Annotated in this window: 57 protein-coding genes and 2 pseudogenes (1 of these 59 only partly in view); 33 read left to right on the top strand and 26 right to left on the bottom strand. The window is 62.5% G+C overall.

The window, feature by feature from the left end:
• Positions 1–46 carry the start of a hypothetical protein gene (locus tag VGP39_RS22350; RefSeq protein WP_327570267.1) on the bottom strand. Its footprint begins 413 nt before the window's first position, so the window shows 46 of its 459 coding nt (coding positions 1–46); its start codon is at positions 44–46; the stop codon falls past the left edge of the window.
• Positions 47–288: 242 nt separating this feature from the next.
• On the opposite strand from VGP39_RS22350, the gene VGP39_RS22345 reads away from it, so the two are divergent.
• Both VGP39_RS22345 and VGP39_RS22340 read left to right on the top strand, forming a co-directional pair.
• Complete coding sequence (locus tag VGP39_RS22345; RefSeq protein WP_327570266.1) at positions 289–540, top strand: type II toxin-antitoxin system VapB family antitoxin; 252 nt, start codon at positions 289–291, stop codon at positions 538–540.
• Positions 537–935: a type II toxin-antitoxin system VapC family toxin gene (locus VGP39_RS22340; RefSeq protein WP_327570265.1), complete on the top strand. Its 399-nt coding sequence runs from the start codon at positions 537–539 to the stop codon at positions 933–935. Before VGP39_RS22345 ends, VGP39_RS22340 begins: the two co-directional genes overlap by 4 nt.
• A gap of 6 nt (positions 936–941) precedes the next feature.
• Here the strand turns inward: VGP39_RS22340 and uvrB are convergent, their stop codons facing one another.
• From uvrB to VGP39_RS22325, 3 genes are all read right to left on the bottom strand, one after another.
• The gene (uvrB, locus tag VGP39_RS22335; RefSeq protein ID WP_327570264.1) at positions 942–4,088 is read right to left on the bottom strand and encodes an excinuclease ABC subunit UvrB; all 3,147 of its coding nucleotides are present in this window, start codon (positions 4,086–4,088) and stop codon (positions 942–944) included.
• 105 nt (positions 4,089–4,193) lie between these two features.
• The gene (locus tag VGP39_RS22330; RefSeq protein WP_327570263.1) at positions 4,194–4,493 is read right to left on the bottom strand and encodes a hypothetical protein; all 300 of its coding nucleotides are present in this window, start codon (positions 4,491–4,493) and stop codon (positions 4,194–4,196) included.
• A 139-nt stretch (positions 4,494–4,632) separates the two neighbouring features.
• On the bottom strand, positions 4,633–6,870 hold the full coding sequence (locus VGP39_RS22325) for a hypothetical protein (RefSeq protein WP_327570262.1): 2,238 nt from the start codon (positions 6,868–6,870) through the stop codon (positions 4,633–4,635).
• A gap of 218 nt (positions 6,871–7,088) precedes the next feature.
• On the opposite strand from VGP39_RS22325, the pseudogene VGP39_RS22320 reads away from it, so the two are divergent.
• Positions 7,089–8,800 (top strand): annotated as a pseudogene (locus VGP39_RS22320) (alkyl/aryl-sulfatase).
• 36 nt (positions 8,801–8,836) lie between these two features.
• Here VGP39_RS22320 and VGP39_RS22315 read toward each other — a convergent pair.
• Positions 8,837–10,051 carry a metallophosphoesterase family protein gene (locus VGP39_RS22315; protein WP_327570261.1) on the bottom strand — a complete coding sequence of 405 codons (1,215 nt, stop codon included), beginning with the start codon at positions 10,049–10,051 and terminating at the stop codon, positions 8,837–8,839.
• Positions 10,052–10,060: 9 nt separating this feature from the next.
• Here VGP39_RS22315 and VGP39_RS22310 point away from each other — a divergent pair, with 9 nt between their 5' ends.
• On the top strand, positions 10,061–10,288 hold the full coding sequence (locus tag VGP39_RS22310) for a hypothetical protein (RefSeq protein WP_327570260.1): 228 nt from the start codon (positions 10,061–10,063) through the stop codon (positions 10,286–10,288).
• A gap of 118 nt (positions 10,289–10,406) precedes the next feature.
• Positions 10,407–12,056, top strand: coding sequence for a phosphoglucomutase (alpha-D-glucose-1,6-bisphosphate-dependent) (gene pgm, locus VGP39_RS22305; RefSeq protein ID WP_327570259.1), 1,650 nt, complete (start codon positions 10,407–10,409; stop codon positions 12,054–12,056).
• A gap of 36 nt (positions 12,057–12,092) precedes the next feature.
• Here the strand turns inward: pgm and VGP39_RS22300 are convergent, their stop codons facing one another.
• The 4 genes from VGP39_RS22300 to VGP39_RS22285 all read right to left on the bottom strand — a co-directional run bounded on the left by VGP39_RS22300 (position 12,093) and on the right by VGP39_RS22285 (position 16,570).
• The gene (locus VGP39_RS22300) at positions 12,093–13,268 is read right to left on the bottom strand and encodes an N-acetylmuramoyl-L-alanine amidase (RefSeq protein ID WP_327570258.1); all 1,176 of its coding nucleotides are present in this window, start codon (positions 13,266–13,268) and stop codon (positions 12,093–12,095) included.
• A gap of 54 nt (positions 13,269–13,322) precedes the next feature.
• A complete protein-coding gene (locus VGP39_RS22295) occupies positions 13,323–14,447 on the bottom strand; it encodes a hypothetical protein (RefSeq protein ID WP_327570257.1) in 1,125 nt (374 codons plus the stop codon).
• A gap of 139 nt (positions 14,448–14,586) precedes the next feature.
• Positions 14,587–15,222: an SCO family protein gene (locus VGP39_RS22290; RefSeq protein WP_327570256.1), complete on the bottom strand. Its 636-nt coding sequence runs from the start codon at positions 15,220–15,222 to the stop codon at positions 14,587–14,589.
• 229 nt (positions 15,223–15,451) lie between these two features.
• Positions 15,452–16,570, bottom strand: coding sequence for an MBL fold metallo-hydrolase (locus VGP39_RS22285; protein WP_327570255.1), 1,119 nt, complete (start codon positions 16,568–16,570; stop codon positions 15,452–15,454).
• A gap of 206 nt (positions 16,571–16,776) precedes the next feature.
• Here VGP39_RS22285 and VGP39_RS22280 point away from each other — a divergent pair, with 206 nt between their 5' ends.
• Both VGP39_RS22280 and VGP39_RS22275 read left to right on the top strand, forming a co-directional pair.
• Positions 16,777–17,484 (top strand): glutathione binding-like protein, encoded by a 708-nt coding sequence (locus VGP39_RS22280; protein ID WP_327570254.1) that lies wholly within the window; start codon positions 16,777–16,779, stop codon positions 17,482–17,484.
• A gap of 145 nt (positions 17,485–17,629) precedes the next feature.
• On the top strand, positions 17,630–18,325 hold the full coding sequence (locus VGP39_RS22275) for a glutathione S-transferase family protein (protein WP_327570253.1): 696 nt from the start codon (positions 17,630–17,632) through the stop codon (positions 18,323–18,325).
• Between the two features lie 141 nt (positions 18,326–18,466).
• Here the strand turns inward: VGP39_RS22275 and VGP39_RS22270 are convergent, their stop codons facing one another.
• The 5 genes and pseudogenes from VGP39_RS22270 to VGP39_RS22250 form a co-directional block, all read right to left on the bottom strand.
• Positions 18,467–18,835, bottom strand: coding sequence for a hypothetical protein (locus tag VGP39_RS22270; protein WP_327570252.1), 369 nt, complete (start codon positions 18,833–18,835; stop codon positions 18,467–18,469).
• A 67-nt stretch (positions 18,836–18,902) separates the two neighbouring features.
• A complete protein-coding gene (locus VGP39_RS22265; RefSeq protein ID WP_327570251.1) occupies positions 18,903–19,172 on the bottom strand; it encodes a PilZ domain-containing protein in 270 nt (89 codons plus the stop codon).
• A 199-nt stretch (positions 19,173–19,371) separates the two neighbouring features.
• Positions 19,372–19,886, bottom strand: a pseudogene (locus VGP39_RS22260) (YbaK/EbsC family protein).
• Between the two features lie 31 nt (positions 19,887–19,917).
• Positions 19,918–20,130: a hypothetical protein gene (locus VGP39_RS22255; RefSeq protein WP_327570250.1), complete on the bottom strand. Its 213-nt coding sequence runs from the start codon at positions 20,128–20,130 to the stop codon at positions 19,918–19,920.
• 88 nt (positions 20,131–20,218) lie between these two features.
• Entirely contained in the window at positions 20,219–20,956 is a 738-nt protein-coding gene (locus tag VGP39_RS22250) for a haloacid dehalogenase type II (protein WP_327570249.1), read from the bottom strand.
• A gap of 142 nt (positions 20,957–21,098) precedes the next feature.
• Between VGP39_RS22250 and VGP39_RS22245 the strand changes: the two genes are divergently transcribed.
• On the top strand, positions 21,099–24,473 hold the full coding sequence (locus VGP39_RS22245) for an adenylate/guanylate cyclase domain-containing protein (RefSeq protein WP_327570248.1): 3,375 nt from the start codon (positions 21,099–21,101) through the stop codon (positions 24,471–24,473).
• A gap of 3 nt (positions 24,474–24,476) precedes the next feature.
• On the opposite strand, the gene VGP39_RS22240 is transcribed toward VGP39_RS22245, so the two are convergent.
• Positions 24,477–25,319, bottom strand: a complete 843-nt coding sequence (locus VGP39_RS22240; protein ID WP_327570247.1) for a dienelactone hydrolase family protein — start codon at positions 25,317–25,319, stop codon at positions 24,477–24,479.
• A 298-nt stretch (positions 25,320–25,617) separates the two neighbouring features.
• Between VGP39_RS22240 and VGP39_RS22235 the strand changes: the two genes are divergently transcribed.
• The 4 genes from VGP39_RS22235 to VGP39_RS22220 all read left to right on the top strand — a co-directional run bounded on the left by VGP39_RS22235 (position 25,618) and on the right by VGP39_RS22220 (position 29,294).
• On the top strand, positions 25,618–26,043 hold the full coding sequence (locus VGP39_RS22235) for a DUF1801 domain-containing protein (protein WP_327570246.1): 426 nt from the start codon (positions 25,618–25,620) through the stop codon (positions 26,041–26,043).
• A gap of 207 nt (positions 26,044–26,250) precedes the next feature.
• On the top strand, positions 26,251–27,327 hold the full coding sequence (gene hisC, locus VGP39_RS22230; protein WP_327570285.1) for a histidinol-phosphate transaminase: 1,077 nt from the start codon (positions 26,251–26,253) through the stop codon (positions 27,325–27,327).
• Between the two features lie 397 nt (positions 27,328–27,724).
• Positions 27,725–28,699, top strand: coding sequence for a tripartite tricarboxylate transporter substrate binding protein (locus tag VGP39_RS22225; RefSeq protein WP_327570245.1), 975 nt, complete (start codon positions 27,725–27,727; stop codon positions 28,697–28,699).
• Between the two features lie 388 nt (positions 28,700–29,087).
• The gene (locus VGP39_RS22220) at positions 29,088–29,294 is read left to right on the top strand and encodes a hypothetical protein (protein WP_414644769.1); all 207 of its coding nucleotides are present in this window, start codon (positions 29,088–29,090) and stop codon (positions 29,292–29,294) included.
• Between the two features lie 479 nt (positions 29,295–29,773).
• Here VGP39_RS22220 and VGP39_RS22215 read toward each other — a convergent pair whose 3' ends face one another.
• Positions 29,774–30,658, bottom strand: coding sequence for an amidohydrolase family protein (locus tag VGP39_RS22215; RefSeq protein ID WP_327570244.1), 885 nt, complete (start codon positions 30,656–30,658; stop codon positions 29,774–29,776).
• 182 nt (positions 30,659–30,840) lie between these two features.
• Here VGP39_RS22215 and VGP39_RS22210 point away from each other — a divergent pair, with 182 nt between their 5' ends.
• Together VGP39_RS22210 and VGP39_RS22205 are read left to right on the top strand one after the other, a co-directional pair.
• Positions 30,841–31,314, top strand: a complete 474-nt coding sequence (locus VGP39_RS22210) for a MaoC family dehydratase (protein ID WP_327570243.1) — start codon at positions 30,841–30,843, stop codon at positions 31,312–31,314.
• A 15-nt stretch (positions 31,315–31,329) separates the two neighbouring features.
• Positions 31,330–31,788, top strand: coding sequence for a MaoC family dehydratase (locus VGP39_RS22205; RefSeq protein ID WP_327570242.1), 459 nt, complete (start codon positions 31,330–31,332; stop codon positions 31,786–31,788).
• Between the two features lie 126 nt (positions 31,789–31,914).
• Here VGP39_RS22205 and VGP39_RS22200 read toward each other — a convergent pair whose 3' ends face one another.
• Positions 31,915–32,208: an acyl-CoA desaturase gene (locus tag VGP39_RS22200; protein ID WP_327570241.1), complete on the bottom strand. Its 294-nt coding sequence runs from the start codon at positions 32,206–32,208 to the stop codon at positions 31,915–31,917.
• Positions 32,202–32,900, bottom strand: a complete 699-nt coding sequence (locus tag VGP39_RS22195; protein WP_327570240.1) for a hypothetical protein — start codon at positions 32,898–32,900, stop codon at positions 32,202–32,204. The genes VGP39_RS22200 and VGP39_RS22195 overlap by 7 nt, the downstream gene beginning before the upstream one ends.
• 281 nt (positions 32,901–33,181) lie before the next feature.
• Here VGP39_RS22195 and ykgO point away from each other — a divergent pair, with 281 nt between their 5' ends.
• The 3 genes from ykgO to VGP39_RS22180 all read left to right on the top strand — a co-directional run bounded on the left by ykgO (position 33,182) and on the right by VGP39_RS22180 (position 34,545).
• The gene (gene ykgO / locus VGP39_RS22190; protein WP_002718645.1) at positions 33,182–33,307 is read left to right on the top strand and encodes a type B 50S ribosomal protein L36; all 126 of its coding nucleotides are present in this window, start codon (positions 33,182–33,184) and stop codon (positions 33,305–33,307) included.
• 95 nt (positions 33,308–33,402) lie between these two features.
• Entirely contained in the window at positions 33,403–34,050 is a 648-nt protein-coding gene (locus VGP39_RS22185; RefSeq protein WP_327570239.1) for a tetratricopeptide repeat protein, read from the top strand.
• Between the two features lie 195 nt (positions 34,051–34,245).
• On the top strand, positions 34,246–34,545 hold the full coding sequence (locus VGP39_RS22180) for a hypothetical protein (RefSeq protein WP_414644770.1): 300 nt from the start codon (positions 34,246–34,248) through the stop codon (positions 34,543–34,545).
• Here the strand turns inward: VGP39_RS22180 and VGP39_RS22175 are convergent.
• The gene (locus tag VGP39_RS22175) at positions 34,542–34,724 is read right to left on the bottom strand and encodes a hypothetical protein (RefSeq protein ID WP_327570238.1); all 183 of its coding nucleotides are present in this window, start codon (positions 34,722–34,724) and stop codon (positions 34,542–34,544) included. The two genes, VGP39_RS22180 and VGP39_RS22175, sit on opposite strands and share 4 nt — an antisense overlap.
• A 171-nt stretch (positions 34,725–34,895) precedes the next feature.
• On the opposite strand from VGP39_RS22175, the gene VGP39_RS22170 reads away from it, so the two are divergent.
• Entirely contained in the window at positions 34,896–35,846 is a 951-nt protein-coding gene (locus VGP39_RS22170; protein ID WP_327570237.1) for an alpha/beta hydrolase, read from the top strand.
• Positions 35,847–35,990: 144 nt separating this feature from the next.
• Here the strand turns inward: VGP39_RS22170 and pyk are convergent, their stop codons facing one another.
• The 3 genes from pyk to VGP39_RS22155 form a co-directional block, all read right to left on the bottom strand.
• Positions 35,991–37,427 (bottom strand): pyruvate kinase, encoded by a 1,437-nt coding sequence (gene pyk, locus VGP39_RS22165; protein WP_327570236.1) that lies wholly within the window; start codon positions 37,425–37,427, stop codon positions 35,991–35,993.
• Positions 37,424–37,951, bottom strand: a complete 528-nt coding sequence (locus tag VGP39_RS22160) for a DUF1036 domain-containing protein (protein ID WP_327570282.1) — start codon at positions 37,949–37,951, stop codon at positions 37,424–37,426. The genes pyk and VGP39_RS22160 overlap by 4 nt, the downstream gene beginning before the upstream one ends.
• Positions 37,952–38,023: 72 nt before the next feature.
• Positions 38,024–38,218 (bottom strand): hypothetical protein, encoded by a 195-nt coding sequence (locus tag VGP39_RS22155; protein WP_327570235.1) that lies wholly within the window; start codon positions 38,216–38,218, stop codon positions 38,024–38,026.
• Between VGP39_RS22155 and VGP39_RS22150 the strand changes: the two genes are divergently transcribed.
• Positions 38,217–38,516, top strand: coding sequence for a DUF1244 domain-containing protein (locus VGP39_RS22150; RefSeq protein WP_327570234.1), 300 nt, complete (start codon positions 38,217–38,219; stop codon positions 38,514–38,516). The two genes, VGP39_RS22155 and VGP39_RS22150, sit on opposite strands and share 2 nt — an antisense overlap.
• Positions 38,517–38,782: 266 nt before the next feature.
• Positions 38,783–39,052 (top strand): DUF2312 domain-containing protein, encoded by a 270-nt coding sequence (locus VGP39_RS22145; RefSeq protein WP_327570233.1) that lies wholly within the window; start codon positions 38,783–38,785, stop codon positions 39,050–39,052.
• Between the two features lie 167 nt (positions 39,053–39,219).
• On the opposite strand, the gene VGP39_RS22140 is transcribed toward VGP39_RS22145, so the two are convergent.
• From VGP39_RS22140 to VGP39_RS22130, 3 genes are all read right to left on the bottom strand, one after another.
• Positions 39,220–40,824 carry a DUF882 domain-containing protein gene (locus tag VGP39_RS22140; protein WP_327570232.1) on the bottom strand — a complete coding sequence of 535 codons (1,605 nt, stop codon included), beginning with the start codon at positions 40,822–40,824 and terminating at the stop codon, positions 39,220–39,222.
• A 285-nt stretch (positions 40,825–41,109) separates the two neighbouring features.
• Positions 41,110–43,227, bottom strand: a complete 2,118-nt coding sequence (locus VGP39_RS22135; RefSeq protein ID WP_327570231.1) for a L,D-transpeptidase family protein — start codon at positions 43,225–43,227, stop codon at positions 41,110–41,112.
• 376 nt (positions 43,228–43,603) lie between these two features.
• A complete protein-coding gene (locus tag VGP39_RS22130) occupies positions 43,604–45,112 on the bottom strand; it encodes a sigma-54 dependent transcriptional regulator (protein ID WP_327570230.1) in 1,509 nt (502 codons plus the stop codon).
• Between the two features lie 143 nt (positions 45,113–45,255).
• On the opposite strand from VGP39_RS22130, the gene VGP39_RS22125 reads away from it, so the two are divergent.
• The 13 genes from VGP39_RS22125 to VGP39_RS22065 all read left to right on the top strand — a co-directional run bounded on the left by VGP39_RS22125 (position 45,256) and on the right by VGP39_RS22065 (position 55,376).
• Positions 45,256–47,112, top strand: a complete 1,857-nt coding sequence (locus VGP39_RS22125; protein WP_327570229.1) for a M3 family oligoendopeptidase — start codon at positions 45,256–45,258, stop codon at positions 47,110–47,112.
• A 91-nt stretch (positions 47,113–47,203) separates the two neighbouring features.
• Positions 47,204–47,461 (top strand): AbrB/MazE/SpoVT family DNA-binding domain-containing protein, encoded by a 258-nt coding sequence (locus VGP39_RS22120; RefSeq protein WP_327570228.1) that lies wholly within the window; start codon positions 47,204–47,206, stop codon positions 47,459–47,461.
• Positions 47,458–47,853 carry a type II toxin-antitoxin system death-on-curing family toxin gene (locus VGP39_RS22115; protein ID WP_327570227.1) on the top strand — a complete coding sequence of 132 codons (396 nt, stop codon included), beginning with the start codon at positions 47,458–47,460 and terminating at the stop codon, positions 47,851–47,853. The genes VGP39_RS22120 and VGP39_RS22115 overlap by 4 nt, the downstream gene beginning before the upstream one ends.
• A gap of 96 nt (positions 47,854–47,949) precedes the next feature.
• A complete protein-coding gene (locus VGP39_RS22110; protein ID WP_327570226.1) occupies positions 47,950–48,102 on the top strand; it encodes an aa3-type cytochrome c oxidase subunit IV in 153 nt (50 codons plus the stop codon).
• Positions 48,103–48,169: 67 nt separating this feature from the next.
• Positions 48,170–49,297, top strand: coding sequence for a Re/Si-specific NAD(P)(+) transhydrogenase subunit alpha (locus VGP39_RS22105; RefSeq protein ID WP_327570225.1), 1,128 nt, complete (start codon positions 48,170–48,172; stop codon positions 49,295–49,297).
• An 11-nt stretch (positions 49,298–49,308) separates the two neighbouring features.
• Positions 49,309–49,626, top strand: a complete 318-nt coding sequence (locus VGP39_RS22100; RefSeq protein WP_327570224.1) for a proton-translocating transhydrogenase family protein — start codon at positions 49,309–49,311, stop codon at positions 49,624–49,626.
• A 46-nt stretch (positions 49,627–49,672) separates the two neighbouring features.
• Positions 49,673–51,073: an NAD(P)(+) transhydrogenase (Re/Si-specific) subunit beta gene (locus VGP39_RS22095; protein WP_327570223.1), complete on the top strand. Its 1,401-nt coding sequence runs from the start codon at positions 49,673–49,675 to the stop codon at positions 51,071–51,073.
• A 112-nt stretch (positions 51,074–51,185) separates the two neighbouring features.
• Entirely contained in the window at positions 51,186–51,425 is a 240-nt protein-coding gene (locus VGP39_RS22090; protein ID WP_327570222.1) for a hypothetical protein, read from the top strand.
• A gap of 90 nt (positions 51,426–51,515) precedes the next feature.
• A complete protein-coding gene (locus VGP39_RS22085; RefSeq protein WP_327570221.1) occupies positions 51,516–52,100 on the top strand; it encodes a Fic family protein in 585 nt (194 codons plus the stop codon).
• Positions 52,101–52,209: 109 nt separating this feature from the next.
• Positions 52,210–53,016, top strand: coding sequence for an alpha/beta hydrolase (locus VGP39_RS22080; protein WP_327570220.1), 807 nt, complete (start codon positions 52,210–52,212; stop codon positions 53,014–53,016).
• A gap of 18 nt (positions 53,017–53,034) precedes the next feature.
• Positions 53,035–54,132 carry an ionic transporter y4hA gene (locus VGP39_RS22075; RefSeq protein WP_327570219.1) on the top strand — a complete coding sequence of 366 codons (1,098 nt, stop codon included), beginning with the start codon at positions 53,035–53,037 and terminating at the stop codon, positions 54,130–54,132.
• A 17-nt stretch (positions 54,133–54,149) separates the two neighbouring features.
• Positions 54,150–54,434 carry a cupin domain-containing protein gene (locus VGP39_RS22070; RefSeq protein ID WP_327570218.1) on the top strand — a complete coding sequence of 95 codons (285 nt, stop codon included), beginning with the start codon at positions 54,150–54,152 and terminating at the stop codon, positions 54,432–54,434.
• Positions 54,435–54,548: 114 nt separating this feature from the next.
• The gene (locus VGP39_RS22065) at positions 54,549–55,376 is read left to right on the top strand and encodes a hypothetical protein (protein ID WP_327570217.1); all 828 of its coding nucleotides are present in this window, start codon (positions 54,549–54,551) and stop codon (positions 55,374–55,376) included.
• Between the two features lie 128 nt (positions 55,377–55,504).
• Here VGP39_RS22065 and VGP39_RS22060 read toward each other — a convergent pair.
• On the bottom strand, positions 55,505–55,932 hold a 428-nt coding region (locus VGP39_RS22060; RefSeq protein WP_327570216.1), incomplete at its 5' end, for a tetratricopeptide repeat protein.

Below are 55,932 nucleotides of genomic sequence, written 5' to 3'. Positions count from 1 at the left end.
CGGCTACAAGAGCAAAACGAATGATGATTTTAGGTTGGTTATTCATGACTTCAGTCCTTCTTTTCGAAGAGACTGATTTCGGGCACCAAGCACAGATGAGCGCCGAACAACGGAGCTAGCAGTCGCTTTTCAGCAACAAAACGAAACCATCTCAGGTTTCTTTTCAACTCTCTGTCCAGAGAGCAGTTGTAGTGGGACCTGATCTCGGAATGCGAGCAAGAGGACTTCGCCTAAATTATCCAAAACGATTTCGGTAGCATTCCACCATAAATATGGTACCATGCCAGCATGACCTTAAACATCAAAAATCCTGAAGCGCATAGGCTGGCGCAGGAGCTTGCAGCACTTACCGGCGAGAGCATGGCGACCGCCGTTACAGAATCCGTTCGTGAACGTCTCGCCCGTATGCGCCAGCAGCGGGAGCCGCTGGCGGCACGCTTGCTTGCGATCGGGAAGGATTGCGCGGCTCATCTGAAGGAGCCTTCTCGATCAATTGACCACGCCGATCTGCTTTATGGCGAGGACGGATTGCCGCGGTGATCGTCGATACGTCGGTACTTATCGCAATTCTGCGCGACGAACCCGAGGCGCCAGTTTTTGCCGATGCGATCGCGGGGGCGGAGGTGTGCAGAACGTCGGCCGCAAGCTTTCTCGAAACAGCCGCGGTCATCGACTCCAACCGTGATCCGGTTGCGAGCCGTCGCTTCGACGAATTGCTCGCGACCGCGCAAATCATAATCGAACCTGTCAGCGAAATGCAGGCGCGTATCGCGCGTGAGGCGTATCGCGATTTCGGCAAAGGCAGCGGTCACCCGGCGCAACTCAATTTCGGCGACTGCTTTACCTACGCCCTAGCGAAGGAAACCGGCGAACCGCTGCTATTTAAAGGCGACGATTTTCATCACACCGATATTGCCGTGGTGCCTCTCGCGTAACGGCATCTACCGCTTCTTCCACCCGCCGCGATGCCCCGGCGCGCCGCCGCTCGAGCGCGGCAGCGGCCCGAACTCCGGCCCCGACTCCCGCGAGTTTGTCGGCTGGATGATCTTGCTGCCGCTGCCCGGGGCAGGTGACGCGCCGCCGCGCTTGGCGCCGGGCGAACGTGGCAGGGCGTTCGACTCGGTCATGCTGCGCGGCTGGTAGATCTTGCTCTCGGTCCCCGGGCCCATCTCGTCCAACGTCGGCTTGCGCGGTCCGGCGCGTTTGGCGCGGTCCGGCTTCACCTCGTGCCAGGTCGCGATGCCCATTTCGTCGAGATCGGGTTTGTGGATGCGGGAAGCGCTGCCGTCGTCGCTCACCCCACCCCGCGCGCCGGGGGCGCGCGACCCTCCCCCTGCAGGGGAGGGTGAAGAGGTCCGCGGCGTGTTGTTGCCGCCGCGCTTGCCCGAGCCGCGGGGCAAATTCGCCGCCTCGCCGAACTGCTTGGCGCCCGCATAGGCGCCGGCCTTGCCCTGCACCACCCGCTGTTTCGCCGTGGGATCGTCGACCACCGCCAGCTCCGTCGCGCGCAGCCGCTTCACCTCGTCGCGCAGCCGCGCCGCTTCCTCGAAGTTCAAATCCGCCGCCGCCTCGCGCATCCTTGTCTCGAGATCGGCCAGCACCGCCTCGAAATTATGCCCGATGCTGATGACATCATCCGCCATGCCGCCGTCGCCGATCTCTACCAGCACATGGTCGCGCTCGTAGACGCTGTTCATGATGTCGTGGATCGAGCGCTTGATGCTTTCCGGCGTGATGCCGTGCAGCGTGTTGTATTCGACCTGCTTTTCGCGGCGGCGGTCGGTCTCGGCGATGGCGCGTTCCATCGAGCCGGTCATTTGATCTGCGTACAAAATCACCTTGCCGTCGACGTTGCGCGCGGCGCGGCCGATGGTCTGGATCAAGCTGGTCTCGCTGCGCAAAAATCCTTCCTTGTCCGCGTCCAGAATCGCGACCAGCGCGCATTCCGGAATATCCAGCCCCTCGCGCAAGAGGTTGATGCCCACCAGCGCGTCGAACGCGCCCAAGCGCAAGTCGCGGATGATCTCGATGCGCTCGATGGTGTCGATGTCGCTGTGCATGTAGCGCACGCGGATGCCCTGCTCGTGCAGATATTCGGTGAGGTCCTCCGCCATGCGTTTTGTCAGTACGGTGACCAGCGAGCGATAGCCGGCCTGCGCGGTGGCGCGGACCTCGCCGACGAGGTCGTCGACCTGGGTGCGCGCCGGGCGGATGTGCACCGGCGGGTCGATCAGCCCGGTGGGGCGGATCACCTGCTCGACGAACACGCCGCCGCTCTCGTTCAGCTCCCACGCGCTCGGCGTCGCCGACACCGCCACCGATTGCGGGCGCATCATGTCCCACTCCTCGAAGCGCAGCGGGCGGTTGTCCATGCAGGACGGCAAACGAAAACCGTATTCCGCCAGCGTCGCCTTGCGCCTAAAATCGCCTTTGAACATGGCGCCGATCTGCGGCACGGTGACGTGGCTTTCGTCGGTGAATACCAGCGCGTTGTCGGGCACATATTCGAACAAGGTCGGCGGCGGCTCGCCGGGGCGGCGGCCGGTCAAATACCGCGAATAGTTTTCGATGCCGGCGCAGCTGCCGGTGGCTTCCATCATTTCCAGGTCGAAGGTGGTGCGCTGCTCCAGCCGCTGCGCCTCCAAGAGGCGGCCCTGATCGTGCAACTGGTCTAGCCGCCATTTCAGCTCGGATTTGATCGCCTTGATGGCCTGGATCAGCGTCGGCCGCGGCGTCACGTAATGCGAGTTGGCGTAGATTTTGATGAACTCGAGCTCGTCCTGCTTGTGGCCGGTGAGCGGGTCGAACTCCTCGATGCTCTCCACCGTGTCGCCGAACAGGTTGACGCGCCAGGCGCGGTCCTCGTAATGCGCCGGAAAAATGTCGATGACGTCGCCGCGCACCCGAAAGGTGCCGCGGGCGAAATCGGCCTGCGTCCGCTTGTACTGCAGCGCCACCAGGTCTGATATCAGCGCGCGCTGGTCGATGCGCTCGCCCTTCTTCAGCGCAAACGTCATCGCGGTGTAGGTTTCCACCGAGCCGATACCGTAGATGCACGACACCGAGGCCACGATGATGACGTCGTCGCGCTCCAGCAGCGCCCGCGTCGCCGAATGGCGCATGCGGTCGATCTGCTCGTTGATGGAAGAGTCCTTTTCGATGTAGGTGTCGGTGCGCGGAACGTAGGCTTCGGGCTGGTAGTAGTCGTAATAGCTGACAAAATATTCCACGGCGTTGTCGGGAAAGAAATTCTTGAACTCGCCATAGAGCTGCGCGGCCAGCGTCTTGTTCGGCGCCAGGATGATGGCGGGACGCTGCGTCGCCTCGATCACCTTGGCCATGGTGTAGGTCTTGCCCGATCCGGTGACGCCGAGCAAAACTTGCGTGCGGTCGTTGCGCGAAATGCCTTCGACCAGTTCCTTGATCGCGGTGGGCTGGTCGCCCTTCGGCTCATATTCGGACTTGATCTCGAAGCGCACGCCGCCTTCCGACTTTTCCGGCCGCGGCGGGCGGTGCGGTGTCCAGATCTTTAAAGAGCCGTCCTCCTTGCGGAATTCCGGCCGCCCCTCGCGGATCAGCGCTTCCAGCGCGTCCGCGGTGGCGGCGACGCCGAGCGCCTCCATCTTGTTGCGCGGCGGCCGCGCCATCGCCTCGGCGTCCTCCTCCTCGGTAGTGAAGCCGAGCTGCCTTGCCAGTTCCGGATCGAGCGCGGGAATGGTCGCGGCAGTGCCGTAATTGGCCTGCGGGGCTTCCTCGAGCCCCTGGCGCGCACCCGGCGGCTGCGGATTTTGCCGCAGCGGCATCGGAACCGGATCGGCAGCACTGCCTTCGGGAAAATCCTTCGGCGTCGATTTGCGCGCGCGATGCGCCGCGGCCTCGCCACCGGCGCGGCGGTCCTTGGAATTATCCGGCGGCGGCTGCAAGCCGGTGCCGGAACCGATGCCCGCCTCGCCCTTGGCGATCGCAGGATTGAGCAGTTCCGCCAGCGCCGGCCCGATCGGCTGCACGTCGGGGCGATGCGCCTTGGATTTCGGCGTTTTTGACCGCGCGGGGTCCGCGGGTTTCTTGGAGTCGGGGAGCTTTGCCATGGCGTGTAATATGGGTGCGCAGTGGCGTCTTGTCATCCGGGCATCAGGGAACCCTGCCGGTTCCGCAAGGGCCGCTGGCGCTGGTTTTCAGCGACAAAAAGCGCTTCACATGAAGCCGATCTTGCTCCGCACCGAATGCAGCAACTTGCCGTTTTGAAGCGTCACCGGAACGTGCGACCCCTTGCTGAGATCGACGTCGAAGGTCGCGGCCAGATTTTTCTCCGGAAGTTTGACTTCAAGCTTGGCGCGGTCTTTCGGAACCGGAACCGGGGGAACTTGTTTGGCGAGGCCGATCATCTTTTTGGTGGTGATTCCGGCCTGGTCGAACACCGTCCGGCCGTCGACATCGATGACGACATGGTCGTTGTCGAAACCATCGGTGAGATAGACGCGCATATCAGGCACGGGCAACTCCGATATTTCCCCTGCACTGCGGCAAGTCTCACATTCGGCAGTGGCGCCGCTGCGCACCATCGCACAAAGACAGGCTATCACGCAAAAACAGCCGGCGACACGACGACCGAGCCGGCTGACGCCGCGCGCGTCAGGTCGAACGGCCACGTGGTTTGCCTGGCCGCTTTTTACGCGGCGCGGCCGGGGCCCGAACCCGCGACGGCGCGGCAGCAGGCCGCTTTCCGTTCGAATCCGGCAACTGGTCGGCGCGCCGCTGATACCGCTCCACAGTGGGAGCATTTGCCCCCCGCGCCGAGAGATCCTGTGCAAGCGTCTCGAGTTCCTGCTTCGCCTGTCCGGGGTTTCCGGCCTCTTCGTGATAGTCGGCGCGGCGCTGGACGATGCGGCTATAGCCCAGGTTGGAGGACTTGTCGTCGTCGTTGCGGTAAACGTTGAGCGCCGACTCCGTCATTTTCAATGCCTGCTCGGGATCGGCTTCCGACGTCCGCACCATTTTCTTCGATTGAGCATCCGGCATCCGGTAGAACGGCTTTGACACGCCGTTGGCGAGCGTGACCGCGATCTTCGCACCGAGCGCCGTGTCCTTGTATTGATCGGCCAGGCCTTTCAGAACATCTACCCCTTTTTCGAGGTGGGGCGAACGGGAGCCCTGGAGATAGAGGGTGAGCCCGACATCGTCCGTAAAGTAATCCTGCGCCTTGCGGTCGATCTCCTTGCTCACGGGCGCTCCGATGCGGATGCGGTGGGCTTCGGAAGGAATCAGCACGTCGCCCGGCCCCTGATAGACGGCCCGGATCCGGTAGTCGCCGGGCTGATCGAAATAGAAGCTGCTGCTTCCGTAGCTCAGGAAAATCTCGCGGCTGTAGCGGTCACGGCCCTGCTCTGCGGTTCCCGCCGCCGCAAGCGACAGCATCTCCGATCCCCCCACCGCGCAGATTACGGGATCGTATTGAATGACCTGGCCGTCCGGCTTCTGGATGTAAATGGCGACCCCGCCATATTCGGGCTGCAGCCTCTTGTCGATCATGACAGCGGCGTCGCTCAGCAGGTTGCGCAGCCGCAACTCGACAAGCACCGGCTCCATCAGATCGAAATAGCCTTTCGAACGAACAATCAGTTCGAGCGCCGCCTTGCCCTCGATCTGGGTCATCGACAGGTTGGGCGCCTCGAGGTGCGAGCCGGAGGACCAGGGGTCGCCTCCCATGATTACGGCGGCCCGGTTGCCGTGCCGCAGATGGATCAGCTCATCGTCGTCGAAACGGAATGCAAATCGCTTCCAGAACGTCCGCTCGCCGTTGCGCTGTTCGTAGCGCCAGTCGTAGTTCATCCACGACAGCGAATCGGGGCGGCCCTTGTCCCAGGAATGCAGGAAGTTATAGGCGTGCCCGGCTTCATGCACCCAGGTGTAGAGGAATTGCCGCGCCGCCTCGGCCTGCTTCTGGTTCTGCGGCGTTTCCGTCACCAGGTCGTCGAACCATTCATGCTTGCGAAACACCGCAAAGCCCTGCCGTTCAGAGCCGGTGGCGCCGGTGCCGGCGGCGGCGGCGTCGAACATGATGCCGCCGACCAGGGAGTCCTCGAACGTTCCGGCCATCAACCCCCAGATCTTCCAGTTCGGCCAGGTTCCGCCGATCTGGCTGAAATGGGTCTCCATCGCGTCGTGAAGTTCGGCCGTCGTCCAGCTGCGAAAAGCCGCGGCGCTGTCGTCGATGACGGTGTGGTCGGGAGATATGGTGACGTGGACGCCGGCCTCCTCATAGGCGGACTCGACCGTCAGCACGCGATGCGGCAGATCCGCCGGGTGATCGTCGTGCCAGCTGGTATCGTAGTTCGGCAGCAGCGGCGACGTGTTGATGGAGGCGCAGACGTCGACCTCGATGCTGACGTTGCGGAAGCTGTCCGAGATGCGGCGGCAGCTGTATTTGCGGGTCGCCCTTCCGGTTTCGGTAAATGTCGCTTCCGCGCCGACGGCGGGCGGGGATCCGGGCCAGCTGATGCGCAGGGCAACGGTGGTGGCGGCATGGGTTCCGACCCAGAAGCGAACCGTGCCGGTCACGTCGATATGGTCCGTCGACGGCGTCACCACGGGGCGGTCGACGATCCATGATTCGATATAGGTCCGGGAAATCTGCGGCGGCTGGCCGGGCAGGTTGGTGCGTGTGACCTGGAACAGGTCGCCGCTGACCCGGTTCATGACCGGCGAGATGAGATTTCGCGGATCGATGTCCACGCGCAGCTCGAGCTCGAACCGGCCCGGTTGCGGCAACATCATCTCGCCCTGATACAGACCGCTGACGGTCAGCGGGCGGGAAGCCTGCGCTGCTGCCGCACTGGATGCTTCTGCTTTGCCGGTTTCATAGCTGTCCATCGGTTGCTCCCAAAATTTTTGATCTGCTGATCCGGTCGGGATCATCGCTCAATCACTGGCTTTGACAATAAAAACAATTGTAGGGTGAATTGCTTGCCGCGACAATCCATCAGGAAGCATTGCGCGTGGAGCGCTGCTTTTTCTTGTGAACGCGCAATCTGCCGGTAAGATCGCACGGAGAGAACGTCGTTGTTCTCGATCGATCCGGGAAAACTGACATGACATTGGTTTCGGTCGCCCGCTTGGCGGGCATTGCGCACGCGTTCGCGCTGCTTTGGTGTTTGCCTGCCTTGGCCCAATCCAAGGACGCCGAGCCCGCAACGCGCGCGGCCAACGACGCCTTCGTAAAATCGCTGCCGTTTCCGATCGCGCCGATTTCGACGACGCCAGGCGCGGGTTTGTCGCCGTGATTGCCGGTCCCGGCGGCAGGCCGGCGTTCGACACAAAACCCTACGCCTTCCTGCAGAAGGACGAAGCGCCGGCGACGGTCAATCCGAGCCTGTGGCGGCAGGCGCAGCTCAATGCGGGTAAGGTAAAAGTGATCGCGCCGGATGGGTTCATGGAACACGCGGTGGCGGAGAACATCATCGCCGGCAACGCCATGCGCCGCCGCGCGCAATTCCAGTTCGGCAGCACGCTTCCCGTCGGCGAGCGCGCACAGGTCGATACCGGGCTCGGCAAGGCGCTGTCGATCGGCACCATCTCGCTGATCCCGCCCAACGACGTGATCAGGCAGGCCTATGAGACCCGCACCATCGACGGCGTCGAGATCGAATTCCATCTGGTGCCGGGCTCCGAGGCGCCGGCCGAGATGATCATGTACTTTCCGCAGTTCAAATTGCTGAACATGGCGGAAGACGCCAACCACACCATGCACAATCTCTACACCATCCGCGGCGCGGAAATCCGCGACGGCAGGCTGTGGTCGCGCTATATCGGCGAGGCGATCGAGCGCTATGGCGACAAGACCGACGCGGTGATCGCGCAGCATCACTGGCCGATCTGGGGCAATGCGCGCGTCGTCGCGTTCCTGAAGAAGCAGCGCGATCTCTACAAGTTCATCCACGACCAGAGCGTGCGGCTGCTCAACCACGGCCTGACCTCGACCGAGATCGCCGAGCAGCTGAAACTGCCGGCCTCGCTCGCCAATGACTGGGCGTCGCGCGGCTATTACGGCACGCTGAGCCACAATGCCATGGCGGTCTATCAGTTCTATCTCGGCTGGTACGACGCCAACCCCGCCGACCTCAACCCGCTGCCGCGCGCGGAAATGGCGAAGAAGCAGGTCGACTATATGGGCGGCGCCGAGGCGGCGCTGAAGCGCGCCCGCGAGGATTTTGCCGCCGGGCAGTACCGCTGGGTCGCCAGCGTGACGAGCCAGCTGGTATTCGCCGACCCGTCAAACAAGGACGCGCGGAATCTCGGCGCCGATGCGCTGGAGCAGCTCGGCTACCAGAGCGAGGCCGCGACCTGGCGCAACGCCTATCTGCTCGGCGCGCAGGAATTGCGCAGCGGCGTGCCGGCGCAGCGCGGCGACAGCGCCAATGCCGAGTTGCTCAAGGGCGTCTCGATCGACCTCGCCTTCGATTTCCTCGGCGTGCGGCTCAATGCGGGCAAGGCCGAGGGCAAGCATATCGTGGTCAACTGGACTTTTACGGACCTCAACCAGAGTTATGCGATGAACCTGGAGAATTCGGCGCTGACCCACACCAGCGGAAAACCCGCCGGCAACGCCGACGTCAGCGTCACCCTGACCCGCGCCACGCTCGACGCCATCACGCTGAAGCAGCGCACCTTCATGGCAAGCATCGCCACCGGCGACGTGTCGATCTCGGGCAATCCGCTAAAACTCGGCGAGCTGTTCGGCCTGCTCGACGAGTTTCCGCCGGGCTTCGAGGTGGTCGAGCCGAAGAAGGCGAGCGTTGAATAGCGTCCGCGCTCGCTGAATCGCGAATTGGTCCCAGCATCAATTCGCGACCATGTGGTGATCCTCCAATCTGACGGTGACCATGTCGTAGCGCGATTGCTTCAGCGACTGCGCATCGTTCACCTGATGGAAGCCGATCTTGAGGTATTTCTCGTCGACGAAGATGCGAAGATAGCCGTAATTAACCTGGTCGTATTTTGCCAGCAGAAGCTTGTTCACCTTTACAGCGCTGTTCTTGCCTTCGAGATACAGAACGTCGGTGTTGGGGTCAGGTTCCACGGGCGGCCCTCCCTGTCCCCGGACCAGGGGATCGACGGCATGGCCGCCATCGCCGCAGACGATGAAGGGAACGTTGAATTCCTTGCCCTCAAATTCGATGATGCGGGTGTAGCGCTGATAATTGTGGGAATGTCCCGACAGAAACGCGTGAGGGTATACTCCTTCCTCAGCGCACACGGTGTCGATCTGCCGGAGCATGGCGATGCTCGGCACATGGTTGCCCCCTGCGCCACCCGCGCCGGGCGGCGGCTGATAGGTGAACGGCGGGTGATGGACCGTGAGCAGCACCGCGCCGGAGTAATCCTCCTGCTTGATCCGCCGCAGCTGGGCGCGGAGAAAATCGATCTGAATATTCGAAACCGCCGGATAGTTTCCATCCTGGTTGGAAATCACGCCGGGGTCTCCCAGCGCATTGCTGAACAGGCCGATGATCCGGACAAAAGGCGCATCCAGCGTGAAGTAGACACCCGGCTGTGTCATCGCCGTTCGATGCAGTGAACCGGCCTCCGCCGTGATGACGTGCCGGGTGTTACAGAAATTCCGCTGGAATGTCGTCAGCGGCTCAGCCCCTGGCTTGGTTCCCGATTTCACGAATGAATCGTGATTGCCCGGGACCGCAAAAATGGGCGCAGGGTAGTTGCGAAACGGGTCGTAGAATTGAGCAACGTAGTGGTCGGCTTCGCCGGAATAATAGACGAGGTCGCCGACGTGAAACAGGAACGCGGGGCGGTTGTCCGGCGCTGACGTCGCGCAATCGAGCGTGACCTGCTGGGCGACGTGGAGCTGGCCGGCATTGTTTTCCGATTGCGATGCTCCGGAATCGCCAAAGGCATGAAATACGATCTTGCCCGCTTGCTCGATCTCCGCGACGACCTGCGCGCCGTGATCGCCATACGCTTCCGCGAGGCTGAACATTTCGTCCGCGGCGATCCGCGACTGCGGAACCGCGACGACGTCCTTTTTCTTCAGCTCCATGAGCAGGAGGTGCTGGTCGCCATCATTCGGGTGCTTGGTCAAAAAGAGATTTGCCGCCGGGGGCGATCCATCCTGGCCGAAAACCGGTTCGTGAAAAATGGGTTGAGAAAGCGGGGAAAGAGCGTCTCTCGCCATGCTGAAATCCTCCTCGTTTTATCCACCGTCAATTATGCGGCGACAGGGAATTATTGCAATCAAAGGGTGCGGCGGGGTCCGGCGCGGCCTGCGGTCGAATGACACAGACATGTGCCGTCGAAGCTGGCGCGCGGCAGTCTCGCCACTGCTTGTTCGAAGATGAAACCTGATTAGAGTGCGCCGGCGGGTCGTCTTCCGCAAACCCATTCGAGGAACCCCATTGCCCGCCGACATAAATCCGCTCGCCGGCACGATCGCCGACCCGTCCATGCTGGCGAACGTGCCGCGGCTGGTGACGGCCTATTTTGCGGGAAAACCCGATCCCAAAGTCGCGTCGCAGCGGGTGGCGTTCGGCACCTCGGGGCATCGCGGAAGCGCGTTCAACAACGCCTTCAACGAGGCGCATATCCTGGCGATCAGCCAGGCGCTGTGCGACCACCGGGCGCGCAGCGGCATCACCGGCCCGCTGTTTGTCGGCATCGACACCCACGCGCTGGCGGAGCCGGCGCTGGCCAGCGCGCTCGAAGTGTTCGCGGCCAACGGCGTCAATGTGATGATCGACGCCAACGACGGCTACACGCCGACGCCGGTGATCTCGCATGCGATTCTCACCACTAACAAGGGCCGCGACAGCAGCCTGGCCGATGGCGTCGTGATCACGCCGTCGCATAATCCTCCCGAGGATGGCGGCTTCAAATACAATCCGCCCAATGGCGGGCCGGCGGATACCGACATCACGGCGGCGATCGAGCGCGCCGCCAATGGCTTTCTCGAAGACGGCCTCAACGGCGTGAAGCGCATCCCCTATGACCGCGCGCGTAAATCGTCCAGCGTTCGCCGCTACGACTACATCGGGCCCTATGTCGCCGACCTCGCAAGCGTGGTCGACATGGATGCGATCCGCGCCTCCGGCGTCAGAATCGGGATCGATCCCCTGGGCGGCGCCGGCGTGCATTACTGGCAGCCGATCATCGAGCGCTACGGCCTTGCCGTCACCATCGTCAGCGACGCGGTCGATCCGACCTTCCGCTTCATGACGCTCGACTGGGACGGCAAAATCCGCATGGACTGCTCCTCGCCTTACGCGATGGCGCGGCTGATCGGCATGCGCGACAAGTTCGACGTGGCCTTCGCCAACGATACCGACGCCGACCGCCACGGCATCGTGACCCGCTCGAACGGGTTGATGAATCCGAACCATTTTCTTGCCGCCGGCATCGCCTATCTGTTCGAGCATCGTCCGGACTGGAGCACGGGCAGCGCGGTAGGCAAGACCATCGTCAGCAGCGCGATCATCGACCGCGTCGCCAAAAAGCTCGGCCGCGAGCTGGTCGAGACGCCGGTTGGGTTCAAGTGGTTCGTCGAGGGCTTAAGCGGCGGGGCTTTCGGCTTCGCCGGCGAGGAAAGCGCCGGCGCCTCGTTCCTGCGGCGCGATGGCTCGGCCTGGACCACCGACAAGGATGGCATCATCTTGGGACTGCTGGCCGCCGAGATGACCGCGCGGACGGGGCGCGACCCGAGCCAGCGGTTCGATGACCTGACGCGCGAGCTAGGGGTGCCGTTCTACGAGCGGATCGACGCGCCCGCGACTTCCGCACAAAAGAATCTGCTGAAGGCGCTGTCGCCTGACCAGCTGGCGATGAAAGAACTCGCCGGCGAGCCGGTTCGCACCGCGCTCACTGCCGCCCCCGGCAACGGCCAGCCATTCGGCGGCATCAAGGTCTCTACCGACGACGGCTGGTTCGCCGCGCGGCCGTCGGGCACCGAGGACGTCTACAAGATCTACGCGGAGAGTTTTCGCAGCGAGGCGCATCTGCGGCAGATCCAGCAGGAGGCGCAGGACGCGATCGCGCGGGCATTCAACGAATAAGTCGTGCCCGGCAGCGCAGCGCTCCGCACTTCGCGGCTACGGCATTGTCCTGATGTGCTTGAGCATGGCCTTGGCGACGGCCGCCATTGCCTTGGTCCGGTTGGCGATCGCATTCGGGCCGGAAATCAGCAGCTTGTCGGCAGCCACATTGCTGATGAATTCGGCTTCGAAATAGGCGCTGCGGCACATCTTGGCCGCCGAACCGATCTGGCCGTTACCGAGCGAATTGTCGTTCAGAACGCCGAGTCCGCCAGGCCCGGAGTCGGTATCCGGTTTCAGGCCCCGGTTTTTTGCGCCGGGGTCCAGCGCCTTGAGTGCGCCGAACAAGGCGTTATGGACATCGGTGGCGAAGGCGACGTCTTGCTGAAAATTGAGATTGTTTGCGGCCGCGCGGAAAAACGTTTCGGTGCCTCTGACCGAGGCATTGTCCAGACCGTTGAAGTGCAGGCAAAGAAACAGCTTGGCGCGGTTGTCGGCGGCCACCGCGGCGCGATCCTCGATGCCAACATTGACATCCGTGGTTCGTGTCAGCACCACCTTGACCGTCTCATTGGCATTCGCGGCCTGCTTGAGCAACTCGTCGCGAAGGATCAGACAGAAATCCAGCGCCAGTTTCTTTTCCTTGACCCCGCTCACGCTGATGGCGTTGTTGGGGGAACTGCCGCCCACCTTTACGGTGCCGCCATGACCGGGATCGATCACGATGGCTCCGAGGTTGGTTACTGCGTCGGCTTCCGCGCCCGCGGCGACATTCGCTGCGACGAGGGCATTTGGTCCCTCCATTTGGTCCAGCAACTCCGTCGCTTCCGGGACTAGGGCCAGCACCTTGTCGGCGTATTTTTTCGACGGCGTATAGATCGGTCCGATGAAGCGGATGAAATCCTCCGCGGTGTCGACATGCTCCTCCCATCCGGAATAAGGCGAGCGGTTGAGAAAGGCCCAATATCCCGCGATGAAGTTCTCGAGGGTTGCGAATTTGCAGTAGAACTCGACGCCGTCATGCGCCTCGTATTTCACCTTGGTGGCGTAGGCAGCCATTTCCTTCCGCCATTTGAGGCCGCCGAAGTTGTAATGCAACTTCGCAAGTTTCGACGTCGCCCGTCCGCTTTCGAGCATCCACTGCGCCAGAGTGACGGGGCGCAATTGCGGATATCGAATGTCGTCACCGGCGTAAATGGTCGCGAGCTTTTGCAACAGATTATTGGCCGCCATGACAGTTCTCCTGACTAAACATTTATGAAAAAACCCGACTGCCGGTCGGAAGCATCAAGTCCGATTGCAATCATCTTTTTTGACGTCGCGGATGACTACCATCGACGCAGCGGCTGGCTGGGTTGGAATGAACTCCCATTCATAGTGATCCGGATAAAGTTTGATCTTCAGGATGCCATAGTTCTGCAGATCATAGGCTTCGCGAAACGCCCAGGCATTCTCGTAATCATTTTTGAGTTTGTTTCCGATTTTTCCTTCGGAATGAAGATGCGTGCCGCCCGTGCCGACGATGAACGACCGCACGCCGTCTTTCACCATTGCGGCCTTGCCGTTTTTGGCGGCAGTGCCCTTGGCGTTGGCGCGGCCAAGTTGTTCATAGTGGTGATCGTGACCCGCTACGATAACGGAAGCGCGCGCGTTATGGAGCGTCTCATAAATTGCCTTATAGCCGCTGAGAGGGACAAGCGGCGACGACAGATTGATATTCGAGTTCTGACCGTGGCCGTGGCGGCCGGAACTGTAAAGTGCCGCATGCGAAAATGCGAGCACGCAGTGCATGCTCGTTTCTTTATCGAGCAGTGTCTTGAGCGTAGCGGCGGAGAGTCCCGCGTACGGATTGAGCCCGATCAGCAGCCACGGTCCTTTCTCCCTGTCGGGAAAGCGCAAGGAGTATAATGGCTCCGTTTGCTTGGCAAATTCGTTGTCTTCGAAATACTTGAAATACGGTTTGGCGTGGTCTTCACCCGGTTTTTTCTCTGAATCTTTCACACACTTTTCGTTCGGTGGTTCACCTCTCTTGGGATCGTATTCATGATTCCCGGGAACAGGCAGCAACAAGTTCTTGAATTGCCCCCAGCTCTCGTCAAAGCATTTGAAGCCGCCCGTTGCGCCGCAGTTGTAGGCGAGGTCGCCGAGCGCAAGGATGCGGACCTCTACGCCGGGATATTTCACCGTCGCGTCGTCGATTTCCTGTTTGATCAGGCCAGCCGTAGCCTTGCCGTTTCTGGTGTCTTTATCCTTATCGTCATCTTTCGGGCAGACCGCGATATCGCCCGCCGCCAGCAAAATGCCGATCGGCTTTTCGTTCGCCCGGGCATTGAAGGGAATGAGCAAAAAAGCCAGCGCGACCGCGCCGATGAAATTCCGGGCGCATTGATTCATGGCTGAAAGCACCTTCAATAATATTCAAATAACGGCAATGCCGGACATTCGAATGTCAGGGAGCACAACTGTCAAGTGCAGGCGGTTGCGGCAACTTCGCTCACTTCCTGCGAGGTGCCCCGGCCGCAGCGCAGCGCGCCGCCTCTTCGCGCGTGGCTTATCGCGACGGGCTGCCGGCCAGATGCGGCCTGATCATCTCCACCATTTTCTCCGCCGGGGTGCCGGGCGGAAAGAAGCCGAGATACTTGCCGTCGCGATCCATCAGGTAGATGAACGCCGAATGATCGACCGTGTAGTCGCCCTTGCCGAAATCGACGCGCTTGTAATAGACCCGGTAGGCGTCCGCGGCGTTCCGGACCGCCTCGGCGCTGCCGGTCAGCCCGAGCAGGCGCGGATGAAACATCGCCACGTAATCCGCAAGATGCTCCCGCGTGTCGCGTTCGGGATCGAGCGTGATGAACAGCGGCTGCACGTCGCCGGCGCCCGCGCCCAGTCGGTCCATGGCGAGACCAATCGCCTGCAGATCGGTCGGGCAAATGTCGGGGCAATAGGTGAAGCCGAAATACACCAGCAACAGGTGGCCGCGAAAGTCGCGCTCGCTGCGTACGTTCCCGGACTGGTCGGTGAGCTGGAACGGACCGCCGATCGGCTCCCGATTCCACATCACTGCATCCATCAGCTCAGTGGCGGACCGTTTTGACGTTTGCGCCGGCGCGGCGCCGCCGAGCGCCAGCAACGCGCATGCCGCCGCCGCGACAAGCGACGGCATGCAGATGCAGCGGCCGGCACTCATGTCCGAAGCTTGATGAGTTTAGGTTGAAGCGGCTCCTTCTCACCTCTCCCCGGAGGGGAGAGGTCGACGCGCATCGTCAGATGTGCGGCGGGCGAGGGGCCTCTCCGCGGGTCCGAGTGCGTGGAGAGACCCCTCACCCGAAGCCTGCGCCGGCGCTCCGGCTTCGACCTCTCCCCTCCAGGGAGAGGTGAGCAGAGCGTCGTGGCGATTCGAGTCAAAGCCATCATCCTCACGCGCTGAAGATCAGGCGGCTGCCGGTCGAGACGTTGATCACATTGTCCGGCATCTGCGCGCGCGCCTCGAGCAGGAAGTTCAGCCCGCTGCAATGCATCGGGATCACCACATCGGGTTCGAGCTTCTTGATCTCGCCGACGATCTGCTTGAGGTAATCGGCAGGCGCGGGTCCCAGATGGAAGCCGCCGACGACGGCGTGAACCTTCTGGATGCCGGAGACCTCCTGCGCCTGTCGCACCGAATTGACGATGCCGACATGGCCGCAGGAACTGATCACCACAAGGCCCTTGCCACGGATGTTGAAGCAGGTCGCGTGTTCGTGGACGTGTTCGTCCGGCACCATCTTGCCCTGCAGTTCCGCGGCGGTGTAGTGGCCGTAGTCGCAGCTCGGGCCGTCCTTGCCGGGCGTGTAATCGACGAAGGTATTGGGCAGCACCTTCTCGACGCTGCTGCGCTTGATCTTGCCGGTGGTGAAGGCGTGGCCCTCGATCACAGTCGGCGTTTCGCACAGCACCGTCTGCACTTTCTGCGCGGCGATCTCGCGCCGGTCCAGGGTGCCGCCTTCGCCGAACTGGCCGGTGGCGGCGCGGCTGACGCGGTGACAGAAATTGTCCTCGCCGCCGGCGTAGAGTTTCAGGTCAACGGGAAGCACGTTGCGGTATTTGTCGAGGAAGCCGATCAGGCCGCCATAGTGATCGATGTGGCCATGGCTGACGATCAGCGCGTTCAGCTTCGCCGGATCGACCTTGAGCAGGCCGATATTGTTGATGATGGCCGGCGAGGTATAGCCGAAATCGAGCAGGATGTTGCGGACCTCCTGCTCGCGCTGCGATTCGAGAAACAGCGACAGGCCCCATTCGTTGTGCAGCACGTTGCGCGCATCCGCGCTGCGGGCAGGGCCTGGGCCCTCATGGACCACGCCGTTCACGGTGCTGCCGCGCAAAAACTGGTCGTGCTGCTGGTCGACCAGCACCCGGATCGAGAGTTTGTCGACCGTCGGCACCTGGATCGGCGCGGCGTTCGCGACCTCGACGCAGGAGAATCCGGCGGCCGCCATGCCTGCGAACGCGGCCGAGGTTTTCAGGAAATCGCGGCGTCGAAGTTCGGTGGTCATGCTTTTTCTTCTCCCTTGAATTTCTCGCCGCGCAGGTGGCGTTGCGTATACGGGCTCCATAGCAGATCACGCAGCCGCAAAGATAGAATGATCTGGGCCCATGCGCGACCAATTGCCATTGACTTGAGCGGGGGTTAGGGCAACATTCATGCAATCGCATCCACTTCGACGATGCATCCCAATTTACCCAGTCAGGAAACGCGACGATGATCGACCTTCATTACTGGACCACGCCGAACGGCCACAAGATCACGATGTTTCTCGAGGAGGCCGGGCTTCCGTACAAGATTTTTCCGGTCAATATCGGCAAGGGCGATCAGTTCAATCCGGATTTCCTGAAGATCGCGCCCAACAACCGCATTCCGGCGATGGTCGATCATGAGCCGAAGGGCGGCGACAAGCCGATCTCGATTTTCGAATCCGGCGCGATGCTGCTGTATCTCGCCGAAAAGACCGGAAAATTCCTGCCCGCCGATCTCTATGGCCGTTACGACGCGATCCAGTGGGTGTTCTGGCAGATGGGCGGGCTCGGCCCGATGGCCGGGCAGAACCACCACTTCCGCAACTACGCGCAGGAAAAAATCAAATACGCCATCGACCGCTACGTCAACGAGACCAACCGGCTCTATGGCGTGCTCAACAAGCGCCTGAAGGATCGCGAATTCATCGCCGGCGATTATTCGATCGCCGACATGGCGTGCTATCCCTGGATCGTGCCGTACAAGAACCAGGAGCAGGACATCAACGATTTTCCAAACCTGAAACGCTGGCTGGAAACCATCGCGGCGCGCCCCGCTACGGTACGCGCCTATGCGAAAGCGAAAGAGGTCAACCCGAATTTCGGCCAGCCCGCGATCCGCACCGAGGAAGAGCGCAAGCTGCTGTTCGGACAGACCGCGGCCGTGGTGAAGTGACGCAACGCGCGCGGGCTTGACCCGCGCGTGATGCGTCATACGCGGGCTTGACCCGCGTATCCATCTTTCTTCACAAGAGTCTTTCGAAGAGGATGGATTGCCGGATCAAGCCCGGCAATGACGGTATCTGTGGAGGCATCGCGTCATGACATTAAAACTGTTCGAACTTGTCGGCACCGATGCGGAGCGTCCGTTCAGTCCGTTCTGCTGGCGCACGCGGATGGCGCTGGCCCACAAGGGGTTAGGTGCGGAATCGATCCCATGGTGTTTTACCGAGAAGGCCGCGATCGCGCCGCATAAATCCGAAAAGGTGCCTGTGCTGCTCGACGGCGAAACCGCCGTCGCCGATTCCTGGGCCATCGCCGCCTATCTCGAAGACAGCTATCCGGACCGCCCGTCGCTGTTCGGCGGCGCCGGCGGCCGCGCCATGGCGCGGATGCTGAACTGGTGGGGCGACGTGACCGTGGTCGGCGGGATGTTTCCCTTGATCGTCGCCGACATTCCCGGCCACCTGAAGCCCGTCGACGCGGCGTATTTCCGCCAATCCCGCGAGGCGCGCTTCGGCAAGCCTCTGGAAGAGGTCACAGCCAACCGCGACAAGGCGGTCGAAGGTTTTCGTAAAAGCCTCGATCCGATGCGGCTGACGCTGAAGACCCAAAACTTCCTCGGCGGCGATGCGCCGAACTATGCCGACTATATCGTATTCGGCGCGTTCCAATGGGCCCGCGTCGTCAGTCCGTTCAAGCTGCTCAGCCAAGACGATCCGGTCCATGCCTGGCGTGAAAAATTGCTCGACGCCTTCGACGGCATGGCGCGGAAATCGCCGGGCTATGCGGTGTAAAGAGGTGGGTCCTCCGTAGGGTTGGCAAAGGCGCAAAGCGCCGTGCCCACCAAACGATCGTTGGCGCGGCGAGATGGTGAGCACGCCCGAGGGCGCCTTTGCCCACCCTACGGCCGCCTGTCTCGAACCGCGGGGCGATGATCAGCAATCGCCGTAGTAGAAGCACGAATACGGCGTGGCATAATACGGCGTACCGTAAGGATACGGCTGACGCCAGAGATAGGCGGGATCGACCGGATCGACCACCACCGCGGCCGGAATGCCGTAGCTGTTGATGTAAGGCGCATAGCCATAGCGGCCGTAGGCGTAGGGCCGGGCGTCATAGGGCACCGGCGGGCCGGCGATGATCGTGGTCCGGTAGCTATAATGCGCGCGCGGCAGGCCGGCGGGCAGTCCATGCCGGGCGGTATAGCGCGGCACGTTGCGGTCCGCGGCGAACGCTTCGTCCGTATTGCCCGTCGATCCAACCATCGTCATCGCGAAAAGGACCAGTAGCGTCTTGCGGAACATCGCGCGCATCCTCATTGATCGTGCGATCAAACCCCGGCAGCGCCGGCGAGTCTACCCAAAAATACGCCTACTCGAAAATCACGCCGATCCGGTTCTGCTTGGTCCAGACGATCCGGCAGTCGTGGACCACGCGGTCTTTTTCGGTCATCAGCTGAAAGCGGGCAGGGACAAAGACCGCATCCGGAACCTCGATGGCGGCACCCTCGGCCGAGATATTCACCACCCGGCAGCGCGTGCTCGAGCCATGGCTCGAAATATAGGCCGGCTCGTCGACGTCTGCGCGCGGACCTCGCCGGCGTTCTTCCATCGCGGTCGCAAGAGTGGGCTGGCTGGGCATGGCCGGAAGCTTAGCGGCACAGCACTAACGATTTATCACTGCGCGGGAGAAGAAGGTTAACGATGGGTTAGCACACCTCTCCCCGCAGGGGCCCCGCAGGGGAGAGGTCGACGCGCATCGTCAGATGCGCGTCGGGTGAGGGGACTCTCCGCGAGTCCGCGTGCGTGGAGAGACCCCTCACCCGAAGCCTTCGCTGGCGCTACGGCTTCGACCTCTCCCCTTCGGGGAGAGGGGACGGCGCTGTGTCCCGCACAACATCCCCGCACACATCGACCCATTCCGCCGCCGTCAGTTCGGCCATCCGCATTGGCGCGACCGCACCGCACTGTGGGTTGAGCCGGCCGCCGGCACCACCTCGTCGAAGGCTTGCAGCGATACGTCGCAATACACCGGCAGCGGCGTCTTCAATCCGAACGGGCAGACGCCGCCGACCTCATGGCCGGTGATCTCGGCCACCTCTTCGGCGTTGAGCATCTTCGGCTTGCCGCCGAAGCGCGCCTTGACCTTCCTGTTGTCGATCCGCGCCGTGCCGGCGGCGACGATCAGCACCACGCGGTCGCCGACCCGCAGCGACAGCGTCTTGGCGATCCGCGCCGGTTCCACGCCATAGGCCTGCGCCGCCAGCGCGACGGTCGCGGAACTCAAGTCGGATTCGATCACGGCGATGTCGGGGGCTTTCTCGGCAAAGAAGGCGCGGACGGACGCAAGGCTCATCGGTCGGTTTCTGGCAGTGTTCCGGAATGCTTCATCGCGCAAACCGGCAGAAAAGTGAAGAGACCTGATTTGCGACGGAACGGTTTGCCGGCCCGGCGGTTCTACCCTCGAAGAAAACAGGATCGCTCGCCGTTAAAGACGGCGCCGGACGCGGATAGCCAATAGCGGTCAAGTCTTCAACGAGCAGGCGATTCGGGGAAACCCCAATGGCCTGCTCGTTTTGTTTTGCCTCTGAGATCGTCATGCCCACCTTGTGCCGGACATCCACCTCTTTCTTGCTTGTCCTAGCCAAAGACGTGGATGGCCGGGATAAACCCCGGCGATGACGGTTGCTAAGCCGACCCAACCAGCTCCGGCAACTCCGCCAGCGCGCGGATCCGATGGTCCGGCTCCAGTCCCAGTTCATCCATCTGCATCCGGATCGCCTTGAACATGGTGAGCGGCGGCACCGCGTCGTTGTTGACACAGGCGAGCGCCATCGCTTCCGGCGTGAGCCGCTCGATCCACGCCACCTTCAGTCCGAACGCCTTGGCGCCGCAGGCGTCCCACGGGTTCGACGATACGAACAGCACGTCGGCGGGTCCCACCCGAAGCGTCGACTCGATCAGGCTGTAGGCGTCGGGGCTCGGCTTGAAGATTTTCTGCGCGTCGACGCTGATGGTGGCGTCGAGCACGCGGTCCAATCCCCTGTTCTGCACCAGCGCGTCGAGCATGCGAGGTGAGCCGTTCGACAGAATCGCGAGCTTGCGGCCTCGTAACGCCGCGAGCGTGGCCGCCGCATCCGGATAAAGATCGAGGTGCAGATATTTTTCCATGATGCACTCGAAGACGTCGGCGTTGTGCTTCAGCCCGAGCCCCTTGAGCGTGTAGGCCAGCGATTCCCGCGTCACCACGGAAAAATCCTCATAGCGCCGCATCAGCGAGCGCAGCCAGGTATATTCGAGCTGCTTGATGCGCCAGATCTGGGTGATGATCTCGCCATAGCCGGGATAGGCCTCATCGGTGATCGCGGCTACCGACTGTATGTCGAACAGCGTGCCATAGGCATCGAATACAACCGCTTTGATCAAGGGGGAACTCTTTGTCTCGGGCCGGATCGAACTTGTACAGGTTATAGCGGCTTTCTCCTCCCAAAGTTCGAATGGAACCGGTCTTGCCCGCTTGATCCCGAGACCCGGGCAAGCCACGCTGATTCCCGTGGGGAGGACTGGGATGCTGGAGGTTGCGCGTTGGCTGGAAAAGCTTGGCCTGTCCGAATATGCCGGGTGTTTTGCCGAGAACCGCGTTGATTTTTCCGTCCTTCGCGACCTCACCGACCAGGACCTGAAGGATCTCGGCATTGTCCTCGGCGATCGCCGGAAATTGCTGCGCGCGATTACCGAACTCGACGGCGCCCCCGCCGTGGCCGCGCCCGCTGCGACGCCACCCGTCGCGCCGCCCCCTGTCGAAGCCGCCGGCGAGCGCCGCCACGTCACGGTGCTGTTCTCGGACCTCGTCGGTTCGACGGCGCTTTCCACCCGCATGGACCCGGAAGATCTGCACAAGGTCATTTCCGACTATCAGAAATGTGTCGAGGAAACCGTGCGCTGCTCGGGCGGATTCATCGCCAAATATATGGGCGACGGCGTGCTGGTGTATTTCGGCTATCCGCACGCCCACGAGGACGATGCCGAGCGCGCGGTGCGGGCGGGGCTGGAGCTGACCGCGGCGGTGACCGCACTGAAATCCCCGGTCTTGCTGCAGACCCGAGTTGGCATTGCAACCGGGCTGGTCGTGGTCGGCGACCTCATCGGGTCGGGCGCCGCGCAGGAGCGCGGCATCGTCGGCGAGACCCCCAATCTGGCGGCGCGGCTGCAGGGGATCGCCGAGCCGAACAAGGTGATCATCGCCGAGAGCACGCGAAGGCTTCTGGGCAGTCTGTTCGAGTTCGATGACCTCGGACCGCAGGACCTCAAGGGCATGGCGACGCCGACGCGGGCCTGGGCGGCGCTGCGGGCAAGTTCAGTGCAGAGCCGCTTCGAGGCGTTGCGCGCAAGCGGCCTGACCGCCCTGGTCGGACGGGAAGAGGAAACCGACCTGCTGCTGCGGCGCTGGGCCAAGGCAACGGGCGGCGAGGGCGAAGTGGTGCTGCTCTCCGGCGAGGCCGGCATCGGCAAGTCGCGGCTCACCGCCGCGCTGCTGGAGCGGCTCGCCGGCGAGCCGCACACGCGCCTGCGCTATTTCTGCTCGCCGCAGCACACCGACAGCACGTTCTATTCGATCATCGGCCTGATGGAACGCGCCGCCGGCCTTGTCCACAGCGACACGCCGAAGGCAAAACTCGACAAGCTCGATGCGATGCTGACGCAGACCAGCACCTCGATCGAGGACGCCGCGCTGTTTGCCGAGATGCTGTCGCTGCCGAACGATGGCCGCTACCCCGAACTCGCGCTGACGGCGCCGCAGCGCCGGCAACGGACGCTGCAGGCGCTGTCGGTCCAGGTGGAAACCCTGACACGCTCCAATCCTGTGCTGATGATCTTCGAAGACGTGCATTGGGCCGATCCCAGCAGCCTGGAAGCGATCGATCGCGCGGTGGACCGGGTTCGCTCGCTCGGCGTGCTGCTGATCGTGACGTTCCGGCCGGAATTCGAGCCGCCATGGATCGGGCGGCCACATGTGACCAGTCTGACGATCAACCGGCTGGCGCAGCGCGACGTCGAGGCCATGATCGACCGGGTGGCCGGCAACAGGATGCTGCCGGCCGGCGTCCGGCACGACATCATCGAGCGCACCGACGGCATTCCGCTGTTCGTGGAGGAGATGACCAAGGCGATGCTGGAGGCCGAGAGCGAGGGCGAAGCGCGGCGCACCGCCGCGGCGATTCCCTCGCCGGCGCTGACCGTGCCCGCCAGCCTGCACGCGTCGCTGATGGCGCGGCTCGACCGGCTCGGCGCCGCCAAGGAGATGGCGCAGATCGGGGCGGCGATCGGACGGGAGTTCTCCCATGCCATGCTGGCTGCGGTGGTGGGCAGGCCGGAGGCGGAACTCGGATCGGCGCTCGAGCGTCTGATGGCCGCCGGTCTGCTGTTCCGGCAGGGCGTGCCGCCGCATGCGACCTACCTGTTCAAGCATGCGCTGGTGCAGGACGCGGCCTACGGCACGCTGCTGCGCGAGCCGCGGCGCGCGCTTCACGCCCGCATCGCGCAGACCCTGGAGAGCAAGTTCGCGGAAATTGCCGAACGCCAGCCCGAACTGCTGGCGCGTCACTGCGCCGAAGCCGGCTTGATCGAGAAGGCCGCGAGCCTTTGGGGCCGGGCCGGACAACGCTCGCTGCAACGATCGGCGCTGGTGGAAGCGGCCGAACAGCTCGCCCGTTCGCTTGCGCAGATCGCGACGTTGCCCGCGACGCCCGCGCTGCGCCGCGAACAGATCGGGCTTCAGGTCGCGCTGGTCAACGCCCTGATGCACGTCAAGGGTTATGCGGCGCCTGAATCCAAGGCGGCGGTCGAAGCGGCGCGCCTCTACATCGAGCAAGCGGAAAAACTGGGAGAACCTCCCGACGATCCCTTGCAGTTGTTCTCGATGCTCTACGGCGCGTGGGTCGCGAACTATGTTGCGTTCAACGGCGACGCGATGCGGGAGCTTGCGACACAGTTCCTCGCACTCGCCGGGAAGCAGGGGGCGAGCGTCCCGCTCATGATGGGACACCGCCTCGTCGGCACCACCTTGTGGGGCAGGGGAAACGCCGCCGAAGCTCGCCCGCATCTTGATCGCGCGCTCGCGCTCTACGATCCGGCCCGGCACCGTCCGCTGATGACGCATTTCGGCCAGGACATCCGGGTGGCTACGCTGGCCTATCGGTCCTGGGTGCTGTGGGATCTCGGCTATCCCGACCAGATGCTTGCCGATACCCAGCATGCGCTCGATGATGCACGCGAGATCGGCCACCCCGCCACGCTGATGTACGCGCTGAATTTCGCCTCGATCAACCATCTCGGATGCCTGGATCCCGCCATCGCCTTTGCGGAGGCCAAGGAGCTTATCGCTTTGGCGGACGAGAAAGGCGCGCTGTTCTGGAAGGCATTCGGAATGATGGCGCTGGGTTGCGCGCTGGTGGCATCGGGGAAGGCGGCGGACGCAGTCCCGATCCTCACCCCCGCGATCGCCGCGTTTCGCTCCACCGGAGCAAGATTAAGCGTGCCGTATCAGCTGTCGCATTTGGCCCTCGCCCATTCGGATCTCGGCCGTTTCGACGACGCCTGGCGAAGCATCGGCGAAGCGATGACCGAGATGGAAGCCACCAACGAAAAGTGGGACGAGGCCGAGCTTCATCGCATCTCCGGCGAAATCACGCTGAAGTCGCCGCAGCCGGATGCCGCGAAAGCCGAAGCGTATTTCGTCCGCGCCCTCGCACTTGCGCGCGAGCGGCGCGCCAGGTCCGTCGAACTGCGCGCGGCGATGAGCATGGCGCGGCTGTGGCGCGACCAGGGCAAGCGCGATGCGGCCCGCGATCTGCTCGCTCCGGTCTATGGCTGGTTCACCGAAGGGTTTGATACCCGCGATCTGATCGCGGCGCGGGCCTTGTTGGACACGCTGGCGGCGTGATGGTCAGAGCGCCCCGGCTTTCCCGCCGATATGCTCGCCAAGAAATTCGCGCAACGCGGCGGTCGCCTGATCCGCGGCCGATTTGTTGTATTCGAGGCGGTGCCCGAGGAATTCGACCGGCGTCTGCAGGCCGGGGACGTCGAAGCCATGACGGGCCTCGGGATAGACGATCAGCCGGACCGGAACGCCCTGGCCGCGGTTGCGGGATATTCCCCAGTCGTCGCGGCCGTCCACCATTTTGCGGCACGATTGCGCCAAGGTCCAGTCGTCGAGTTCGCCGATCAGGATCAGGGTGGGAACGGTCATGTTGCCTTTGAATCCAGTGCAATTCGGATAGAACGCGGCGGCGGCGCGGAACTTGTTCTGCGAGTTTTGCTCGATGGCGCCGCGTTCGATCGATGTGAGCGCCAGCCAGCCGCCTTGCGAAAAACCCAGCGCCGCGACGCGGGCGGCATCGACGAACGGCTGCCGCACCAGGAAGTTCAACGCCCGGTAAGCGTCAAGCGCCAGATCGATCGGCGCGCCGCTGCTGCAGGTGTTCTTGATGCCGCGCGGACCAAAACTGTCGACGGTCAGCGTCACATAGCCCCAGGACGCAATCGGCTTGCCCCAGCGTTCGTCGAGCCGCCCCCAGTTTCCATTGCATCCATGCAACAGCACCACGGCGGGCGAGGGTCCTGCGCCAGCCGGTTGCCTCAGATAGCCCTGCAGCGGCTGCGGGCTGGCAAGGGGGCTCTCGAATTCAACGACGCTCGCAGACGATTGAGACTGCGCCGGCGAGCATGCGGCCGCAGTGCCGACAAGAAGCGCAGCCCCAAACGCAGCAGCTTTGGCGGACCTACACATGATGGATTTATGAAGACGTCCCGCCCATGGCGCAAGCTCCAGTCCTCAGTTTCTCGAGACAGTTCGTATGATGGGTTGAGCGCAGCGAAACCCATTACGGCCGTTCCGCGTGGAGATAAGTTCGCTTTGCTCAACCCATCCTACGCGCCGGCGATAAAAAGGCCTGGTCGCCGCTGGATCCCGCGGCGCGATCTTGCCGGCCTTTGCGGGCATCATGGACTAGGCCCTATTTAAAAAATTGCATAGCGTAGGTGACGGGTACCTTCGCAGAAAAGCAGCCGAATGAGGTGCAGACAACATGAAAAAGAGCACAACGACCAAGAGCACAGCGACCAAGAGCGCAACGAGCAAAAGCGAATCTCCCTCCCAGCTGATCGACGCGCGGATCAAGGAGCTGGGCGACTGGAGGGGCAAGACGCTCGCTCATGTCCGCGCGTTCATCAAACAGGCTGTCCCCGAGGTTGTCGAGGAGTGGAAGTGGAGAGGCGTTCCGGTATGGGAAGACGCCGGCATCATCTGCACCGGCGAGACCTACAAGAGCGTGGTGAAGCTGACTTTCGCCAAGGGCGCTTCGCTCCAGGACCCTTCAGGACTGTTCAACTCCAGCCTTGAGGGCAACGTCAGGCGCGCTATCGATATCCATGAGGATGATGAAATCGATAAGGCCGCCTTCAAGGCGCTGATCCGCGCCGCCGCCGCGCTGAACAGGTCGAAGGCGCGATAGCAATCCTCGTGTCCCGGACGCGGTGCGGCATTCTTCATGCCGCTCCGCAGAGCCGGGACCCGGTTCTAAGTCATCGTACCGGGACCCGGCTCAGCAGCGCACCGCTTCGCAAGGCTACGCGCTGCGCTGTGTCCGGGGCACGCGGAAACGCCCGAACTTTTGATGACGGGATGTGGAGGGCACTTCATGAGCATAGGACAAAACCCGCTGAACCGGTTCTGGAGCCGCCTTGTGCACGAGTTGCATCCCTATGTGCCGGGCGAGCAGCCCCGCATGTCGAACCTGGTCAAGCTGAACACCAACGAAAACCCTTTCGGCCCATCCCCGCGCGTATGGTCCGCGATCCGCGCCGAGGCTGCCGAGACGTTGCGCCTCTATCCGGATCCCGAGGCGACCGCCTTGCGGCGGGCGCTTGCCGCCTATCACGAGGTTCGGCCTGAGCAGGTCTTTGTCGGCAACGGCTCGGACGAGGTACTCGCGCACGCCTTCGTCGCGCTGCTCAAGCAAGACGCGCCGCTGCTGCTTCCCGACATCAGCTACGGCTTCTTCCAGGCCTGGTGCCGGCTGTTCGACATCCGCGCGGAAACGGTGCCGTTGGATTCCGCGCTGCGCGTCCGCATTGCGGATTATGCGCGCCCCGCCGGCGCCATCATCTTCCCGAACCCGAACGCTCCCACCGGCATCGCGCTCGGCCGTGCGGAGATCGCGGCGCTGCTGGAGATGCACCCCGGGCAGCCGGTGGTGGTGGATGAAGCCTATGTCGATTTCGGCGCGGAAACCGTCATTCCGCTGGTCGCTTCGTATCCGAATCTTCTGGTTGTGCGCACGATGTCGAAGTCTCGCGCCCTGGCAGGCCTGCGCGTCGGCTACGCCATCGGCGAGCCCGGCCTGATCGAGGCGCTGACGCGGGTCAAGAACAGCTTCAACTCCTACCCGCTTGGCCGGCCTGCCCAGGCCGGAGCGATTGCGGCGCTGGAAGATGAAACGCACTTCCAGCGAAGCCTCGGAAGTGTGATCGAACAACGGGACCGGCTGACGCAAGCGCTGACCCGGCTCGGCTTCGAGGTGCTGCCATCGGCGGCGAACTTCGTTTTCGCGCGCCACCCGGCCCGCGACGGCGCTGGCCTCGCCGCGGACCTCCGCGCCCGCGCGGTATTGGTGCGGCACTTCGCAAATCCGCGGATTTCCGACTATCTTAGGATCACCGTGGGAACGAACAGCCAAACCGACGCCCTGCTCGCAGCCCTGGCGCGATGCCTCGGGCAGGACACTGATGCCAACTGACGACGAATGCCGCATCGTGCCCCGGACGCAGCGCAGCGCCATAAGCGCGTTTACGCGCGTCTTCGACGCGCTATCACACTTCGCGGCGTGGTGCGCTGCTGAGCCGGGGCCGTAACGAAACGCGGCATTCGCAACGGTCCCGACTCTGCGGAGCGGCATGAAGAATGCCGCACCGCGTCCGGGACAGGAGGGGGACTTCGTCCCCTGAACTGGAGTCCCAGATTGCCGACAAAACTCCGAAAGTGGATTTTCGCAAGGCGCGCTGAGGCCGATCAACAATCTCGTCCAGGGTTTTGACAACCTTCCGCGCGCCGTTGTCGGCTGGTACACGACGGCCCGCTCCGGCAAGCTGCAGGTTGCGGGTCGATCCGGGCTGAGAGTCGGACGGGAGGAGACCATGAAGAATGTTTGTTGTTCTGTGGTAGCTGCAGTGGCCGCCGCGCTTGCGGCGGTTTCGCCCGTCCAGGCCCAGGACTACCCGTCGCGATTGGTGCGTCTGGTCGTGCCGCAAGCCGCAGGGGGCGGGACCGACACGTTTGCGCGCGCCATCGGGCAGAAACTTGGCGAGCGTTGGGGGCAATCCGTCGTGATTGAAAACAAGCCCGGAGCGGGAGGGGTCGTTGGAACCGATTTCGTCGCAAAATCCGCGCCCGACGGATACACGCTGCTCGTCACCTATGAAGGCTCGCAGGCGATCAACCAGAGCCTTTACGAAAAACTGCCGTTCGATTCGCTGCGGGATTTCTACCCCATCGCGACCATCGCGGTGACACCGTTCATTTTGATCGTCGGTCCGCGCGCGGAGGCAAAAAACCTCAAGGAGTTCATTTCATTCGCCCGCGCCAACCCCGACAGGCTGACTTACGGCTCCGCCGGAAACGGCTCCGTCAATCATCTGCTCGGAGAAATGCTCAAGACCGAGGCCGACATCAAACTGACGCACGTTCCTTACAAGGGAGCCTCGGCGGCGATCGGCGACGTGATAGGCGGGCATATCGACGCGGCGTTCGCCAGCGTGCCATCGGTGATTTCCAGCGTTCAAAGCAACGTCGTCCGCGCATTGGCCGTGAGCAGCGGCAAGCGTCTTGCCGTGGCGCCGGACATCCCGACCATCGCGGAGGCGGGCTTTGAGAAATTCGACGTCAATCCCTGGTGGGGAATTTTGGCGCCCGCGGGCTTGAGCCCTGCCATTGCGCAGAAGATAGCCGCGGACATTGGCGAACTATTGAAGACGCCGGAGATGGAACAGCTGCTGGCAAAGCAGGGCGCTACGCCCCTGGTCAGCTCTCCCGAGGCATTCCAAAACCTTCTCGCGCAGGACATCGAGAAGTGGAAAAAGGTGGTGAAGGCTTCGGGGGCGACCATCAATTAGAGCCTGATGAATTTAAGTTGAAGCGGCTCTTCTCACCTCTCCCCGGAGGGGAGAGGTCGAAGCCGGAGCGAAGCGCAGGCTTCGGGTGAGGGGTCTCTCCAGCAACTGGGACTGGCAGAAAGCCCCTCACCCGCCGCGCATCTGACGATGCGCGTCGACCTCCCCCCTGCGGGGAGAGGTGAACCGAGCGTCGCGGCGATTCGACTTAAAACCATCATGTTCTAGCGCGGCGTTCGGGAATGAGCGGAAAGTAATCCCTGACGCAATATTCGGGGCGATCTACTTAAGGTTGTGGAGGCCGGGCCCGATACGGCAATCGTCCTGTCGCACAATTGGTGTGACAGCGACTCAAAACCGGGCCTACAATGCCGCCAACCGAATCTGGGAGGTGGCGATGAAAGAGCTCGTTCACTGCCGCGCGATGGAATCCTTCTGCCGTCAAGGCGCCGCGCTTCATCCCGAGGACAGCTGGAAGCTGCTCGCCGAAGCCGAGAAATGGCGCCACCGGGCGCTCGACCATATCGCCTCCCACTTCGAGGAATGCAACGGCGCTCAAAAACCGGCTGTTGCAGAGGATCTCCGTTTGGTCGCGTAAGCACGTAGCCCGTAGGGTGGGTTAGGCGCAACGCGCCGTAACCCACCACAACGAATCGTAACGGGCGATTGAGCCGGTGGGTTACGCGCCTTCGGCGCTAACCCATCCTACGAACTACGAGCTGGATCCCCCAGTGCGTAGGGTGGGCAAAGCCGCCGGACGCGAATGCGTCCGGAGGTGTGCCCACCATTCGAATCGCCGCACATACACCACCGTCATCCTGAGAGCTTGTGAATCTATTGATTTTTGCGTTTTCCGACATGAGTCAAATCAAAGAGTTAGGACCCGCAGAAACGTCGAAATTCGAATAGATTCACAAACTCTGAGGAGCGCGCTCTTGCGCGGGTCTCGAAGGATGGCCGCGGGCGTTTGCGGCCCATCCTTCGAGGCTCGCCGTGAAGAACGGCGAGCACCTCAGGATGACGGCGTGTGTATGATTGGTGGGCACGGCGCACAAGCGCCTTTGCCTACCCTACACCTCAAATCCCCAGCAGCCGCCTCGCATTCGCCTTCAGCACCTTCGGCCTGATCTCCTCGCGGATCTCCAGCTTGGCAAAATCGCTGAGCCAGCGGTCCGGGGTGATCACCGGCCAGTCCGAGCCGAACAGCATCTTGTCCTGCAAGATGCTGTTGATATAACGCACCAGGATCGGCGGGAAATATTTCGGCGACCAGCCGGAGAGGTCGATGTAGACGTTGGGCTTGTGGGTCGCCACCGACAGCGCCTCTTCCTGCCAGGGGAAGGAGGGATGCGCGAGGATGATCCGCAGGTCGGGGAAGTCGGCCGCGACGTCGTCCATGTACATCGGGTTGGAATATTTCAGGCGCATCCCCATGCCGCCCGGCATGCCGGAGCCGACGCCGGTCTGTCCGGTGTGAAACAACGCGATGGCGCCGCCGTCGTTGATCGCCTCGTACAGCGGATAGGCCATGCGGTCGTTCGGATAAAAGCCCTGCATGGTCGGATGGAATTTGAATCCCTTGACGCCGAAATCCTCGATCAGCCGCTTCGCCTCGCGCACGCCGAGTTTTCCTTTGTGCGGATCGATGCTGACAAAGGGAATCAGCACGTCGGAATTGTCAGCGGCGATTTCCAGCATCTCGGTGTTGTTGTAGCGACGAAAGCCGGTCTCGCGTTCGGCGTCGACGGGGAAGATCACCGCGGCGATTTTCTTCGCGCGGTAGTAGGCGGCGGTTTCCTGCACCGTCGGCGGATGCTTGTTCGGCGACTTGAAGTATTCCGCCATGCGCTCCTGAAAGTCGTCGTAGCCGTCATCGGCATGCAGGCCGCACGGCTCCTCGGCGTGGGTGTGGATATCGATCGCGACGAAGTCGTCAGGGTTGAGCAGCGGCAATTTCGGCATTTTGTCCGTCCCGACAAGGTGTTAAGCGGCGTAACAGGCCTGCCCCGATTTTGCAGGGGGTTCATCCCATGCCTGCCGCAAGCGGCTTAACAAGAACCGCGCCGCATGAAAAGCGGGCCGATGTCATTGTTCGCAAACGAAGAATGGTGTTCGCTGCGCCAATAGGCGGAGGAAGTGCCACAATGCAGCCGCAAGGCTTCGAGACCGACTTCTGGAAGGACGCTAACTTACGGAAAAGCTGGGATGAAATCGTCCCGGGCGTGCCGCGCAAGACGCTGCCTTACGTGCTGACGCGCGAAGCGATCGAACTGTACTGCCGGTCGGTCGGCGAGGATCACCCGATCTATTTCGACGAGGTTTTCGCAAAGACCACGCGCTATGGCGGGCTGATCGCGCCGCCCTCGATCCACATCCTCCTGATGTTTTCCTGCACGCCGGCGGACGATTGGATGCGCAGTCCCGGCACCGTCAATGCGGGACAGTCCTGGAGCTACAATATTCCGGCGCGGCCGAACGACACCATCCGCCTCGAGGCGCGCGCGCTCGACAAGTTCATCAAGCGCGAGCGGCTGTTCGTGGTGCACGACAACGTCTTCTTCAACCAGCATGGCGACGTCATCTGCTCCGGCCGCGGCTGGACCATCCGGCCGATGTGAGGGGGAGCTTCGATCATGGCGACCACATTCGAAAATCTGCAGGCCGGCGATACCATTGACGGACCGAAATTCCCGGTCAGCCGCGAATCGATCCGGCTGTTCTGCGACGCCTCGCTCGACTACAACCCGCTGCATCTCGACGACGACTACATGAAGGGCAGTTTCGGCAAGACCCAATTCGGCGGCATCATCATGCACGGCATGAACAATTTCGGGCTGATCACGCGCATGATCACCGACTGGGCTTACCCTGCCGGCGCCATCCATCGTCGTCTCGAAACCCGCTGGGTCAAGCCGGTGAAGCCGGGCGACACGATTCAGCCGGTCGGGATCGTCAAGTCGAAGCAGACGACGGCCAATTCGCGCTGGGTGCTGATCGACGTGCTGGTGCGCAACCAGAACGACGAAAAGGTCGCGGCCGGCGAGGCGATGGTCGAGTTTCCGCACGAGGCAGGCATTCAACCGTCATCCTGAGGAGCCGCGCGCTTGCGCGGCGTCTCGAAGGATGGCCGCAGGCGCCTATGCGGCCATCCTTCGAGGCTCGCCGAAGACGGCGAGCACCTCAGGATGACGGCGGTGTTGGTTGCAATGACGGCCAAGCTACTGTTTGCGGGCGAACCGCGCCGCGATGCGCGGGTTTGGCTCGATTACCTCGGTTGCCAGTCCGAGCCACATCAAAAAGCGGATGGTGAGCCAGGTGTTGTCGATTTCCCACCAGCGATGACCATGCCGCGCCGAGCGCGGATCGGCGTGATGGTTGTTATGCCAGCCTTCGCCGTTGGAGATCAGGCCGACGATGATGTTGTTGCGGCTGTCCTCGCCGGTATCAAAGCTGCGGTAGCCCCACAGATGCGTCACCGAATTCACTGCCCAGGTAATATGCCAGATCAGCACGTGCGTACGAACACGCCGAACATCATGATGCTGAGGCCGGTCTGCGCCGCAGCTTGCGGCGTTTCGCCTGACAGCCAGCCAACGAAAAATCCGGCGGCGAACAACAGCGGGATCTGCAAAAGATTGATCCAGATCAGGCCGTGATAACGTTCGAGCGCGACGTAAAAACGATCGCGCAGGATGTCCTTGGCGTAGCGCTCGAAAATACCAAGCCGCGACAGCTCCGGCTGATGCACCAGGATCCAGCCGATGTGGCTCCAAAGGAAACTTGCCAGCGGGCTGTGCGGATCCGGCTGCTGGTCGGCGAACTGATGATGCCGGCGGTGGATCGCGACCCAGCGCGCCGGGGTTTCCTGCAGGCAGGAAACCGCGATGACCGCCATCGCATGCTCCAGCCATTTCGGGCATTTCAGGCCGCGGTGGGTCAGCAGCCGGTGATAGCAAAGGTTGATGCCGAACAGCCCGCACAGATGCGTGCCGACCAGCGCGACGACAAAACCGCTCCAACTGAAAGTGCCGGGCATGAAGGCCAGCAGCGCCAAAGCGTGCCAGGTACCGATGACGATTATGTAGGGCCAGTTGAGCTGGAACGGCGCTACCCCCGCCGGAAGCGGCATCCGCGCTTTCGGCACGACGGGAAGGGCATAGTCCGCAGCGGTGAGCATCGCGGTGTTCAGATGGACTGTCGTCATGCCGGGCCGGTATTCCAATCTCTGCGCAGGACGCAGTTGTCCATTTGAACAGCCCGATTCGGGATATGGCGACGAATCGCGAAATAGATACAAACCTTTGACTGAATTCGTTTATTTTTCGTAGATTGGCCCAAGACCCGGTTCCGCCTGATCGGTTGACATCGGGCCGCGCCATGGCATAGAAACCGCGGGTCTCGGGCGGCACGGCCGCCGGCGGGATCAAGCCATTTGCTGTTTTCGGCCTGTCGAGCACGGCCTTTCAGAAGCTCTAGGATTGCCCCATGAAGGTCCGTAACTCGTTGAAATCGCTGCGTGGCCGCCACCGCAACAACCGTCTGGTCCGCCGCAAGGGCCGGGTTTATGTGATCAACAAGGTGCAGCGCCGTTTCAAGGCGCGGCAGGGCTAAATCACGCCTGCGCCAGCCTTTGCGCCGCTGAAAAATCACAACTGTTTGACGCCGTGCTGCTTTGCAGCGCGTTTTTCTGCGTCTAGACTTTGCCGATGGCAGCCAGATTCTTAAAGCCGAGCATCCTTGGCGCACTGATCGCCGCATTGATCGTGTTGGCGCCCGCCATCGCGCAGGCGCAAAATCCGAAGCTCGCGCCGCAGCGGCAGCAGAAGAGGCTGCCCGAAGCCCCTGCAAAATTGCCCAATGTCGGCGCTGACCGAACCCGCGGCCTGGATTTTCTGTTCGGCGCGTTGAAGGCCGCGCCCGACGAGGTCAGCGCCAAGCACGTCGAGGCGCGGATCTGGGCGCTGTGGATGCAAACCCCGAGCGATACCGCGGCGCTGCTGATGGTGCGGGCGAAAGCCGCGATGGACGCCAAGCAGATGGACGTTGCGCTGAAGTTGCTCGATGCCGTGGTCAAGCTGCGCCCCGAATATGTCGAAGCCTGGAACAGGCGTGCGACGCTGTATTACCTGCAGAACGACTACACCCACTCGCTTCAGGATATTGAGCAGGTGCTCTCTCGCGAGCCGCGCCATTTCGGCGCGCTGGCCGGGCTCGGCATGATCATGCAGGATCTTGGCGACGACAAGCGCGCGCTCGATGCGTTCCGCAAGGCGCTCGCCGTCAACCCGCATCTGGAGAGGGTCCCGGAACTGGTCAAGACCCTGACCGAGAAGGTCGAGGGCCGCGATATCTGAATCTGGTATCGTCATTCGGGCGCGCCGCGCGAGCCGGGAATGACGGCATCTAAAATCTCACATGATTTGTCGGGAATACGCGCCGCGCGGATTAACCCTGATCCGCGACGCTCGATTGTCCGCAGCAACGATTGTCGCTAACCGGGTCTTACCGCGTGTCCGTGCGCAGGGAGCGTGACGATGACAGCATCGACGATGAAATCATGGCTGCTGGCTGCTGTGCTCGGTTGCACGGTCGGCACGGCATGCATGGCTCAGGGGTTTCCCGGATATACGGGCTTCTGGGTTGTCGGCAATCATGCGACCAACCGCTGCGAAATCGTGACCAGCAACCCGGTCATCGACTATACGACGATCTGGTTCGGAACCGGGCCCTACCAATCGCTCGACGATGCCAAGCTCGCCCGCTCCACGATCAGCGCGTGCCCAAAAGAAAATGCGGCGTCGGCTGGAAGTCGCAATCCTGAAGACGGCGCGTCGGACAGCCCCCGTTAGTGCAGAGCGCTGGTCCGGCGTTCCGCAGGCCCGATGCCGCCAACCGCCGCATGGAGCTGCTGAAGTTCGGATTCCAGCCGCTCGTTGATGAGCATCAGCGCTTTCAGCGCGCCGCGGATGTCGCCATTGCAGGTTGCGACGATTTCGTCGATCGCATGATCGTTTACTTCTGTGTTCATGCCCCGATCCTCCAAGGTTCCTATGACAGAACTGTAACGCCGGCCGTGCGTTCCTGTGGATACCGTGGATAATGCCGGCGAAATCGCCCGGGCAAGGGCTGGACGGCTGCGAAACCCGCCGCCCTGCGAAATCGTAGCTGGTTGGTGCGCAAGATCGTCCGGATAGGCTCCATGATAGTGCTCTACGGAGTGACGGCGCTGGCTGTTCTGGCGCTGCTCACGCAGATTGGGGTGTTTGCCCTGCAGCGCGTGTACCCTCGGCAAGGCAACATCATCGAAGTCGCCGGCGCGCGCCTCAACGTCGTCGATCTCGGGCCGCGCGACGCCGCCGGCCCGCCGATCGTGATGATTCACGGCGCCAGTTCGAATCTCGAATCGATGCGCCGGCCGATCGGCGACATGCTCGCCACGAACCATCGCGTGATCCTGATCGACCGCCCCGGCCATGGCTGGAGCACGCGCGGCGATCTTGCGAATTCGACACCGGCGATGCAGGCGAAAATGATCGATGAAGCGCTGGAAAAACTTGGGATCACCGGCGCGATCGTCGTGGTGCATTCGCTCGCCGGCGTGCTCGGTCCGCTGCTGGCGCTGGACTATCCGCGGCGCGTCGCGGGTCTGGTGATGCTCGGGCCGGTGGCGTATCCGTGGCCCGGCGGCGTCGGATGGTACAACAAGCTCGTCACCACGCCGGTGGTCGGCCCGCTGCTCGCCTATACCATCACGCTGCCGCTCGGCTTGATTCTGGCTGAACCCGGCGCCCGCAACGTATTTCTGCCGCAGGTCATGCCGACGGGCTTCGTCAAAAACTCGGCGACGCCGCTGCTGCTGCGGCCGCGCGGGTTTTTGGCCAATGCCTGGGATCTGGTGACGTTGAAGGCCGCGGTGATCGAACAGGCCCCGCGTTACGGAGATATCAAGGTGCCTGTCGTCGTGGTCACGGGCGACACCGACAACACGGTTTCCCCGCGCATTCATTCGCGGCGGCTCGCCGCCACCGTACCGAACGCGAAGCTGATCGTGCTGCCCGGGGTCGGCCACATGGTGCAGTACGCCGCGCCCGAAGTGGTGGTGCGCGAGATCGAAGGCATGAGCGCGGCGTCGAAGGCCGCGATGCGGTGAGTTAATTGCCGTCATTCCGGGATGCGCCTCTTGGCGCAGACCCGGAATCCATACTCCCTGTGTCGGCGGTTGGATGCTGAACGCAAACACGGGGGTTATGGATTCCGGGCTCGCGCTTCGCGCGCCCCGGAATGACGGCAGAATTCACATTTCCGCGTCGCCGCCCGGGCCGACATAGGAGATGCGCAGCATGTTGGTGGCGCCGGGGGTGCCGAGAGGAACGCCGGCGACAACGATGACACGCTGTCCAGCCCTGGCGAAACCATCGCGAAACGCGATGCTGCCCGCACGGTCGACCATGTCGTCCTGGTCGTGCGCGTCCTCCGCGACCACGCAGTGTACGCCCCACACCAGCGACAGTTTTCGTCCCGTCGCAAGGCTCGGCGTGATGGCGACCACGGGAGGTTTCGGCCGTTCGCGCGCGACGCGGATCGCGGTCGATCCGGAACTGGTCCAGCAGATGATCGCGGACAGCTCCAGCGTTTCAGCGATCTGCCGCGCGGCATCGGCGATGGCGTCGCCGGCGGTCGCTTCCGGCGGAAATCGTTGCGCGGTGAGCACGCCGCGATAGGTCGGATCGCGCTCCACTTCCTCGCCGATGCGGTTCATGGTCGAGACCGCTTCGACCGGAAACTTGCCGGCGGCGGATTCCGCCGAGAGCATGATGGCGTCGGCGCCTTCATAGACCGCCGTCGCCACGTCGGAGACCTCGGCGCGCGTCGGTACCGGGCTCTGGATCATCGATTCCAGCATCTGTGTTGCCACCACCACCGGCTTGCCGGCGCGGCGCGCCAGCCGCGTCATCTGCTTCTGCAGGCTCGGCACCCGCTCCAGCGGCAGTTCGACGCCGAGGTCGCCGCGCGCCACCATCAATGCGTCGGAGGCTTCGAGAATCTCGGCGAGCCGATCGATCGCCTGCGGCTTTTCGATCTTCGCCATCACCGCGGCGCGGCCGCGGATCAGCTTCTTGGCCTCGCTCACGTCTTCGGCGCGCTGCACGAACGACAACGCGACCCAGTCGATCCCGGTCACCAGTGCCGCCTCGAGGTCGGCGCGATCCTTCGGCGTCATCGCCGAGACCGGCAGGTCGGTATCGGGCAGGCTGACGCCCTTGCGGTCCGACATCTTGCCGCCGATCACGACGCGGGTGACGGCGCGCTCTTGCGAGGTTTCCTCGACGATCAGGCGAACCTTGCCGTCGTCCAGCAGCAGCGCGTGCCCCGGCTTCAGCGCGGCAAGGATTTCCGGATGCGGAAGCTGAACCCGGCTGGTGTCGCCGGGCGCCTTGTCGGAATCCAGCACGAAGCTCGCGCCATTGTTGAGCTGGACTGAGCCTTCCGCGAACGAGCCCAGCCGCAATTTCGGCCCCTGGAGATCGACCAGGATGCCGATCGGCCGGCCATAGCTGCTTTCGACGTTACGGATCGTCGCCACCAGCTCGCGCATCTTGTCATGCGAGGTGTGGCTCATATTGATGCGGAATACATCGGCGCCGGCTTCGAACAGCCGGCGGATCATCGCGCTGTCGGAAGACACAGGGCCGAGGGTCGCAAGGATCTTGATGCGGCGCAGGCGTCTCATTTCTTCGATCCGGGCGCTGGCGGCAGGCCAGACCCGCCCGGAGGCGTGCCACCTGGCATGCCCGGAAGTCCGCCGGGTCCGCCTGGACCCACCGTTCCGGGAATTCCCGGCACGCGCTGCGACGGCGTTTCGTTGGACTCGGTCAACTGCACGGTCCAGGCGCGCTGTTCGCCGGTGTCGACTTCGAAAAAGCCGGTGCGGTCAAAGCCGCGCGCCAGGCAATTCTCGGTGCCCTTGATGGTGAATTCCTTGTCGCGCGAACACATGAACGCCTGTCCTGACCACTCGCCGCCGCGGTCGTAATCAAGCGCATAGATATAATAAAACCGTGCGACGAGCGTGCCGCGCAGCAAGGTTTCGCACGCCCGCGAGGAGACATTCCACCAGCCCTCGGTGGTCCAGCCGTCGGCGTCCTTGTAGCCGAGCGCGATGCCGACCCGGCTGGAGGTGTTGTTGCAAAGGCGAAAATCCGCCGACGCCGCACTGGTCCACAGGCACAGCATCGCGAATGCCAGCGTCGGCATCGCGCCGGCGGCGATCACGCGAGGGGAAAGCAGATTGCGGCGATGAAGATTTTGCGGGGTCATTTAGGGAAGCTATATCAATTCCTTGTTGATTTCGCGTGAGCCAATGGGCGCTGTCAACGGCTGCCGCCCGGTTTCGGTTAATAGACCGCCGAATTCGGCCAGCGAGGCTCTCTTTGCGCTGCGATATGGCAAAATCTGTGACAAGTCCCAAGTAATCAATGATCTAATATCAGTCTCCAGCGCGAACAGCGAGGCGATGGCCATGACCACAGACGACAAAACCAGAACGGAACTGGAAGCGGCCGTATTCCGCCGCCTGGTCGGACATCTGCGCTCGCGCACCGACGTCCAGAACATCGATCTGATGAACCTCGCCGGCTTCTGCCGCAATTGCCTTTCGAACTGGCTCAAGGAGGAGGCCGACGCCAAGGGCGCCGCCATGACCAAGGACGAAAGCCGCGAGGCCGTCTACGGCATGCCCTACGAGACCTGGAAGGCGACCCATCAGGGTGCCGCCAGCCCGGAGCAGCTTGCGGCGATGAAGAAGAGCGGCGGGCATTGAGTCTTTCGACTTTTCGCGGTCCTCATCCTGAGGGGCGGCCACTTGGCCGCGTCTCGAAGGATGAGTTCTTGGCGCTCATGGTTCGAGACGCGCGCAAGAGCGCGCTCCTCACCATGAGGATGGAGCGCTATTTCTCCTGTGGGTCACTGTGGATGAGCGCGATGTTGCCTTGACGCGGGCCGCGCCACTCCCGACTGTCATTTTCAAGGATGCGGTGCGCGGCAAAGCGCGTCCGCGCTTCTCACCATCAGTTTTAGGAGTACAGGATGGCCACTGCTGCCGCCGTCAAGGATGAGCCCGCGACCAAATTCGCAAAGGACCAGCTCAAGGCCATCATCGAACGCATCGAACGGCTGGAAGAAGAAAAGAAGACGATCTCCGACGATATCAGAGACGTCTACGCGGAGGCCAAGGGCAACGGCTTTGACGTGAAAGCGCTGCGCACCATCGTGCGCTTGCGCAAGCAGGACGCCAACGAGCGGCAGGAACAGGAAACCATCCTGGAAACCTACATGCAGGCGCTGGGAATGCTGTGAGTTTTGGTCCTCCCCGCGAAGGCGGGACCCATAGGCCGTGTCGTTCGTGTTCAGGAATGACGTTGCATCGTCCACGTACAATCATAAGCGCCAGGGGTGATGGGTCCCCGCCTTCCGCGGGGACGACGCTGAATTTATAGAAGCGTTTGGTGTTAGGTCGTCCGCGCCTACCGCAGCGATGCGGTCCGCATCACGAACGACTGGGTCGCGAGCTTCGCAACCGCCGGTCCGGTGAACTGGTCGCAGACGAGGCCCAACTGCGGATCGTCGGAGAAGCTCATCGCAACCGCAGTCAGCGGCTTGACGAAATAGGAGCGCATCAGCGTCAGATCGGGATCTCCCATCGCCGACACCGACATCGAGGTGCTGGCGCTGGGCGAGAGAATCATCGCGCGTATCCAGACCTCATTGCTCTTGGTGGCGGACGCGAGCCGGGTCGAGTTGGCAACCATGCCCTGCGAGCCCTTGGCGACTACGGTGGTGATGTTGTTCACGGCCATCGGGTTGCGTGCGGGTGAGGCCGGACGGACGGTCCGCGGCATCGGCGCGCTGGCGGCCACGACGTTGGGGCGTTCGGCCGGCGGCGCCGCCGCAGGCGCATAGGCGAGCGCCTGGAACCCGGCAGAGATGCTGGCCGTCGATTGCGGGTCAGCTCCACCGACAGCCTGGCGGGCCCGCAGCGCGGCGATCTGCGCCGGCGTCGCCTGCTTCGCAGCGGCCGGAGTCTCACCCCAGAAGCCGCGTGCATTGATGATGTCAGCCGGCGTTTCCGGTTTCGCTTCGGTCTTCGCGGGTGCCGTCGCCGCCGGTTTCGATGGCTTGCCGAGCGGGACGATCTGCGCGTCCGCCGATGCCAGCTGGAAGGTCCCGGCGGCCGCCGGCTTGGCGCGCGGCACCGGTACCGGATCGGCGGATCGGGCCGGAACGGCCGCGGCCATCAGGCTCGCGGCGGAGGGTTTTTCGGGGGCGGAAGCAGTGGCGCCGCCTTCGTCATCCTCGTCGGCTGGCGATTTGCCCCTGAACAGGGAGGCGAACAGGCTGGGTTTGCTTCTGGAGTAGGAATCGCTGTCGGCATTGCCGCGTTTTTCGATATCGGCCTTGGCCAGTTCGTAACCGGGCAGCGGATTGCCGTCGGATGGAACGTGGACGGTGCGGCCGTTCGGGAACACGCGGGCCAGCTGGTCGTGGCTCATGCGGGGCCAGTGGCGGATGCTGCCGGTATCGAGATGGACGAAGGGCGATCCCGATGTGGGGTAGAAGCCGACGCCGCCACGCTGCAGGCGAAGCCCGGCGAAGCGGATTTGCTCGAGCGCGACGCCCGGAATGAAGAAATCCATCGCCTGGCCGTTCATGTGCTGGCTGGAACGGGCGACGCCCGACGATCGGCGGCGCAGCATGGCGTTGGTGGCGGGGGAGCGGTAGGCGGAAATGATCTGGATCGGCTGCTTGCCGTCGACGTCGCGGTAGACTTCCCAGAGGATGTCGAACAGGTGCCGATCCATCGTGGTCTGTTCCTGGCTGCGCCAGTCGCGGAGGAAGTGATTGATCTTCTTCAGCGCATCCTCGTCGTAGCGGCCGTTGCGCTTGAAAGTGACGGTAAGATCTTCGTCCGAATGGGTATGATGGAAGGAGAGGGTGCGGGTTTCGCCCAGCGCCGTCGCGTCATGCACCGATCCGGCGCCTGCCAAAAACAATAGCGACGCAAGACCGGCCTGACACCCGGCACGTGACAACGGCAGCGATTTAAAACCGCGCGCGAAACCAACCAGCACTATGAAGCCCACCCAAGAGGACGATCAGCCGAGGGACTCTCTCGCGACCCCTAAGCAGCGGGAGAGAATGAACGCAGTCTTAAGGCAGGAGGGTTAATCGATATTTACAGACCCCACACCCTCGAGCCTTAAGGCGTAACCTTAACCCCGAGTATGGCGAAAAAGTGCCCGCTGCCGAAATCCGGGTGGACAATGCTTAATGCGGGTTACCAAAGCTGCAGAACGAAAAGGGCTTCACTGCAGTGAAGCCCTTGAAAAGATTTAGAAGATTCGCCCGGCCGGCGGTTAGCGAGGGACAGTCCGGCGGGGACGTTGCACCCGCGGCGGGGGCGGCGGGGGTGTCCGCGGCCCGAACAGCCGATCGAAGAATGATGGCCCAGAGCTGCCATAGTCGCTGTTGAACGCGACATTCGAGGGCAGGCTAGAGCCCGGCGGGCGCGAATAGCTCGGCTGCGAACGGGCGACCACGTTTTCGAGGTCCTTGCCCTTGCCGCCGCGCAGGATCGACTGCAAGGCGGCGTCGCGGCCATAGACGTCCTTGCGCAGCTGCAGCTTGCCGGCATCGTCCACGAACGCGGTCTGGTAGGTGATGTGGACCGGGACCGGCGTCGGGAATTTGATGTCGATCTCGCTTTGGCCGTACATGCTGCGGATTTTCTCCGGCGTATAGCGTCCGTTCGGCAGGGTGATGCCGAGCAGCGTGGCCGCGTATTGATCCGGATTCTGCACCCGCATGCAGCCATGGCTGAACGCGCGCTCTTCCTTGGCGAACAGGTGCTTGTCCGGCGTGTCGTGCTGATACACCAGGAACTTGTTCGGGAAGTTGAAGCGGATGCGGCCGAGCGCATTGCGTTCGCCGGGTGGCTGCGAAATGTGGATGCTGCCGTCGCGATTGCGCTCCAGCCGCAGCCCCATGCGCTGCAGCACCGTCGGATCCTGCTGCAGGGCCGGCAAGTATTCGTTGTAGATGATCGAGGGCGGCACGTTCCAGGTCGGATTGACGGTGATGAATTTCATTGTCTCCGTCAGCAGCGGCGTCGCATGGTTACCCGGCTTGCCCGTCACCACCCTGGTGGTCCAGACCGGCGCGCCGTTCTGCATCACTCTCAGCGTGTAGTCGGGAACGTTGAGAATGACGTAGGCGTCACCGAGCGACGGCGCGCCGAGCTGGCGCGGCAGCCAGCGCCAGCGCTCCATGTTGACGATCACCGTATCGATGGCGCGGTCGCGCTTCGGGCTGTTGATCGCCTTGACGGTGCGATCGTCGAGCACGCCGGTGGCTTTGAGATCGGCGCCGTCCTGGAACTTGCGCACCGCTTCGGCGACCTTGGCGTCGTACTTGGTATCGTCGGGATTTTCGGCGATGCCGAGCTTGGCGCGTAGTTGCGGCACGCGCGGATCGTCGACGACGATCTCAGGCTGCTTCTTGCCGCGCGCCGGGGTGTATTTCAGCACCGGGCCATCGGCGATCTGCACCACCGGGCCCTCGCCCTGGCCGCGCAATTCGGCGAGTTTCTTCTTCAATTCGCGATAGAGCTTGTGCGGGGGGTTGTAACCCTCCAGCGCCGCGCTGGCATCCTTGGCCGTGGTGACATTGGCAAGAACCTCGGCCGGATCGGTCGGATGATCGGGATAGAGGATGTCGGCGCTGACCTGCGACCAGTGCATCCGGCCGCTCTGCGCCTGGCGCGCGTAATCGAGCATGCTGGCGGTCAGTTTCAGCTCGGCATCCGCAAGGGAGTCCGGAGAAGTTGCAGCGGCCAAATCCGGGACCGGGTAGTCGGCGGCATTGAGGCCGTCGGCCGCAGCGTCCTTGAGCCGGGCCATCACGCCCTTGGCGCTTGCGGTGAGGGCGCCGGTTTGTGTCCACACCGGCGCATATTCGCGCGTGATGTAGAATTTCTCGACGGCGGCGCGCTCGCCCTTGCGGTCAAAATATTTCGATGCTTTTGCGCCGAGCATTTCCTTGAGCTTGTCGGCGACCGGCTGATCCGCCGGTGCGACATTGCTGGCGGCTTTGACCGGTTCCGTGGCAGGTTCGACAACCGGCGGTGCAGCCGCCGCCGGCGGGGTCGCGGTGTCGTCTTTCTTGACGGCTGCGGGAGCCGCGGCTGTCTCGGCTGGCTTGGTCTCCAAAGCCTTCTCGGTCGTCTTAGTGGGGTCGGGGACGGTCGCGGTGGTTTCCATCTTGAAGTCGCTCGCCGTCGGCGGCGGAACATTTGCGGGTTCGGGGCGCGGGATCGCTGCGTCGATCGCGAGGTCCGCAGGTGTGCTTCGCGGCGCATCGCTTTGCGCAAATGCCGCGGTCGCGGACACCGTGAGGAAGGTTGCCGCGACGGCCATCAGAACGCGGTCAAATCCAGCACGGCCATTGCTCTGGCGGCCTTTGCAGTAGTCACGCATCGTCACACCCCTTGGGTGAAACTGCCCCGGCATGGAACAGCTCTTAGGTCTTCTCCGTCACAGCTTTTGCTAAATGCGCCGCTTGATCGGACCTTGAAACCATTCAGTCAACGAACCCGCGCCTGAATGCGTTCCAAATCTTGGTAGCGTCGCTACGCCTGCGCGCGACGATTCACACGCAGACGATATACACGCTCGATTCATGCGGCCAGTGCTACGCGGTGCATGTCACGACAAACTGACTTCAAAAGGCATCCATTGCAACGGATTGCGCGCTTTTGCCACGCGCTTTTCCTTTTGTCTGTCACCGGCCAGCAACGGTTCAAGGTTTCGTCGCGCTCGGATTCCGGAAAGCGCATGCGTCCCGGAACCACGCTCAGCGCGTCTGGTCCGGTCCCGTAGCCGGGTCGCTGGCGGCTTCATCGAGCTTGCGATACAGAGTCGAGCGCCCGATTTTCAACCGCCTTGCCACTTCGGACATCTGGCCGCGATAATGCGAGATCGCGTACCGGATGATCTCGGTTTCCATTTCTTCCAGCGGGCGCATCTCGCCGCTTGCCGTCAGCATCAAAAGGCTACCGGCAACGGATGTGGGAGCGATAGGTATCTCATTACCCGAAACCATCGCAGGTGCAGTCGAGTGAAATGCCTGCTCAATCGTAAGCGGTTCGGCGTGATGATCCTGTGGCTCATGCGACGCCGATAACGCCGCGTGGGCTTGCGGAAAATCGGCAAGCCCGAGCTGATCGCCCTCGCTCATCACCACGGCGCGATAAACCGCGTTTTCCAGTTGCCGGATATTGCCGGGCCAATCCAGTTGCGACAGCCGCGCCATCGCCTCGCCGCTGATGCCGGTAATGGGGCTATTTTCTTCGGCGCAGAACCGCGCCAGAAAATGCCGCAGCAGATGCGGGATATCCTCGCGCCGCATCCGCAAGGGAGGAATCGTCAGCGGCAGCACGTGAAGACGGTAGAACAAGTCCTCGCGAAAATGTCCGCCCTTGACGCGGTCGAGCAGCTTGCGATTGGTGGCGGAGACGATGCGTACATCGACTTTGACCGGCTTGCGTCCGCCGACCGCTTCCACGGCACCTTCCTGCAGCGCGCGCAGCAGTTTCACCTGCGCGCTCAGCGGCAATTCGCTGACCTCGTCGAGAAACAGCGTGCCGCCGGAGGCTTCGACGAATTTGCCGGTGTGACGTTCGGTGGCGCCGGTGAATGCCCCCTTTTCGTGACCGAACAGAATCGATTCGACGAGATTGTCGGGGATCGCGCCACAATTGACCGCGACGAAGGGCTTTGCGGCGCGCTCGCCCGTGCCGTGAATGGCGCGCGCGAAAAGTTCCTTGCCGACGCCGGACTCGCCTTCGATCAGAACCGGGATCGTGGAGCCTGCGGCCTTCTGCGCCGTGCGCAGCACGCCCGCCATCGCGTCGCTGCGGGTGACGATGTCGGCGAAGGTCAATTTGCCTTCGCGGCTGTGCCTGATCCGCTGCAACTCGCCTTTCAGCGCGCTGGCGTTGAGCGCGTTGCGCAACGACACCTGCAGCCGTTCGATGCCGACGGGTTTTACGACGAAATCATGGGCGCCGGCGCGCATCGCCGACACCACATTGTCGATGCCGCCATGCGCGGTCTGCACGATCACCGGAATGTTCAATCCGGCTTCGCGGATTTTCGCCAGCACGCCCATGCCGTCGAGGCCGGGCATCACCAGATCGAGCACGACGGCGTCGATCGCCTTGGTGTCCGGCGCGGTGAGCAGGGCGATGACGGCGTCACCGCTGTCGACGACGACGGTCTCATACCCGCACCGCTGCACCATGTTTTCGACCAGACGGCGTTGCACCGCGTCGTCGTCGGCGATCAAAATGGTGGCAGCCATGGCATTCCCCGCACCTTACAACTATCTGTCTCGAATCGGGGCACTCTCGCCGATGGCGATTAACGTGCTCTTAAGGGCTGTCATCACGACGCGGTCTGATCGCAGCGATGGTTAGGATTGAACGTTATAGCAGGTACGAAAATATGGCCCCGCGCTCTTCCGCTCTCCGCAAGTCCTCCGCCCAACGCAAATCGACTGCCAGGAAACCTGCCGCCAAGGCCGGCCCCGGCAAGCTGCCGGAATGGAATCTGGCCGATCTTTATTCCGGGATCGACGCGCCCGAAGTGGTGCGCGACCTCGACCGGATGGATGCCGAATGCATCGCATTCGAGCAGGATTACAAGGGTAGGCTGGCGGCAGAGACGGCGAAAGATGGCGGCGGCGCCTGGCTCGCTAAAGCCGTGAAGCGCTACGAGACCATCGACGATCTGGCCGGGCGTCTTGGATCGTATGCCGGCCTGGTCCATGCCGGCGACAGCGTCGATCCCGTGCTCTCCAAATTCTATGGCGATGTGTCCGAGCGCCTGACGGCGGCGTCGGTGCATCTGTTGTTCTTTGGACTGGAGCTCAATCGCATCGACGACGCGGTGATCGAACGCGCGATGCAGACGCCCGAGCTTGGGCATTACCGCCCCTGGATCGAGGATCTCCGCAAGGACAGGCCCTATCAGCTGGAGGATCGCGTCGAACAACTGTTCCACGAAAAATCCGTCAGCGGCTACGCCGCCTGGAACAGATTGTTCGACCAGACCATTTCAGGTCTGCGCTTCAAAGTCGGCGGCAAGCAACTGGCGATCGAGCCGACGCTGAACCTGCTGCAGGACCGCGCACCGGAAAAACGCAAGGCGGCGGGACAGGCGCTGGCGAAAACCTTCAAGGCCAATGAGCGGGCTTTCGCGCTGGTCACCAATACGCTGGCCAAGGACAAGGAGATATCCGATCGCTGGCGCGGGTTTGAGGACGTCGCGGATTCGCGTCATCTGGCCAACCGCGTCGAGCGCGAGGTAGTGGATGCGCTGGTGGGGTCGGTACGGGCAGCCTATCCGCGGCTGTCGCACCGCTACTATGCGCTGAAGGCTAGCTGGTTCAAAAAGAAGAAGCTTGCGCATTGGGATCGCAACGCGCCGCTGCCGTTCGCCGCGACCGGCAGCATTGCCTGGCTAGAAGCGAAGAAGATGGTGCTGACCGCCTATGGCGCGTTCTCGCCGGAGATGGCCGGCATCGCCGAGCGCTTCTTCACCGATCGCTGGATCGATGCGCCGGTGCGGCCGGGCAAGGCGCCGGGCGCGTTTTCGCATCCCACCACCCCGTCGGCACATCCCTATGTGCTGATGAATTATCAGGGCAAGCCGCGCGACGTGATGACGCTGGCGCACGAACTCGGCCACGGCGTGCATCAGGTGCTGGCGGCAAAAAACGGTGCGCTGATGGCGCCGACGCCGCTGACGCTGGCGGAGACCGCCAGCGTGTTCGGCGAGATGCTGACCTTCAAGCGGCTGCTGGCCCAGACCAAAAGCACGAAGGAGCGGCAGGCGCTGCTCGCCGGCAAAGTCGAGGACATGATCAACACTGTGGTGCGGCAGATCGCGTTCTATTCATTCGAGCGCGCCGTGCACACCGAACGGCGCAACGGCGAGCTGACCGCGCAACGCATCGGCGAGATCTGGCTCAGCGTGCAGGGTGAAAGCCTTGGTCCAGCGATCGAACTGCGGCCGGGCTACGAGAATTTCTGGATGTATATCCCGCACTTCATCCATTCGCCGTTCTATGTCTACGCCTATGCGTTCGGCGATTGCCTCGTGAACTCGCTCTATGCGGTCTACGAAAACGCGCAAGGTGGCTTTGCCGAACGGTACCTCGCAATGCTCTCGGCCGGCGGCACCAAGCATTATTCCGAACTGCTCAAGCCGTTCGGGCTGGATGCCAAGGAGCCGAAATTCTGGGACGAAGGGCTGTCGGTCATCGCCGGGATGATCGATGAACTGGAGCGAATGGACTAAAAAATTGAATTTGCGCGAATTGGCGCGTACAACGTTTGTTGAACAGAGCGATTCTCTTGTTATACATCCCGTATAACAGGAGCTAAAGGCGATGAATGAGATGCCGCGCAAACTCTCCGAAGGCGAGGTCCTTCAAATTCGCAAGATCGGCAATTCGGTCGGTGTGATCCTGCCGAAGGAATTGCTTGCCCGGCTTAATCTGAAGGAGGGCGACAAATTCTATCCGGTTGAACAACCGGACGGGAGCCTGCGGCTGTCGCCCTTTAATCCGAAACATGCGCGGACGATGGAAATCGCCCGCAAGATCATGCACGAGTATCGCGATACGTTTGCAGCGCTTGCAAAATGAGTGAGCCAATTTGGCTCGATGTCGATGAAGTCATCGACATGCATGCAGAGCAATTGGCGATATTCGGCGGACCGGAAGGTGTTCGGGATCACGGCCTTCTTGAGTCGGCGATTTTGCGGCCGGTCAACCAATGGCATTATGGACAAACTGACTTGGCTGCGCTTGCGGCAGCCTATGCGTTTGGCCTCGCCCGCAACCATGCATTTGTAGACGGCAACAAGCGCATCGCTTTCCACGCGATGATGGTCTTTCTGCGCAACAATGGCATCAGGTTTTCCCCTGATCCCGGGCACGCTACGGAAATTATCCTCTCCCTCGCCGCCGGCGAAGTCAGCGAGGAGAGCCTCGCGCGCTGGATCAGGGACAATTGGCCTGTCGAGCCGGACAAATAGAGGCACGAGTCCACGGACAACCACCCGCCGCCGTTGCTCTCCCATCCCGATTGGGTTAATTCCAAGGCAATTGCTGAAGATCCCCTGGAGAGACTGATGGCTGAGCATAACGAAGTTGCCTACACCACCGCTGACGGCAACGATTACCCCGCGCATGAGCAGACCTACGAAGGCTTCATCAAGCTGGTGAAGTACGGCACCGGCAGCGTCATTTTGATCGTTGCCTTGATGGCGCTTTTCCTGACCTAATCCATTCGAGCGCGCCGCCTCCCGGCGCGCTGATCTGCTCACGCGCGTGCCCTGCGCCGGAGGCCCCATGAAGATCGCCGTCGCCAAGGAAATCGATCCCTCCGAGCCGCGGGTGGCGGCGTCGCCCGATACCGTGAAGAAGTTCAAGGCGCTCGGCGTCGATGTCGCCGTCGAGCCCGGCGCGGGGATCAAGTCGGGGCTGCCGGATTCGGAATTCACCGCCGCGGGGGCTGTCGTCAGCGCCGACGCGCTGAGCGATGCCGACGTCATCATCAAGGTGAAGCGTCCGGAAGCATCGGAGCTCGCAGACTACAAGCGCGGCGCGCTGGTGATCGCGATCATGGATCCTTACGGCAACGATGCCGCGCTGAAGGCGATGGCCGATGCCGGCATCTCGGCGTTCGCGATGGAATTGATGCCGCGCATCACCCGCGCGCAGGTGATGGACGTGCTGTCGAGCCAGGCGAACCTTGCGGGCTATCGTGCGGTGATCGAGGCGGCGGAGGCATTCGGCCGCGCCTTCCCGATGATGATGACCGCGGCGGGCACCATTCCCGCGGCAAAAGTATTCGTGATGGGCGTCGGCGTCGCCGGCCTACAGGCGATCGCGACCGCGCGGCGTCTCGGGGCCGTGGTCACCGCGACCGACGTGCGCCCGGCGGTGAAGGAACAGGTCGAAAGTCTCGGCGCAAAGTTTCTCGCGGTCGAGGATGAGGAATTCAAGCAGGCGGAGACCGCGGGCGGCTACGCCAAGGAAATGTCCAAGGAGTACCAGGCCAAACAGGCCGCGCTCACCGCCGAGCATATCAAGAAGCAGGACATCATCATCACCACTGCGCTGATCCCCGGCCGTCCCGCCCCGAAACTCGTCACCGCCGAGATGGTCAGGTCGATGAAGCCCGGCTCGGTGCTGGTCGATCTTGCGGTCGAGCGCGGCGGCAACGTCGAGGGCGCAAGGGCCGGCGAAGTTGCCGATGTCGGCGGCATCAAGATCGTCGGCTATACAAATGTTGCGGGCCGTGTCGCGACATCGGCGTCGAGCCTTTATGCACGCAATCTTTTCTCGTTCATCGAAACGATGATCGACAAAACCTCAAAGGCGCTTGCCGTGAACTGGGACGACGAGCTGGTCAAGGCCACCGCGCTGACCAAAGACGGCGCCGTCATTCATCCGAATTTTCAGCCGAAGGCATAAGGAGCCCCGCCATGGACCATATCGCGCAGGCCGTCGATCACTTCGTGTTCCGGCTGTCGATTTTCGTGCTCGCCGTGTTCGTCGGCTATTTCGTCGTGTGGTCGGTAACGCCGGCGCTGCATACGCCGCTGATGTCGGTGACCAACGCGATCTCCTCGGTGATCGTGGTCGGCGCGCTGCTCGCGGTCGGCGTTTCGCTGGTCGGCAGTGGCGGGGCCTGGGCGCGCGGCTTCGGTTTTGTCGCGCTGATCTTTGCGTCGGTGAATATTTTCGGCGGCTTTCTGGTGACGCAGCGCATGCTCGCGATGTACCAGAAGAAAAAGAAGTGAGCGGCGTGGCTGGTTTTCCGATGACGGGTACAATGGGGCTTTGCCAATGAACGCCAATCTCGCCGCAGTACTGTATCTCGTCGCCGGCGTGCTGTTCATCCTGTCATTGCGCGGGCTGTCGAGCCCGGCTTCATCCCGACAGGGCAATTTCCTCGGCATGATCGGCATGGGGATCGCGATCGTGACTACGCTCGCGGCGCATCCGCCGGCGGATGGCATCGGCTGGTTGCTGGTGGTTCTCGGCATCGCGATCGGCGGCGGCATCGGCGCGGTGATCGCGCGGCGGGTGCCGATGACGTCGATGCCGGAGCTGGTCGCGGCATTCCATTCGCTGGTCGGCATGGCCGCGGTGTTGGTCGCGGCCGGTGCGTTTTATGCACCGGCGGCATTCGATATCGGCGTCCCCGGCGCGATCCACCGCGCCAGCCTCGTCGAAATGTCGCTCGGTGTCGCGATCGGTGCGCTGACTTTCACCGGCTCGGTGATCGCCTTCGCAAAACTGTCCGGCCGCATGAGCGGCGCGCCGATTATCCTGCCGGCGCGCCACGTCATCAACATCGCGCTTGGCGTGTTGCTGGTCGTCTGCATCGCGCTTTTGGTCAAGACCGGCCTTGCCGGCTATTTCTGGGCGGTCACTATCATCGCGCTGGTGCTGGGCGCGCTCCTGATCATCCCGATCGGCGGCGCCGACATGCCGGTGGTGATCTCGATGCTGAATTCTTATTCCGGCTGGGCCGCGGCCGGCATCGGCTTCACCCTCGGCAATTCGGCGCTGATCATCACCGGCGCGCTGGTCGGATCAAGCGGCGCTATCCTGTCCTACATCATGTGCCACGCCATGAACCGGTCTTTCATCTCCGTCATTCTCGGCGGCTTCGGCGGCGAAACCGCGGCGGCCGGTGCGGTAGCCGGCGGCGAAGCGCGTCCGGTCAAGCTCGGCTCCGCTGACGATGCGGCTTACATCATGAAGAATGCGCAGAAGGTGATCATCATACCCGGCTACGGCATGGCCGTGGCGCAGGCGCAGCACGCGTTGCGCGAGATGGCGGATACGCTGAAGAAGGAAGGCGTCGAGGTCAAATACGCCATTCACCCCGTAGCAGGCCGCATGCCCGGCCACATGAACGTGCTGCTGGCGGAGGCCAATGTCCCCTATGATGAGGTGTTCGAGCTGGAGGACATCAATTCCGAATTCGCCCAGGCCGACATCGCCTTCGTGATCGGCGCCAACGACGTCACCAATCCAGCCGCCGAGGACGACAAGACCTCGCCGATCTACGGCATGCCGGTGTTGCAGGTCTGGAAGGCCGGCACCGTGATGTTCATCAAGCGGTCGCTGGCCTCCGGCTATGCCGGCATCGACAATCCGCTGTTCTACCGCGACAACACCATGATGCTGCTCGGCGACGCCAAAAAGATGACCGAGAACATCGTCAAGGCGTTGTAGGACTTCCGCGAATAGGCGGAACCGCTGGGTTGCCATCATATTATATAATTGATGTCATTATTGACAAATGACATCAAAATGCTATTTTGAAACCAAATGTGAGGTAGCAACTATGGCAAATACAGTTAAAAAAGCAACGACCTTCCGAATTGAAGAGACCACCATGAGTGGCTTGGAAAAATTGAGTGCAATACTCAATAAACCTCTAAACAAGCTAGCAAATGAGGCGGTGCGAGAATACGTGGCCAGACGCATTTCGGAAGTAGAAATTGATCTTGCTTCGACGCTCGAAGATTTACGGGCGTACAGAAAGACTGATCCTAATTCGAACGTTCTATGGCTGAGTTTATAGAAGCAGAAGCTTCGGCGACCCATGATCCAGTAGAAGGCCGCGTTGTATCTGAGGTCGGTCCGGCTCAGAAAAGGATGTCTAAACTCTTGCATGGCTGACTGGGACGAGGACAGCCCCCAGTTCCGTGCGAATCTGGCGGGAGTGCTCTCGTCCGTACGGAATGATGCTGTTCGACGTGCCAAGCGTACGATCGAGATCGTTCGAGCTTGGCACGAAGACATGATGCATAAGCTGAGCATATCGAAAGCGGAATACGGCAGATTCACAGATCATGCTGTCGGCCGATTTCGAGGTGAAATTGGTCTCGAAGGCTGCGAGGTAGAAGTTGGTGGTTACGATGGAGTCGAATCCAGCCTTGTCGCGAGTGCACTAAAATCTTTTGAAGAAACGCTGCAAGACGCCGTTCAATCGCTCGATGATTTAATCGCGCCTGGCCGGGAATTGGACGATGATCAGCTAGCAGCAGTTATTGAATTGTGTGCTTGGGCTCACTCCGAATGGGCAAGAATTCACCCCTTCGTTAATGGCAACGGCCGCACCGCCCGGTTGTGGTCTAACTATATCGCCATGCGTTACGGTCTGCCGAATTTCGTGCGCTTGAGTCCGAGACCGGATAGCCCATACGACTTGTCGCGGCTGATGCCATGGAAGGACGCTGGAGGCCAACCGCGTTAGTGTTTCGACAAATGTATGCTGAAGCTGTTAAGCGCCCGACAAAATAAGCCTTCTACTGACCGGAAAAATCAAGGGGATGTAAATTGCGAGATTTTGCAACGGCGAAGCCATGACCGTCCTGAAATGGCTGGCGTCGCTTGCATTGATCGCCTATTTCGGCGGCCTCGCGTTGCTGTATTTCGCACAGCGCTCGATTCTTTTCCCGATACCGGAAACGCGGCGTACGTCGCCGAAAGCCGCGGGTCTTCCGCAGGCTGAAGAACATCTGCTGCAAACCACCGATGGCGAGAAACTCGTCGCCTGGCATGTTCCGTCCCGCGCCGGCAAGCCGGTTGTCATTTTCTTCCACGGCAATGGCGATATCCTTGCCTGGCGCGCACCGTGGTTTGCCGCACTGACCGCCGACGGCACCGGCCTTGTTGCGGTATCGTTCCGCGGTTATGCCGGGTCGTCAGGATCTCCGACCGAGGCTGGTCTCATCAACGACGCTGAGGCGGCCTATGCGTTCGCTGTGGAGCGCTACGCGCCCGATCGGATCGTGCTGTGGGGCTATTCGCTCGGCAGCGGGCCGGCGGTTGCCCTCGCAGCAAGGCAGCGGGTAGCAAAGCTGATCCTGGAAGCCCCATACACGTCGATCGCGGATATCGCCGCGGCGGCTTTTCCATTTGCCCCGGTGCGCTGGTTTGTACGCGACCAGTTCCACGCGGACCAATGGATCGCGAATGTGACGTCACCCGTTCTGGTCATGCACGGCGGACGTGACCGCACGATTCCAATGCGCTTCGGCGAAAGGCTATATGAACTTGCTCGCGATCCGAAGCAGATGGTACGATTTCCGGAAGGCGGTCACGATGATCTCGATAATTTCGGCGCGATGGATGTCGCACGGGCCTTCCTCGCCAAAACTACGGATTGATCGACAAGGTGTGATCGCATGAGCGCGCACGGCCCGATGCCGCCGTCGGCGTGGATATTCCCCGTGCTCGCCGTTCTGCTGTTCGCCGCGGCTACAACACTCGGCTTCACCTTCACGCCGTCGCCCGCCGGGCTGGTGTTTGCGGCCATACTGCTGGTGATCCTGTTCGGCACTGTATTCGCCGCCGTGCATCATGCCGAGGTGATCGCCGAGAGAATTGGCGAGCCCTACGGCACGCTGTTGCTGACGCTGGCGGTCACCGTGATCGAGGTCGCGCTGATCGCCACCATCATGCTCGGCGAAAAGCCCGTGCCCGCGCTGGCGCGCGACACCGTGTTCGCCGTGGTGATGATCGTCTGCAACGGCTTGGTCGGCATCTGTATCCTGGCGGGCGGCCTGCGCTACCGCGAGCAGGATTTTCAGGTCACCGGCGCCAATCTCTATCTTTCGGTGCTGATCGTGCTTGCGACCATCACGCTGATCCTGCCGAACTACACCCTGACCACGCCCGGGCCGTTGTATTCGGCGGGCCAACTCGGCTTTGTCAGCGTCGCGACCATCATTCTTTACGGCGTGTTTCTCTACACCCAGACCATTCGGCACCGCGATTATTTCATCATTGAAAGCGACGGCGCCGGAGATGATGCGGCACACACTTCGAACCGGACGCTGATGTTCAGCACGGCGCTGCTGCTGGCGTCGCTGCTGGCGGTAGTGCTGCTGGCAAAAAAGTTCTCGCTGGTGGTCGATGCCGGCGCCGCCGCGATCGGCGCGCCGCCGGCCTTCGCGGGCATTCTGGTGGCGCTGTTGATCCTGCTGCCGGAGAGCGTTGCGGCCATCGCCGCCGCGCGCAAGAACGAGTTGCAGAAGAGCATCAATCTGGCGCTGGGCTCGTCGCTGGCCACCATCGGACTGACGATTCCGGCGGTGGCCATAGCCGCCTATGCGCTCGACAAGACCCTGCTTCTGGGTCTGGATCAGCGCGAGGTGGTGCTGCTGGTGATGACCTTCTTCATCAGCATGCTGACCTTCGGCACCGGCCGCACCAACATCCTGTTCGGGCTGGTTCACCTGCTGGTGTTTGCGGTATTCGTGTTCATGGTGTTCGTGCCGTAAAAGGAGAGGGAACGACCATGATCAGCGCAAAATCCGACGTTCAAGTCGACACCCCGGAAGTCCGCGTTACCGAATGGCGGCTGGCGCCGGGCAGCGCCACCGGACATCACATCCACGGGATGGACTATGTGATCGTGCCGGTAACCTCGGGCGAAATGACCATCGTGGCGCCGAACGGCGAACGTTCGAAGGCGCAGCTCGGCGTCGGAAAATCCTATTTCCGCAAAGCCGGCGTGGAACACGACGTGCTCAACGAAACCGCTGCCGAGATCGTGTTCCTGGAGGTCGAACTAAAGCCCTGAGCAAGCTTTCGCGCCGGGAGCGTTCAGACGGGCCAATTGCCACCGATCTGTCGCAGTTGATCCCTCAATGCGCCTCAAAGTTCCCGCATCAGAAAAGCGCGGGGGAGGCCTTTGATGCTGAAAAAGTACGTCTCGAAGTTCACGATCGACATTTTGCCCTCGGTGCTGGCGACCATCATCGGCGCCTACATCGTTAATCATTACATCATTGCCAGGCCCGCTGACGCGCCGGCCGCAGCCGCGGTCTCCACGTCCGCTCCGGCAAAAGCCGACCATAAGGCGTCGGAATCGGTCGCCGCTATTCCCGAGGCGGGCGTAAAGGCCAAGGGCATTTCCGAGCGCGCCATCCTGGAGAAGACCGCGACGGAAAAGCCGGCGGTGGTCGACAAGCCGTCCGACAGCGCGGGCCTCCCCGCCGAGCCGCGCCGGCATCAGCCGGTGCCGCGTGAAAAGGCGGTTGCCAAAGCCGTGCAGGCGCCGGCGCCTGTCGCCACGCCGCCGGTCGAGGCTGCTGTTGCTCCGGACGAGAAGCGCGACGCCAACGATCTTGCGCGAGCGGCGATCGAGCGCCTGCGTGGCAGCAACGAAGCCTTGCCGCGTGCGCAGGAAGCGGTGCGTGTCCCGGAAGCTCCCCAGGCCCCTGAGACGCCGCACCTGGCGTCAGCGCCGGCCGTGCAGCCCTTGCCGCCGCCGATCATGGTTTCCGCGCCCAACACCGAAGCGCTCAATTCGGCAACAATCTCGGCGCCGATGAAGCCGCCTACCGGGGCTGCCCGGATCGACGATCCGCGCCGGCCGACGCCGCCCGCCGACATCCCGTCGTCCTCGCCGGTCGACCTTCGCGCCGAGGCGGCGCTGCCTCCGCCGCGGGAACGTACGTCGGTTGCCGATGACGTGCTGTCGGCGGCGAAGTCGGTATTCCACGCGGTACTGCCGCGGTAGCCTTCCGTCATTGCGAGCCAACGGGTCGCGCGAACGCGCGCCCGATGACAGGCTCCGCGAAGCAATCCAGAACAACAAGCGAAACTGGATTGCTTCGTCCGCTTCGCTCCTCGCAATGACGCGTGGAGTTATCCGCCGACGCGCGCGATGCCGCTTCGCGCCGCTTCATCCTTGGGCCGGATATCGATCGCACGGTTATACGAGGCGGCCGCCTTGGCCTTGTCGCCGAGTTTCTCGTAGGCGAGGCCGCGGGTTACCCAGATCTGTCCATTCATCGGGGCCGCCTGCACCGCCTCATCGAGGTCGGAGGCGGCCTCCTTCGGCTTGTCTAGTGCGAGGTAACTGACCGCGCGGCCGAGCAGCGGATCGGCCTGCTGCGGCGCGAGACCGTTGGCGGAGGTGAAATCGGTGATCGCGAGTTCATGCTGCTTGGTGCCCTGATAGAGCAAAGCGCGATTGTAATACGCCTCGGCATTGTCAGGCCGGAGGCTGATCGCCTTGGTGAGGTCGTCCAGCGCTTCCGCCTGCTGGTTTCTTGCCTTGTGAATCATGCCGC

The organism is Bradyrhizobium sp., from assembly GCF_036009065.1.
Classification (GTDB): domain Bacteria; phylum Pseudomonadota; class Alphaproteobacteria; order Rhizobiales; family Xanthobacteraceae; genus Bradyrhizobium.
This window is presented reverse-complemented; position numbering and strand designations above follow the sequence as displayed.

Bases quoted from the DNA above. Each gene is read 5' to 3' on its own strand.
- VGP39_RS22345 (WP_327570266.1), top strand. From the start codon at position 289: ATGACCTTAAACATCAAAAATCCTGAAGCGCATAGGCTGGCGCAGGAG.
- uvrB (WP_327570264.1), bottom strand. From the start codon at position 4,088: ATGGCAAAGCTCCCCGACTCCAAGAAACCCGCGGACCCCGCGCGGTCA.
- VGP39_RS22325 (WP_327570262.1), bottom strand. From the start codon at position 6,870: ATGGACAGCTATGAAACCGGCAAAGCAGAAGCATCCAGTGCGGCAGCA.
- VGP39_RS22315 (WP_327570261.1), bottom strand. From the start codon at position 10,051: ATGGAGCTGAAGAAAAAGGACGTCGTCGCGGTTCCGCAGTCGCGGATC.
- VGP39_RS22300 (WP_327570258.1), bottom strand. From the start codon at position 13,268: ATGGCGGCCAATAATCTGTTGCAAAAGCTCGCGACCATTTACGCCGGT.
- VGP39_RS22290 (WP_327570256.1), bottom strand. From the start codon at position 15,222: ATGAGTGCCGGCCGCTGCATCTGCATGCCGTCGCTTGTCGCGGCGGCG.
- VGP39_RS22285 (WP_327570255.1), bottom strand. From the start codon at position 16,570: ATGACCACCGAACTTCGACGCCGCGATTTCCTGAAAACCTCGGCCGCG.
- VGP39_RS22280 (WP_327570254.1), top strand. From the start codon at position 16,777: ATGATCGACCTTCATTACTGGACCACGCCGAACGGCCACAAGATCACG.
- VGP39_RS22275 (WP_327570253.1), top strand. From the start codon at position 17,630: ATGACATTAAAACTGTTCGAACTTGTCGGCACCGATGCGGAGCGTCCG.
- VGP39_RS22270 (WP_327570252.1), bottom strand. From the start codon at position 18,835: ATGTTCCGCAAGACGCTACTGGTCCTTTTCGCGATGACGATGGTTGGA.
- VGP39_RS22265 (WP_327570251.1), bottom strand. From the start codon at position 19,172: ATGCCCAGCCAGCCCACTCTTGCGACCGCGATGGAAGAACGCCGGCGA.
- VGP39_RS22255 (WP_327570250.1), bottom strand. From the start codon at position 20,130: ATGACGATCTCAGAGGCAAAACAAAACGAGCAGGCCATTGGGGTTTCC.
- VGP39_RS22245 (WP_327570248.1), top strand. From the start codon at position 21,099: ATGCTGGAGGTTGCGCGTTGGCTGGAAAAGCTTGGCCTGTCCGAATAT.
- VGP39_RS22240 (WP_327570247.1), bottom strand. From the start codon at position 25,319: ATGTGTAGGTCCGCCAAAGCTGCTGCGTTTGGGGCTGCGCTTCTTGTC.
- VGP39_RS22235 (WP_327570246.1), top strand. From the start codon at position 25,618: ATGAAAAAGAGCACAACGACCAAGAGCACAGCGACCAAGAGCGCAACG.
- VGP39_RS22225 (WP_327570245.1), top strand. From the start codon at position 27,725: ATGAAGAATGTTTGTTGTTCTGTGGTAGCTGCAGTGGCCGCCGCGCTT.
- VGP39_RS22215 (WP_327570244.1), bottom strand. From the start codon at position 30,658: ATGCCGAAATTGCCGCTGCTCAACCCTGACGACTTCGTCGCGATCGAT.
- VGP39_RS22210 (WP_327570243.1), top strand. From the start codon at position 30,841: ATGCAGCCGCAAGGCTTCGAGACCGACTTCTGGAAGGACGCTAACTTA.
- VGP39_RS22205 (WP_327570242.1), top strand. From the start codon at position 31,330: ATGGCGACCACATTCGAAAATCTGCAGGCCGGCGATACCATTGACGGA.
- VGP39_RS22195 (WP_327570240.1), bottom strand. From the start codon at position 32,900: ATGACGACAGTCCATCTGAACACCGCGATGCTCACCGCTGCGGACTAT.
- ykgO (WP_002718645.1), top strand. From the start codon at position 33,182: ATGAAGGTCCGTAACTCGTTGAAATCGCTGCGTGGCCGCCACCGCAAC.
- VGP39_RS22185 (WP_327570239.1), top strand. From the start codon at position 33,403: ATGGCAGCCAGATTCTTAAAGCCGAGCATCCTTGGCGCACTGATCGCC.
- VGP39_RS22180 (WP_414644770.1), top strand. From the start codon at position 34,246: ATGAAATCATGGCTGCTGGCTGCTGTGCTCGGTTGCACGGTCGGCACG.
- VGP39_RS22175 (WP_327570238.1), bottom strand. From the start codon at position 34,724: ATGAACACAGAAGTAAACGATCATGCGATCGACGAAATCGTCGCAACC.
- VGP39_RS22170 (WP_327570237.1), top strand. From the start codon at position 34,896: ATGATAGTGCTCTACGGAGTGACGGCGCTGGCTGTTCTGGCGCTGCTC.
- pyk (WP_327570236.1), bottom strand. From the start codon at position 37,427: ATGAGACGCCTGCGCCGCATCAAGATCCTTGCGACCCTCGGCCCTGTG.
- VGP39_RS22160 (WP_327570282.1), bottom strand. From the start codon at position 37,951: ATGCCGACGCTGGCATTCGCGATGCTGTGCCTGTGGACCAGTGCGGCG.
- VGP39_RS22150 (WP_327570234.1), top strand. From the start codon at position 38,217: ATGACCACAGACGACAAAACCAGAACGGAACTGGAAGCGGCCGTATTC.
- VGP39_RS22155 (WP_327570235.1), bottom strand. From the start codon at position 38,218: ATGGCCATCGCCTCGCTGTTCGCGCTGGAGACTGATATTAGATCATTG.
- VGP39_RS22145 (WP_327570233.1), top strand. From the start codon at position 38,783: ATGGCCACTGCTGCCGCCGTCAAGGATGAGCCCGCGACCAAATTCGCA.
- VGP39_RS22135 (WP_327570231.1), bottom strand. From the start codon at position 43,227: ATGCGTGACTACTGCAAAGGCCGCCAGAGCAATGGCCGTGCTGGATTT.
- VGP39_RS22130 (WP_327570230.1), bottom strand. From the start codon at position 45,112: ATGGCTGCCACCATTTTGATCGCCGACGACGACGCGGTGCAACGCCGT.
- VGP39_RS22125 (WP_327570229.1), top strand. From the start codon at position 45,256: ATGGCCCCGCGCTCTTCCGCTCTCCGCAAGTCCTCCGCCCAACGCAAA.
- VGP39_RS22120 (WP_327570228.1), top strand. From the start codon at position 47,204: ATGAATGAGATGCCGCGCAAACTCTCCGAAGGCGAGGTCCTTCAAATT.
- VGP39_RS22115 (WP_327570227.1), top strand. From the start codon at position 47,458: ATGAGTGAGCCAATTTGGCTCGATGTCGATGAAGTCATCGACATGCAT.
- VGP39_RS22110 (WP_327570226.1), top strand. From the start codon at position 47,950: ATGGCTGAGCATAACGAAGTTGCCTACACCACCGCTGACGGCAACGAT.
- VGP39_RS22105 (WP_327570225.1), top strand. From the start codon at position 48,170: ATGAAGATCGCCGTCGCCAAGGAAATCGATCCCTCCGAGCCGCGGGTG.
- VGP39_RS22100 (WP_327570224.1), top strand. From the start codon at position 49,309: ATGGACCATATCGCGCAGGCCGTCGATCACTTCGTGTTCCGGCTGTCG.
- VGP39_RS22095 (WP_327570223.1), top strand. From the start codon at position 49,673: ATGAACGCCAATCTCGCCGCAGTACTGTATCTCGTCGCCGGCGTGCTG.
- VGP39_RS22090 (WP_327570222.1), top strand. From the start codon at position 51,186: ATGGCAAATACAGTTAAAAAAGCAACGACCTTCCGAATTGAAGAGACC.
- VGP39_RS22085 (WP_327570221.1), top strand. From the start codon at position 51,516: ATGGCTGACTGGGACGAGGACAGCCCCCAGTTCCGTGCGAATCTGGCG.
- VGP39_RS22080 (WP_327570220.1), top strand. From the start codon at position 52,210: ATGACCGTCCTGAAATGGCTGGCGTCGCTTGCATTGATCGCCTATTTC.
- VGP39_RS22075 (WP_327570219.1), top strand. From the start codon at position 53,035: ATGAGCGCGCACGGCCCGATGCCGCCGTCGGCGTGGATATTCCCCGTG.
- VGP39_RS22070 (WP_327570218.1), top strand. From the start codon at position 54,150: ATGATCAGCGCAAAATCCGACGTTCAAGTCGACACCCCGGAAGTCCGC.
- VGP39_RS22065 (WP_327570217.1), top strand. From the start codon at position 54,549: ATGCTGAAAAAGTACGTCTCGAAGTTCACGATCGACATTTTGCCCTCG.